Consider the following 55,208-nt stretch of genomic DNA (forward strand, 5'->3'; position numbering starts at 1 on the left):
CCGGGGTCAGCAAGACGTTCGACACGGACGTGACGGACCTGGAGTTCGAGCGGGTTGTCCGCTCGCCCAACGGCGAGGACGTCCTGTACGTCTTCCACGCCAGGGGCGACGGGCGCTCGCTGCTGCTGCCGTACAACGTGATCAGGAAGGAGGTCGCCAACCCCATCGTCTGCCACGGCTACTCGCTGTTCGACGACGGCACGATGGTGGTCTTCCGCGCGACCTCCGACGAGCCCACGCGGGTGCACCCGATGCAGGTCTGGCAGACGCCGTACGTCTCCGACACGTACGCCGCCGCCCAGCCCGCCGGGACGGGGCCGTTGGAGCGCATCGGCAACGCGGAGCTGGTGCGCGGCATCTCCGACTGCCTGTCCGTGTCGCGGATGGTCGAGGAGATGGCCGCGTCCGCCGGGACGTTCGAGGGGCTGATCGCGGCCTGCACGCGGACGTTCGACTCCTATCACTGGCTCGAGGAGCACGGCCTGAGCGGGCCGCTCGCCGACGTGCGGGCCACGGCCGAGCAGGTGCTGGACGAGTACGAGAACGTCGAGCAGCTCACCCGCCAGGCCGCCGAAGCGCTCGCCGCCGCCTCCGAAGAGACCGCCCACCTGGTACGCGAGGCGCGGGCGGACAGTCCGGTCACCGCGGACGCCTGGGTCGACACGCTGGCCACGCTGCGGCGGGCCCAGGGTCGCCTGGTGACGTTGCGAGAGACCCGCTACATCGACCTGGCCGGCCTGGACGCGCTGTCTTCCTCCGTGACGGAGGAGCTCGCGTCCGTCGGCAGGCGGGCGGTCGACTTCCTGCAGGGCGCGGACGCCTTCACCGCCTACTACGCGGCCGTCGAGGACCTCGCCGCCGCCGCGGCCGCGATCGGCACGGTCGCGGAGGCCGCCCCCGTGGCGAACCGGCTGGCCGCTCAGGCGGAAGGGCTGGAGGTGGTGACGGAGGTCGTCGGCTCGCTGGACATCGCCGACGCGACCGTACGCACCTCCATCCTGGGCCGGATCGCAGAAGTGCTCGGCGGGGTGAACCGGGCGCGCGCCATCCTGGACGGGCGCCGGCGCGAGCTGCTCGGGGCGGAGGGGCGGGCCGCGTTCGCCGCCGAGTTCGCCCTGCTCGGCCAGGCCATCACGGGCGCGCTGGCGATGGCGGACACCCCGGCCAAGTGCGACGAGCACCTCGGGCGGCTGATGCTGCAGGTGGAGACCCTGGAGTCGCGCTTCGGCGAGTTCGACGACTTCGCGGCGCAGCTGTCGGCCAAGCGGGAGGACGTCTACGAGGCGTTCTCGGCCCGCAAGCAGACCCAGCTCGACGACCTCGCCCGGCGCTCCGACCGAGTCTTCGCCTCCGCCGAACGCATCCTGGGCAGCATCACGCGCCGCCTCGGCTCGCTCGGCTCCCTGGACGAGGTCAACACCTACTTCGCCACCGACCCGATGGTGGCCAAAGTACGCTCGGCCGCCGTCGAGCTTCGCTCGCTCGGGGACGCCGTACGGGCGGAGGAGCTCGACGGGCGCGTCAAGTCCGCCCAGCAGGAGGCGGGCCGGGCCCTCCGGGACCGCCTCGACCTCTTCTCCGACGGCGGGGAGACGCTCCGGCTCGGCCGCCACCGCTTCGCGGTCAACACCCAGCCCATCGACCTGACGCTGGTGCCGCACGACAACTCCATGTACTTCGCGATCACCGGGACCGACTACCGCTCGCCGGTGCCCGCCTCCTTCGCCGAGACCCGGCCCTTCTGGGACCAGCTGCTGGTCTCGGAGACGCCTGAGGTGTACCGGGGCGAGCACCTGGCCGCCTCGCTCCTGGACTCCCTCTCCCCCGGTGACGCTCTTGAGGACGTGGTGCGGCAGGCGGTGGAGTCGCGCTACGACGAGGGGTACGAGCGCGGGGTCCACGACCACGACGCCGCTGCCATCCTGGACGTGCTGGTACGGCTGCGGTCGGGGGCGGGGTTGCTGCGCTACCCGGCCGAGGTGCGGGCGGCGGCGCAGCTGTTCTGGGCTTTCGGGTTGGACGAGGTTTCACGTAAAACATTCACCACGCGCGCCGTGTCGCTCGTCCGCGCCCGCGCCGTCTTCGGCTCCACCCCTGCCCTGGAGTCGCTGGCGGTCGAGCTGGGGACGTTGATCTCGGGTTTCCTGGCGGGCCTCCGTACGATTGCGCCGGGCCCCACCGCACCGCACCCCACCGACGCGGCGCGCCAGTGGCCGGCACCGCCAGCCGGCCCCCTGACCGCCGCCCTGGGTGCAGGCATGGCACCGGGTGTCGCAGGCGCGTCACCTCACCCCGGCTCGGCATCCATCGGTGCCGGGTCGGCGGGACGGGGCACGGCGGCACCCGGCGCAACCGGGACGGCGCCCAGCACGGGCCCGGCAACCGGCGCCGCCGCCCACCCGCTCACCCACCCCAGCCCGGCTTCCACCGGCGCACCGGGGACGGCGGGCGCCGTATCGGCGGTTGACGCGGGCCTCGGGGCGGGGGCCGGGCTCGCGGGGGAGTATCTCGTCGAGGAGCTGGGCAGCACCCCGTTCGGGTTCGTGACCAGCAAGGCGGCGCGCGACCTCCTCGACGGCTTCCGCCAGACCCTGGGCCCCGCCAAGGTCCGGGAGTTCGAGGAGGAGCTCAAGAGCGTGCCGCTCCCCGAGCGCCTGCAACTGGCCCAAGCCTGGATGGCCGCCTACCACCAGGGCCCCGAGGTGGCGGAGGCCATCGCGGTGCAGCTGTGCGACCTGCCCCGCCACGACTCCAGCGCCGCCACCCGGGAAACCGTGGACGGCCTCCTGGGCACCCACCCCCGCATCAAGGACCGCAAACTCGACATCCGGCTGGACGAGCTTCTCACCAGGACCCGCCGCTTCCGGCAGGAGCGGGTGCCGGCGTACCGGGCCTACCAGCGGCGCAGGAGCGAGCTCGTCGAGGCCGAGCGCCACCGCCTGCGCCTGGACGAGTACAAGCCCAAGGTCATGAGCGCCTTCGTGCGCAACCGGCTCCTCGACGAGGTGTACCTGCCGCTGATCGGCGACAACCTGGCCAAGCAGCTCGGCGCGGCGGGCGCGGGCAAGCGCACCGACCAGATGGGCCTCCTCCTGCTCATCTCACCGCCCGGCTACGGCAAGACGACCCTGATGGAGTACGTGGCCAGCCGCCTGGGCCTGGTGTTCGTCAAGGTGAACGGCCCGGCCCTGGGCCACGAGGTGACCTCGCTGGACCCGGCGGACGCGCCCGACGCGACGGCCAGGCAGGAGGTGGAGAAGATCTCGTTCGCGCTGGAGACGGGCAACAACACGCTGCTCTACCTCGACGACATCCAGCACACCTCACCGGAGCTGCTGCAGAAGTTCATCTCGCTCTGTGACGCCCAGCGGCGCATCGAGGGGGTGTGGAACGGCCGGACCCGCACGTACGACCTGCGCGGCAAGCGGTTCGCGGTGTGCATGGCGGGCAACCCGTACACCGAGTCCGGACAGCGTTTCCGCATCCCCGACATGCTGGCCAACCGCGCCGACGTCTGGAACCTGGGCGACGTCCTGTCGGGCAAGGACGACCTGTTCGCGCTGAGCTACGTGGACAACGCGCTCACCTCCAACCCGGTGCTCGCGCCGCTCTCCGGCCGCGACCGCGCGGACGTCGAGCTCCTCGTACGGCTCGCCAAGGGCGATCCGACCGTCCAGCCCGACCAGCTCCGTCACCCGTACAGCAAGCCCGAGCTGGATCAGATCCTCAGCGTGCTGGCCAAGCTCGTCCGCGTCCAGGAGATCGTGCTGGCCAACAACCAGGCCTACATCGCCTCGGCCGCCCAGTCCGACGCCGCCCGCACCGAGCCCCCGTACCGGCTGCAGGGCTCGTACCGCAACATGAACAAGCTGGCCGAGCGCATCGTCCCCGCCATGAACGACGCCGAGCTGGAAGCGGTGATCGACGACCACTACCTGGGGGAGGCCCAGACCCTGACCACGGACGCCGAGGCCAACCTGCTCAAGCTGGCCGAACTGCGCGGCCGTCTCACCCCGGCCCAGGCCGGGCGCTGGGCGGAGATCAAGGCCGCCTACCTCAGGGCCAAGGCCCTGGGCGGCGCCGGCGACGACCCGATGGCCCGCGCCGTGGGCGCCCTCGGCCTGCTGGCCGACCGCGTGAGCGAGGTCGGCACCGCCATCCGCGAAGCCGACCGCGTGAGCGAGGTCGGCACCCCCATCCGCGAAGCCGACCGCTAGCTCGCTGGTGATGGCGCGATGAGCGGCGCGCGGGGGTGGGTCGTGCCTGCCCCCGAGCGCAGCGCGGCTAGGTCGTCAGGTCGCGGGTGGCCGCGCGCTGGAGGGCCGTGGCGCGGGTGACGTAGTCGAGGATCAGCTCCAGCTCGTCATCCGTGTACCGCTCGTACAGCTCCCCCAACGCCGCCACGAACGGTTCGAACAGCTCGCTGAACCCGGCCAGCCGCTCGTAGTTGATCTCCACGATGACCCGCCGCCGGTCCCGCGTGTCACGCACCCGCCGCACCAGCCACTTCGACTCCAGCCGGTCGATCAGCCCGCTGACGGTGGCCGGCGCCAGCCCCGCGTGCTGGCCGATCTCCCCCGCCGTCAGCGGCCCCATGCGCTGCAGCAGGTCGAGCGTCTTCTCCTCCGTCATGCCGAGCCCCAGCCGCTCGCCCATGGCGGTGTGGTACATCACGGCGGCGTTGCTGCTGTCCCGCCCCGCCATGCTGATGGCCTCCAGCAAATTCTTTCGACGATCCGAAATATCTCTGGACACAGGTAAAGCCTCCGCATATATTTCGTTCGGTCGAACGAAAGGTTACCACCATGAAGGCTCTGATCATAGGCTGCGGCATCGCCGGACCCGTCACGGCGATGGCCCTGCGCGAAGTGGGAGTGGACGCCGAGATCTTCGAGGCGTACGGGAAGGGCGCGGAGGACGTGGGCTCCTTCCTGAACGTCGCCTCCAACGGCCTGGCCGCGCTCCGCGTGCTGGGCGCGCACCGCAAGGTCCTGTCGCAGGCCATCCCCACCCCGCGCATGGTCATGTGGAGCGGCTCGGGCAAGCGGCTGGGCGAGGTGGCCAACGGGCTGAGGCTCGACGACGGCACGGTGAGCCACACCGTCCTGCGGTCCGACCTCTACCGGACCATCCGCGACGAGGCCACCCGGCGGGGCATCGAGGTCAGCTACGGCAAGCGCCTGGTCTCGTACGACGAAAGCGGAGACCAGGTGACGGCCAGGTTCGCGGACGGCACGGAGGCGACGGGCGACCTGCTGATCGCGTGCGACGGCGTGCACTCGCGCACCCGCGCGATCCTCGACCCGCAGGCCCCCGCAGCCCGCTACAGCGGCCTCTACAGCTTCGGCGGGATCGTCAAGGACGCCGGCTTCACCGGCGAGCCGGGCGTGTACAACATGGTCTTCGGCAAGCGCGCGTTCTTCGGCTACACGGTGGCCGGGTCGGGCGACACCTGGTGGTTCGCGAACCTGCCCAGGCGGCTCGGCGACATTCCCCAGGACTGGAAGCCGGTGCTGGTCAGGGCGTTCGAGGACGACGCGAACTTCTCCGCCGAGCTCATCCGGCGCAGCGACGTCCAGCCGGGCTCGCCGATCCACGACCTGCCGCCGGTGCCCGCGTGGCACCGTGGCCGGGTCCTGCTGACCGGGGACGCCGCACACGCCACCTCGCCCAGCTCCGGCCAGGGCGCCTCGCTGGCCATCGAGGACGCGGTCGTCCTGGCCAGGTGCCTGCGCGACAGCGGGGGCCACACGGAGGCGTTCGAGCGGTTCGAGAGCGAACGGCGGCCCAGGGCGGAGCGGGTGGTGGCGTACTCGAGGACGATCAGCAACAGCAAGGCCGCGGGCCCGGTCGCCCGGGTCTTCCGCGACCTGATGCTGCCGCTCTTCCTGAAGAAGAGCGCGAGCCAGGAGTCACTCGCCTGGATGTACCGCTATCAGGCGAGCCTGTGAGACCGCCGCCTCCCCGGCCGGGACCAGCGGCAACCGCACGTCCGGGGTGGGGATCAGGCCCTGGGCGTGCAGCACCCCCTTGATGACGGTGGGGTTCGGCTCGGCGAAGAGCGCGGCCGAGAGCCTGGCCAGCCGGTGCCCGAGCGCCCTCGCCCTGACCGCGTCGCCCGCGTTCCAGGCGTCCACCAGCTCGGCGTAGTCGCGGGTCCGCAGGTGCGCCGAGGCGAGGATCCCGCCTACGGCGCCCAGCGCGAGCAGCGGCGAGATGAACGCGTCGTCGCCGCCGACTATCTCGAACCCCTCGGGCAGATCCCCCAGCAGGTCCACCGCGTCCTGGTCGATCCCGCCCGCCGAGTACTTCATGCCCGCGATCATCGGGTGCGCGCCGAGGTGCCGGAACGTCGCGGCGCGGACCGCCTGGCCCGTCCGGTAGGGGATGTGGTAGATCACCAGCGGCACCGGCGTCGCCTCCGCCAGCGCCTCGAAGTGCGCGATCACCCCGCGCTCGCCCGGCCGCAGGAAGTACGGCACCGTCACCAGAGCGGCGCCGACCCCCGAAGGCAGGCCCTGCAGCGCCCGAGCCGTCGAACGCGTGTCGTTCCCCGTCACCCCCACCGTCAGCAGCGCCTGCCGCTCCGCGCACACCCGCGCGCACGCCTCGATCACCAGCTCCCGCTCGTCGGGGTCGAGCGCGACAACCTCGCCCGTCGTGCCCAGCGCGACCAGCCCGGCGGCGCCCTGGTCGAGGTAGTCCGAGGCGAGCTTCTCGATCGCGTCCACGGCCACCTCACCCGACGAGGTGAACGGGGTGACCAGCGGTACGTGTAGTCCTCTCAGCATGTTCCGAGCCTGTCCTGCCCGGACCCATTAGGTCCAGCGCGGATTTCTTCGTTTGAGATTAAGCTCAGCTTATGCTCGACCCACGCAAGCTCCACCTCCTCCGCGAACTCGCCAGGCGCGGCACCATCGCCGCCGTCGCGGAGGCGGCGACGTTCACGCCTTCGGCCGTCTCCCAGCAGCTCAGCGCGCTGGAGCGGGAGGCGGGCGTGCCGCTGCTGGAGCGTACCGGCCGCACCGTGGCGCTGACGCCCGCCGGGCACCTGCTGGTCGAGCACGCGCACGCCGTGCTGGAGCAGCTCGAACGCGCGTCGGCGGCGCTCGCCGCCGCACGTGGCGGGCCCTCGGGGCCGCTGCGGATCGGCGCGTTCCCGACGGCGGCGCGCGTGCTCCTGCCCCCGGCGCTGGCCGACCTGACCGGGGCGCATCCGGGGCTGGTGCCGATGGTCTCCGAGATCGACCCCGCCGACGTCTCGGCCGCGCTGCGGGCGGGTGAGCTGGACGTGGCGCTCGTGCACGAGTACGACTTCGTGCCGCCCGTGACCGACGCGTCCATCGAGACGGAGCCGCTGTACAGCGAGCCGATGTACCTGACCGACCGGCCCTCCGTGGCCGACGCCCGCGCCGACTCGTGGATCACCGACAGGCCGGGCACCCTCTGCCACACCATGGCGATCCGGGCGTGCCAGGCGGCCGGGTTCGAGCCGCTCGTACGGCACCACATCGACGACTTCGACACCGTGCTCGCCTTCGTCGCCGCCGGGCAGGGGGTCGCGCTCGTACCGCACCTGGCGGCGATCGACCCGCCGGCCGGGGTGACGCTCACGCGCCTGCCGCTGAGCCGCCGCACGCTCGCGGCCTTCCGGAAGGGGAACGGCGGGCACCCGGCGATCAGGGCGGCCGTCGCCGCCTTCCACGCGGCGATCCCCCACCTGCCCCTCTAACGCAGCAGCCCTCTGACCAGGTCGGCGAAGCCGGCGGCGAGCCGTTCGTGCTGCCCGGCCCGCAGCTGACTCGCGATCGGCTCCATGTGCAGCGTGCCGAGCAGCATGTGGGCGATCTGCTCGGCGTCCACGTCGGGCCGCCCTTCGGCGATCAGCCGGGACACGTGCCGGTGCCAGGACAAATAGATCGGATTTTCCTGCCTGGGCTGCTCGCCGTGGGCCTTCGTGGTGACCCTGGCGTGCTCGATGGCGCTCACGAGGTTGCCGTTGCGCGCCGCCAGCACGGTCAGGTCCGCGAAGAACGCGACCAGCCGCTCGACCGGCTCCGCGCCCGGTCCCAGCGGCGGCAGCCCTTCGGTGAACGCCTGCTCGAACGCGCGCGCCCGCTCGCTCATCAGCTCGAGCATGAGCCCCGTACGGCTCCCGAACCGGTGGAACACCGTCCCCTTGCCCACGCCGGCGGCGGCCGCCACCCGCTCGACCGAGACCTGCTCGGGCGGGTGCAGCCGCAGCAGCTCCTCGGCCGCCCGCAGGATGGCCTGCCTGTTGCGCGCGGCGTCGGCCCGCTCTCGACGTTCCATCCGGTCATTCTTTCCCATGGACAAACTTGACCAGCGGTCCATATATTAACTGGACCATCGGTTCAGTTAGAGGAGCTCAAGCATGCGCGCGATCGTCCTGTCGGAAAAGGGCGGCCCCGAACGGCTCGAGGTCGCGGACCTGCCGCGCCCCCGCCCAGGCGAGGGCCAGGTCCTCATCCGCACCCAGGCCGTCGGCGTCAGCTACGCCGAGACGCAGATCCGGGCGGGGACGCTGCCGTTCCCGCTGCCGCTGCCCGCCGTGATCGGCGCGGAGGCGGCCGGCGAGGTGGTCGAGGTGGGCGAGGGGGTGGACGCGCAGCTGCTCGGGAGCACGATCGTGGGGGTCACCGGCGGGCTCGGCTCGTACGCCGAGTACGCCGTGCTCCCGGCCGCCATGACGGCCCCGGTGCCGGAGGGCGTGACGTCGGCCCAGGCGCTGGCCGCGGGGGCGCCCGGCGCGATAGCCCTCGCCCTGCTGCACAAGGCACGCCTCACCGGCGGGGAGACCGTGCTGGTCGAGGCGGGCAGCAGCTCGGTGGGGACGTACCTGGTGCGGCACGCGAAGGAGTTCGGGGCCGGGCGGGTGATCGCCACCGCCGGCTCGGCCGCCAAGCGGGACCGGACCGCCGAGCTGGGCGCCGACCTCGTGCTCGACCACGGGCCGGCCGGCTGGCCCGACGAGCTGCCCGACGTGGACGTGGCGTTCGAGGCCATCGGCGGCACGACGGCCAGGGGGGTGCTCGACCACCTCACCCCCGGCACCGGCCGGATGCTGTACTACGGGCTGCTGACCGGGGAGCCTGCCGCCGTCACGGCCGCCGACCTCATGGAGCGCGGGGTGACGATCGTCGGGTGCAGCGGCCCCGGCTGGGCCGCCGACGTGTTCGGGACGCACTATCCGGCGATGCTCGACCGGCTCGCCTCCGGGCGGAGCGTCGCCTACATCGACCGCACGCTGCCGCTGGAGGAGGCCGCGCGGGCCCACAGCCTGCTGGAGAGCCGCGCGGTCACCGGCCGGATCCTGCTCGTTCCGTAAAAGCCGTCAGGAGGCGAGGACCGCTTCGAGCACGGCCGTGGAGCTGTCCCCGCCCTGGTCGTAGTCGCCGGCCGTCAGCGCCACCACCAGCTGCTCCTCGGGCAGGACGAGCAGGCGCTGACCGCCGTTCCCGAGGCCGCCGACCCAGCGGCGGTCCTTGGTGTTCACGTACCACTGGTAGCCGTACTCGAACCCGTCCTCGATCACCACCCGCGACCGCACCAGCTCCTGAAGCCACTCACCGGGCACGATGCCCCGGCCGCCGTCGAGCACCAGCTGTCCGACGGCGGCCAGGTCGACCGGCCGCAGCCGCAGGCCGGCCGCGGCGCTCACCGTGTCGTGCTCTCCCTTCGACCACTCGAACGCGTCGATCCCGAGCGGGCGGAAGAGCGCGGTCGCGGCGTACTCCTCCAGCGGCCTGCCGGCCCCACGGGCGATCAGGCCGCCGAGCAGGGCGCTGGCTCCTCCGCAGTAGTGCCAGAGCTTTCCCGCCTCCTCGACGACGGGCCGCTCCAGCACGTATCGGCACCGGTCGGGCGCCAGCTCCATCGCGATCTCGCTGTTGGCCGGGCTGGTGTAGGGGGCGCTCTCGTCCCACTCGAGGCCGAGGGTCATGGTCAGCGCGTGCTCGACGGTGAGGTGAGCGCGCTCCGGATCCGCCACCAGATCCGGATATTCCGGGAATTGGGCCATCAGGGCCGCCCCCGGCTCCGGCACGAGCCCTTCGCCCAGCGCGATGCCGTACAGCAGCGCCACCATGCTCTTGGACACGGAGCGCAGGTCATGCAGCGTGTCCCGGTCGAACTCGACGTGCCCCAGCGAGTCGCCCAGACGGTGGTCCGGCCCGGCGCCGTAACGCTCCAGCACGACCTCCCCGCCTCGCATCACCACGAGACCGTGGAAGTTCGGCGCCTTGCCGGCGCGCAGGACCTCGTCGACCCGCTCAGCCATTGCCATGATGTTCCTCCCGAAAGTCGGCACATCCTGGCATACCGCCTCACACGGTGTCAGGCGCAAGCTCTAGGGCAGCTCCGCCAGCGCGCGTTCCCAGGGGAAGCGGTGGGCGCCGGCGTCCGGCTCGTCCGTCGCGATCTGCCGCGGCCCGCCGAACACGACCCGGACGCCCTCGCCCCGCAGCTCGTCGATGCTGCGCAGGAAGGGCCGGCGGGCGGCCAGGGCGCTGTTGACGAAGGGCAGCACGACGACGGGGATGCCGAGCCCGGGTGCCTCGGCCAGCAGGCCCAGGGCGTAGGTGTCGGCGATGCCCCGGGCGAACTTGTTGACCGTGTTGTACGTGGCCGGCGCGACGATGATCGCGCCCGGTCGAGGGGGCTTGGGCTCGTGCGGCCTGCGATAGCGGCTGCGGACGGGCCGGCCGGTCTGGGCTTCCAGGGCTGCCACGTCGATGAAGCCGAGGGCCGACGGAGTGGCGACGATCTGGACGGCCCGGCCCTGCTCCTGCGCCAGGGCGACGAGCCGGCCGACGTCCGGGGCCGGTCCTGCGGCGCACACGATGACATAGAGCTCGTCGCCCTGCGGTTCGGCCACGCGTTGACTCCCGGGGGTTCGGCGGTGCCGCGGCTGCCGGGCGGCCGCGGCACTCTCCTTGTCAGTCGGTGCCCAGCTCCATCGCGGCGTGGTCGAGCAGCTCGTCGTCGCCGGGGATCTCGCCGCGCTCGCCGCGGGTGGCGATCGCCTCGGCGCCGCCCTCGGGCATCGCGCCGATCAGCTCGGTCGAGGCCGTCTGCGGCGCGTCGATCAGCATCGGGTGCTGGGGGCCGACGATGCCGAGCCCGGCGTACTGCTCCAGCTTGGCGCGCGTGTCGGCGATGTCGAGGTTGCGCATGGTCAGCTGGCCGATGCGGTCGACCGGGCCGAAGGCGGAGTCCTCGGTGCGCTCCATGGACAGCTTGTCCGGGTGGTAGCTGAACGCCGGTCCGGACGTGTCCAGGATGGAGTAGTCCTCGCCGCGCCGCAGCCGCAGGGTCACCTCGCCGGTGACCGCCGTGCCGACCCAGCGCTGCAGCGACTCGCGCAGCATCAGCGCCTGCGGGTCCAGCCAGCGGCCCTCGTACAGCAGCCGGCCCAGCCGCCGCCCCTCGGCGTGGTAGTTGGCCAGGGTGTCCTCGTTGTGGATCGCGTTGACCAGCCGCTCGTAGGCGGCGTGCAGCAGCGCCATGCCCGGCGCCTCGTAGATGCCCCGGCTCTTGGCCTCGATGATCCGGTTCTCGATCTGGTCGGACATGCCCATGCCGTGCCGGCCGCCGATGGCGTTGGCCTCCAGGACCAGGTCGACGGCGGAGGGGAACTCCTTGCCGTTGATGGTCACCGGCCGGCCCTGCTCGAAGCCGATCGTGACGTCCTCGGCCGCGATCTCGACGGCGGGGTCCCAGAACCGCACGCCCATGATCGGCTCGACGATCTCGATGCCCGCGTCGAGGTGCTCCAGCGCCTTGGCCTCGTGGGTCGCGCCCCAGATGTTCGCGTCGGTGGAGTAGGCCTTCTCCGTGCTGTCCCGGTAGGGCAGCCCGTGGGCGAGCAGCCACTCGGACATCTCCTTGCGGCCGCCGAGCTCGGTGACGAAGTCGGCGTCCAGCCACGGCTTGTAGATCCGCAGGGAGGGGTTGGCGAGCAGGCCGTAGCGGTAGAACCGCTCGATGTCGTTGCCCTTGAAGGTGGAGCCGTCTCCCCAGATCAGCACGTCGTCATCAAGCATGGCGCGCACGAGCAGGGTGCCCGTGACGGCCCGCCCGAGGGGCGTGGTGTTGAAGTAGGTGCGCCCGCCGGACCGGATGTGGAACGCCCCGCAGGCCAGGGCCGCGAGCCCCTCCTCCACGAGCGCCGCCCGGCAGTCGACCAGCCGGGCGATCTCGGCGCCGTAGGCCGTGGCGCGGCCGGGCACCGAGGCGATGTCAGGCTCGTCGTACTGGCCGATGTCGGCGGTGTAGGTGCACGGCACCGCGCCCTTCTCGCGCATCCACGCGACCGCGACCGAGGTGTCGAGGCCGCCGGAGAAGGCGATCCCGACACGTTCACCGACAGGCAGGGAGGTGAGCATCTTAGACACGAGTAGAAGTATATACACACCGATGCATGACCATGCAAAGCCCCCCGCCGGATTTCCACCGCGATGTGCATCGCCGGCTCAGGTAGCGGGTTTCCTGGCCTCCAGGATCCCGGTGCTGAACCACGGCCCGCCGTACCAGAACCGCCAGCCCGCGTCGCGCCGCCGCACGTCCACCACGCCGAGCGAGCGCAGCGTGTCCTCGTACGCGGCCGTGTGCTGGAAGTCGGCGATCAGCATCAACCCGCCGGGCCGCAGCACCCGGTGCGCCTCGCGCACGGCCTGCGCGCGGCCCTCGGCATCGGGGATGTTGTGGACGGCCAGGCTCGACACGATCACGTCGAACGCGCCGTCGCCGAACGGCAGGTCGCGCATGTCGCCCGTCACCAGCTCGACACGCTCGGCGACACCCTCGGCCGCCGCGTTCGCCCTGGCCCTCGCCTCCCGGTTGCCCGACTGGTCCTTCGACTGCCACAGGTCGACGCCGGTCGCCTTGCCGCGTTCGAGCCGCTGGGCCGCCATCAGCAGCACCGCGCCCCGGCCGCAGCCGAGGTCGAGCAGGAGCTCGTCGCCCTTCAGCCGCTCGAGCTCCCCGGCCCAGACCGCGAACTTGCCGCGCCGCGTCGTGTAGAGGTAGCTGGCCGCGCTGGCCAGCGTGTAGAGCCCGCCGAACAGGAACGCGACGCCCGCCGCGATGATGTCGAGCAGGAACGAGACCGACGCCAGGGCCAGGAGCACGAGGGCCCCGAACGATAAGCCGACCAGCGCCCAGGGAGCGTCGAATCCGTAGCTTCCGTGTCGCTTGCGCACACTCACGTTATATCTCAAGGTGGTCTTGACATGGAATTGACCTGACCCGTCCCTTCCTACCGTCTTTCCCGCACAGCGCATTACTAAGGTGGCGTGGATGGGCGCGCAAATGGGGGTTTGACCAGGCATGACGGAGAAAGAGCGGGGATTCGGCCTGGGGGCGAGCATGGCCCTGACGCTGGCATCGTCCTTGTTGTGGGGGGTGGCGCATCTGGCAGCAGAGCGCCGCAAGACCGGCCTGACGCTCATGTTCGGATATGTCATGATGCTTGCCGGCATCCTCATGGTCTTCACCGCGTACAGCACTCGCCTGCTGTCGCTCGCGGTGCAGCCCCGCTGGCTCGTCGGGTTCACCGTCGTGCTGGTGGCGATCGCGATCGTCTGGACCGGCGTCGTCATCTGGTCCTTCGTCCTCGTACGCCCACCGCGCTCCGACAGGATCGGCCGCTTCCTGACCACGGCGCTGACGCTCGCGCTCTGCGGGCTCATCATGACCCCGACGGTGTACGCCACCAGACTCGCGTACCTGTCACGCGACGTCGTGAACACCCTGTTCCCCAGCACCGCCGCCACCGCGCCCATCATGGCCCAGGACCCGTGGAACGGCGTTCACCGGGTCAACTTCCTGCTCCTGGGCGGCGACGCCGCGCCCAACCGGCCCGGGGTGCGTACCGACAGCATGACCGTGGCCAGCGTGGACACCGAGACCGGCGCGACCACCCTGTTCGGCCTGCCGCGCAACCTCCAGCGCGTCGAATTTCCCGAGGGCCCGGCCCGGGACCAGTTCCCCTACGGGTTCACCGGCAGCGGCCCCGACACGCCCGGCCTGCTCAACGAGATCTTCCAGTACGCCGAGGACCACCCCGAGGTGGTGCCGGGCGTGGAGCGGCGCCGGCGCGGCCCCGCCCTGATCAAGCAGACGATCGGCGACATCCTCGGCCTCAGGGTCGACTACTACGCCCTGGTGGACATGAAGGGGTTCGCGGAGATCATCGACGCCATGGGGGGCGTTAAGGTCACGATCAGGGAGCCCATCGTCTACGGCAAATACCGCGAGGGCCTGCTGCCGGCCGGCACCCGCAGGCTGTCCGGCGAGGAGGCGCTCTGGTACGGCCGCTCGCGCACCGACAGCGACGACTACGTCCGCATGGGACGCCAGAAGTGCCTGCTCAACGCGCTCGCCAAGCAGGCCGACCCGATGACCGTGATCAACAGCTTCGAACGGCTGGCCGTGGCGACCAAGCGGGCCATCTCCACCGACTTGCCGCAGGACCTGCTGCCGGCCGTCATCGACCTCGCGCAGCGGGTCAAGGACGCGAAGATCCGCAGCCTCAGCTTCGTGCCGCCGCTGATCAACACGGCCTATCCCGACTGGTCGTTCATCCGCCGCAAGGTCGCCGAGACCCTGGAGGCCGGCCCCGTGACCAGGGCGGGCACCGCCGCCGAGCGGACACCGGACCCGGAGACCCCGGTCAACCTCGACGCCACCTGCACCTGAATCACCTCGACCGGAGAGGCCACGTGGAACCCCCGCCACGTGGCCTTTTCCGCGTGTCCGCCCGCGCCCCGCACGGAGTGTGGCATGATGACGACCGAAACGGAAACGGTTTTCATACCCACATGGAGGGGCCGTGAGAGTGGCGTTCGTCGGGAAGGGCGGCAGTGGCAAGACGACGATGTCCGCGCTGTTCGCCAGGCATGTGGCGAGCCAGGGCGGGCCGGTGGTGGCCGTGGACGCCGACATCAACCAGCACCTGGCCATGGTGCTCGGCCTCGACCGGCAGCCCGAGCCGCTCGGCGCCCACCTCACCGAGATCAAGGAGCGGCTGCGCGGCGACAACCCCCGCATCCCCTCCGCCGACGTCATGGTCAAGACCACCCCGCCCGGTCGCGGCTCCCGGCTGCTGAGCTTCGAGGACCTGGCCGCCGACCCCTACGCGCTGACCACCCCCGACGGGCTGCGCCTCCTCGCGACCGGCCCGTTCAGCGAGGACGACCTCGGCGTGGCCTGCTACCACTCGAAGGTCGGCGCGGTGGAGCTGCTGCTCAACCACCTGGTCGACGGCCCCGGCGAGTACGTCGTGGTCGACATGACCGCGGGCGCCGACTCCTTCGCCTCGGGGCTGTTCACCCGGTTCGACCTGACGTTCCTCGTCGCCGAGCCGACCCGGCAGGGCGTGAGCGTCTACCGGCAGTACCGCGAGTACGCCGCCGCGTACGACGTCGCGCTGGCCGTGGTCGGCAACAAGGTCCACGGCCCGTCCGACGTCGACTTCCTGCGCGAGCACGTCGGCGACGACCTGCTCACCTGGATGGAGCACTCCGCCGCCGTCCGCGCCATGGAGCAGGGCCGCCACATCACGCTCGACGATCTGGAGCCGGTCAACGCCGACGCGCTGGCCGTGCTCCGCAAGACCCTCGACGAGCAGGAGAAGGACTGGGCCCGTTTCGGCAGGCAGACCGTGGAGTTCCACCTGCGCAACGCCCAGGCGTGGGGCAACGACCGGACCGGGTCGGACCTGGCCTCGCAGATAGACCCGGATTTCGTGTTCGGCCCCTGAGTGCCCCCCTCCAGGCATCTGGAGCGATCACGGATCCCCACCTAGCGTCAGATTGATCCCATTCGAGAGGAGACAGCATGTCGCTGACCGTTCCGAACGAACTGCTCGACCAGGCCAGAGCCGGTGACGTGGACGACGCGGCATTCCTGGCGTGCGTCCGCGACTCGCTCCCGTACGCGTGGTCGCTGATCAGCGGGCTGGCCGAACAGCGCGAGCAGACCGGAGCCGAGTTCGCCGACAACCAGGTACCACCGCCGTCCGAGGAAGCCCGCGGTCAGCTCCTGCGCTGCCTGGCGAGCGACGCGATGCGCGGGGCGCTGGAGCGCCACTTCGGAGTACGGCTGGCCTTCCAGAACTGCCACCGGGTCGCCGTCTTCGACCCGACGGCGACCAAGGCCCTGCACGAGTTCGTCACCCCGAGGGCCCAGATCCTCAACCAGCAGCCGGAGCTGGTCGACTGCTGACCGGCCGGCCCGGTGACCCGGCCCAGTGAGCCAGCACTGCCCGGGTCACCGGGCCCGCAGCAGCGGCAGCACCTCCGCCCCCAACCGCCGCACGTTCTCCACCGTCCGCCGCTGCTCGCCCAGCCCCTCGACCAGCAGGATGAACCGCTCGATCCCGGTGTTCTCGGCGGTACGCAGGATCGTCGCGGCACAATGCTCAGCCGACCCGACCGGATGAATCCTGGCCAACAAATCCACATATGCCGGGATATTGCGCATAGGCCGAGGCCGATCGTCCACCGGCACGTACCCCGCCAGCCCCGGCCCCAGCCACCGGGGCAGCGACTCCTTGATCTCCCGCACCGCCTCCGCCGTGGAGTCGGCCACGTAGGCCACCCCCGCCGCCACGTGATCGGTGGCGGTCCCGCCCCGGGCGGCGTAGTCCTTGACCAGGGCGGCCTTCTCGGCGTCCCCGACGTGCATTCCGAGCAGCATCGGCAGCCCCCGCTCCGCCGCCACCCCCACGGTCGCCTCAGAGGTGCACGCGACCACCGGCCGCATGCTCGCGCCCGGCACCACCCGGACCTCCCTGAACCGGAAGAACTCCCCTGCACCGGCGACCGGACCTCCGGAGAGCCCGTCGAGCAGGAGGTCGAGCGACTCCTCGAACCCCCGCTCGAACCGCTCGGCCCCGGTCCCGAACACCTCCAGGTCCACCCACGGCCCGCCCCTGCCGACCCCCAGCGTGAACCGCCCGCCGGACAGGTGGTGCAGCATGGCCGCCTGCTCGGCCAGCGCCACGGGATGCTGCGTGGACAGCACGCTGACGGCCGTGCCGAGCCCGATCCGCGAGGTCCTGCCGAGCGCGACCGCCGCCAGGGTGGTCGCGGAGGGGCACACGCCGTAGGACATGAAGTGATGCTCGGCGACCCACGCGTCGTCGAACCCCGCCTCCTCGGCGGCCACGATCACTTCGACGGCATCGGCCAGCACCCGCCCGGCCTCCTGGCCGGGGAACTGCGCCGCGAGGACGAAGACGCCAATTCGCACCCACCCGATGATGCCCGACGCCCCCCGTTCAGCCGAACAGGCTGGCCTGGCCCTCACCCACGAGCGGGTCCCGGTGGTGCTTGAGGTGCCGCCATCGAGGGAGATCGTCCAGGTAGGACCACGAAAGCCGATGGTGGGGCGTGGGGCCGAGCCGGGCCAGCGCCTCCTGGTGGAGGGGCGAGGGGTAGCCGGCGTTGTCGGCGAAGCCGTACTCCTCGCAGCCGATCGTCCCCATGTACGCGTCGCGCCGGACCTTGGCCAGGACGGACGCCGCCGCGACCGAGATGCTCGCCGCGTCGCCCTTGATCTCCAGGCGCACCGGCCAGGGCCGGCCGATGTAGTCGTGCTTGCCGTCGAGGATCACCGCGTCCGGGCGCACCGGCAGCGCCTCCAGCGCCCGCCTGGCGGCCCGGCGCAGGGCCTCGGTCATGCCCAGCTCGTCGATCTCCGTGTGGGTGGCCTCGCCGAAGCCGATGCCGGCCGCCCACGCGGTCAGCTCCTCGGCGAGCGGGGTGCGCCTGGCCGCCGAGAGCTGCTTGGAGTCCGTGAGGCCGGCCGGCGGGTCGGACAGGTCGGTGACCACGGCACAGACCGTGACCGGCCCCGCCCAGGCGCCGCGGCCCACCTCGTCGATGCCCGCGACCGTGCGGGTGCTCGGCTGGGAGAGCAGGAGGTGCTCGATGTCGTACGTCGGCGCCATAACGGCAGACGCTATCGCCTCACTGGGCCGTTCACTGGGCCGTTTCACTGGGCCGTCCCACCCGGCTTCCCTGTCATTCATCCAGCAGATCTCCGGGCGGGCGGCGGTCCGCCGGGCGTACCGGGTCCAGGTCGGCGGCGAGGTAGCGGGCGGCCACGTGGATCGCGCGGAGCGTCACCGACACCGACGGACGGTGGACGCTCGAGTTCCGGGCGACCGCGTGCACGTCGCGCCCCACCGGGTTTCCCGGGAACTGGCGCACCGCCAGCCCCCGCACCCCTGCCGCCAGCGCGAGCGCGGGCACGGCGGCGATGCCGATCCCCTTCGCCACCAGCGACAGGATCGTTCCCAATCCCTCGAACTCCCACGGCGTGGGCCGGGTGCCGCCCACGTCCACCAGGAGCCGGTCCACCGCCAGCCGGGACGGCTCGCCGTCGGGCGTCGCCATCCACGGCTCGTCCCGCAGTTCCCGCAGGTCCACCGGCACGTCGGGGTCGGCGAGCCGGTGCTTGCGCGGCACCACCAGCACCAGCGGGTCGCGCAGCAGCGGGAACACCCGCAGGCTGTCGTTGTCGCGCACCCGCCCGTACCAGTCGTCCACGAGCGCGATGTCCACCTCCCCCGACTGCACCTCGCGCATGCCCCGGCCCGACCTGCTCTGTCCCAGCCGGAGCGCCAGCCCGGTGTGGCGGCGCAGCGAGCGGGCGAGCGCCGGGGCGAACGCCACCGCGGCCGTCGGGAAGGCGGTGACCACGACCCGCCCCGCGGGTGTCCCCGCGTGGGCGGACAGGTCCGACTCCGCCTCCTCGACCATGGACAGGATGCGCTCCGCGTGCGCCACCAGCCGGCGCCCCGCGTCGGTCAGCTCGGCGCTGCGCGCGGTCCTGTCGATGAGAGCCGTGCCGGTCTCACGTTCGAGCGCGACGAGTTGCTGTGACACGGCCGAAGGACTGTACCCCAGCGATGCCGCTGTCGCAGCGATACTTCCGCGACGAGCGAACTCGCAGATCAGGACCAAACGTCGCAATTCAAGCATCAGTCTTCCTTATGCCTACCCACGAAAAGCCTCGCTTGTACCGATGCCTTCATCCAACCACCCTGGGAACGTGACAAACATGACCGTGACGTTGTCCGCCACATTGGCGGCAAATGAGGACATCGACCGAAGACGGCGCGCCGGGGAACGAGTGCTCCACCTGGCTTTCGGCGAGGCAGGGCTGCCCGTCCACCCGGCGCTGCGCGACAGGCTGGCCGGCGCGGCCGAACGCAACGGCTACGGGCCGGTCGCGGGGACGGCCGAGCTCAGGACGGCGGCGGCGGGCTACTGGACTCGACGCGGCCTCCCCACCGACCCCCAGCTCGTCGTCTGCGGACCGGGCAGCAAGTCCCTCCTGTACGGCCTGCTTCTGGCGATCGGCGGAGACATCGTCCTGCCCATGCCGAGCTGGGTCAGCTACGCCGCGCAGGCCGAGCTGGTCGGCTCCCGCCCCATCCTGGTGCCCGCACCGCCAGGAGGCGGCGGAGTGCCCGACCCCGACCTCGTGGCCGGCGAGGTGCGCCGGGCCAGGGCCCAGGGCAGGACGGTCAACTCGCTGCTGGTGACGCTGCCCGACAACCCGACGGGCCGCCTGGCGGGTCCCGAGACCATCGCGCGCCTGGTGGAGATCGCCCGCGAGCTCGATCTGATGATCATCTCGGACGAGATCTACCGCGACGTCGTACACGACCCCGCCCTGCCGTACACCTCCCCTGCCGATCTCGCGCCCGAGCGCACGATCATCACCACCGGGCTGAGCAAGAGCCTGGCGCTGGGCGGCTGGCGGATCGGCGTGGCCAGGCTGCCCGCGGCCAGCCACGCGCTACACAGGAGCCTGCTCGCGGTGGCCAGCGAGATCTGGTCGGCGCCCGCGGCCCCGGTGCAGGAGGCGGCGGCGTACGCCTTCGACGAGCCGCAGGAACTGCTGGCCCGCATCGAGCTCGCCCGGCGGCTGCACGGCACGGTCGCCAGGGCCGTGCACGAGAGGTTCACCGAGATCGGGGCCGACGTGCCCGTCCCCCAGGGCGGCTTCTACCTCTATCCCGATCTGAGCCACCTCCGGCTCGGCGGCTCCGCCGAGATCACCAAGATCCTGTTGGAAGAACACGGCATCGGCGTCCTGCCCGGACACGCCTTCGGCGACGACCCGGCGGCCGCCAGGGTGCGGGTGGCGGTGAGCCTGCTCTACGGCGAGACCACCGAAGAGCGACTGACCGCCCTGAACAGCCCGAACCCCCTCCAACTCCCCTGGATCGCCGACAATCTGGACTATCTCTCGACGGGCCTGAACGAGCTGGCCTCGGTGCGGCACGGAGCGGTACGTGAACAGCGTCCCGCGCTCGTCCCGACACCATGTCACAGTTAGGCGAATCTTTCCCCAAGGGCGGGTTTACCATCCCCCAAAAGGGGCCGCTGACCTGCAGCAACACCCCGTCTGCAGAAAGCTGCAAAAGATCTTCCTTACTGCATGGTTACGCGCACCCCCGCTTCCCCTCATCATGTGCACATGCCCGCTCTTGTCACCTTGTCCGGGCGCTCCGTGCGCCTGGAACCTCTCAGCCTCGCGGCGATCGACGACCTCGTCGCCGCGGCGAGTGAAGACCGTTGCACTTACGCCTTCACTCGCGTCCCGGATGGCCGGGACGAGATGGTCTCCTATGTGGAGGCCGCCATGGCTGAGCAGGCGGAGGGCCGCTCCATGCCCTTCGCCATCCGGTGGCTGAACACCGACCGCGTGGTCGGTGCCACCCGTCTCATGCACCTGGAGTACTGGCAGGGCCCCATGCCCTGGCCGCCGGGTACACGCGGCGCGGTGGGCGATATCCCGTCCGTGGCGGACATCGGTTACACCTGGCTGGCAGCCAGTGCCCAGGGCACAGGTGTCAACCGTGAGAGCAAGTTCCTGATGCTCTCGCACGCCTTCGAGACATGGAACGTCCACCGCATCACCCTCAAGGCAGATGTACGCAACACCAAGTCCCGGGCCGCCATCGAGGCCCTCGGCGCACACTTCGACGGGGTGCGGCGAGCGGATAGCCGAGGCGCCGACAACACGGTCCGAGATACCGCGTTCTACTCGATCCTGAGCTCCGAATGGCCGCTCGTACGCGAGCGGCTCGCCCTGCGGCTCGGACTGGTCGAGGCGGCCTGAGAACCTGTCCACCCCGGCCCCGCCCCAAGAAAGTTTGGGCGGGGCCGTATTTTTTCCTGCCTACGAGTGCTCTACATGACACGCGCCCCCGCGGTGTGGGTCATGCCTAGCCGACCTTCAGCATCCAGGGACGTGCTCAACACCGGATCAAAGACGGATCAACGGCACATCTAACGATCAGTCCGGAGTCTAGGTGACAAAGGACGTTGGATCTATCATTTGGTAACAAAACGATCCATTGGCTGGGAGACATTCGGCATGGCTGGTCAGAGCGTCGAGGGCGGGCTGAGGTTCGCCGTGCTCGGTCCTGTCCGCGCCTGGCGTGATGGCCAGGAGCTTGATCTGGGCACCCCGCTGCAGCGTTCCATCCTGGGCATGCTGCTGCTGCGCGAGGGCCGTGCGGTCACCCCCAACGAGATGATCGACGCGGTATGGGGTGAGGAGGCGCCCCCGCGCGCCCTGGGCGCCCTGCGCACCTACGTCTCCCGGCTGCGTACCGTGCTGGAGCCGGACCGGCCCGCCCGTTCCCGCCCGGAGCTGCTGACGTCCATCGGGAGGGGCTACGCGCTGCGGCTGCCCGACGGCTCGCTCGACCTGATCCGCTTCGAACGCGGCGTCCAGGATTCCGAGAGCGCGCGCAAGGGCGGCCGGCTGCGCGAGGCCGCCGAGGGGCTGCGCGAGGCGCTGTCGCTGTTCGAGGGCGAGCCGCTGGCCGGGACCGTCGGCCCCTACTCCGAGCACCAGCGCGACCGGCTGGTCGAGCGCCGCATCAGCGTCGTCGAGACGCTCATGGACGTGGACCTGGAGCTGGGCAACCACGCGAAGATCGTCTCCGAGCTGATCGCGCTGACCGCCGACCACCCGCTGCGCGAGAAGCTGCGCGCCCAGCTCATGCTGGCCTACTACCGGTGCGGGCGGCAGGGAGACGCCCTCAACGTGTTCACCGAGACGCGCGAGGCCCTCATCGACGAGCTCGGCATCGAGCCGGGCCCCGAGCTGGCCGCCCTGCACCAGCGCATCCTGGCCGCCGACCCCACGCTGGCCGCCGCCGAGGTACCCGCCGAGGAGCCGGCGGAGGAGCCGGAGCAGCGGCAGGCCCCGCAGCTGCCGCGCCCCGCACAGCTCCCCGCCGCCGTCAACGACTTCACCGGCCGCAAGGAGATCGCCGTACGGCTCCGCACGCTGCTGTCGGCCCAGTCGTCGGCGCAGTCGTCGGTCGAGGGCGTGCCCGTGGTGGCGGTCTCCGGCATCGGCGGTGTGGGCAAGACCGCGCTGGCCGTGCATGTCGCGCACCTGGCCGAGGACCTGTTCCCCGACGGCCAGCTCTATGCGGACCTGCGCGGCTACACCGACGAGGCGACCGTGCCAGAGTCGGCGCTCGGCGGGTTCCTGCGGGCGCTCGGCATCCCGCCGGACATCGTCCCGGACGGCCTGCCCGAACGCGCCGCGCTCTACCGGTCGATCCTCGCCGACCGCCGCATCCTCGTGCTGCTCGACAACGCCCGCGACGCCGAGCAGGTCAGCCAGCTGCTGCCGGGCTCGCCCGGGTGCGCGGCCATCGTGACGAGCCGCGGCAAGCTGGCCGACCTGCCCTCCGCGCGGCTCATCGACCTCGACGTGATGGAGCCGGGCGAGGCGCTGTCGCTGTTCGCGTCGGTGGCCGGGGCCGAGCGCGTGTCGGCCGAGCACGGTGCGGCCATGGACGTGGTGGCCGCCTGCGGGTTCCTGCCGCTGGCGGTGCGCATCGTGGCCGCCAGGCTGGCCGCGCGCCCCTCCTGGACGGTCGCCTCGCTCGTGCCCAGGCTCGCCGACGAGCAGCGCCGCCTCGACGAGCTGCGCGTGGGCAACCTGGCCGTCGAGGCCACGTTCGCGCTCGGGTACGGCCAGCTCGCGCCGGCCCAGGCGCGTGCCTTCCGCCTGCTCTCGCTGTCCAAGGGGCCCGACATCTCCACAGGGGCGGCGGCCGCCGTGCTGTCGGTGAGCCAGTTCGAGGCGGAGTCCGTACTGGAGTCGCTTGTGGACGCGAGCCTGCTCGAGGCGCCAGCGCCCGGTCGCTACCGCTTCCACGACCTGCTCAAGCTGTTCGCCCGGCGCCAGCTGGACAAGACCGAGCGGCCCGAGGCCAAGGCGCTGGCGCTGCACCGGCTGCTCGGCTTCTACCTGGCCTCGGCCCAGTCCGCGCACAGCCTGGCCTACGAGGGCAGCATGATCCCGGCCAACATCGTGACGATCGGCGAGGGGCTGTCGTTCACCAGCGTGGACGAGGCCGTGGCGTGGCTGATCGCCGAGGGCGACTCGATGTTCGCGGCCATCAACCAGGCCGCCGCGTCGGCCGTCGCCGGCGAGCAGCTGCTGCCCGCCGGCGACCTGCTGGTGGCGATGGAGCCGCTGCTGGAGGCGGGCACGCACACGCGCGAGTTCGCCCACGGCACGCGCGCCGTGCTTAGCGCCGCGCAGCGGATCGGCGACCAGGGCAGCGAGCTGCGCAGCCGGTACGTGCTCGGCCGGGTGCTGTTCGCCGACAACCAGCTGAAGGCCGCAGAGGGGCACTTCAGGATCGTCCACGAGCTGTCCACGGCCCGCGGCGAGAAGATCGTCACCGGCGAGGTGCTGAACGCCCTGGCCGTCGTCGTCGGCAGGCAGCGCCGTCACATCGAGGCGCTGGAGCTGTTCGACGCGGCCATGCGGTTCTACCGCGCCAACGACGTGCCGGCCGGCGAGGCGCTGGTGCTCAGCTACTCGGCCCGCGACCACCTGGGGCTCGGCCGCCCCGCGGACGCGATCGCGGCGGCGGAGAAGGGCCTGGCCCTGTTCACCGAGATCGGCAGCGGCGCCGGGACCGCCCGCGCCCGCTACCACCTCGGCATCGTCCTGTCCCGGGTCGGCCGGCTCACCGAGGCCGTCCACCACCACGCCGAGTGCCTGGCCTTCTTCCGGGCCAGCAAGCAGCGCGTCTGGGAGCAGCGGGTCTGCTCCCGGCTGGCCGAGACGTTCATCGCCGCCGGACGCCATCCCGAGGCCGTACGCCACGCGGAGCAGGCGCTGGTGGTCTCCCGCGAGATCGGCCACCCGTACGGCGAGGCGCTGTCGCTCACGGTGCTCGGCAAGGCGCTGCGCGGTCTGGGCAGCACGACCAGGAGCCTGGAATGCCTACGGCAGGCGTTCGAGATCTTCTCCCGGCTCGGCGCCCCCGAGGCCGGGGACCTCAAGGCCCTGATCGAGGCCATCCCCGCCGAAGGGGCCGTCATCGAGTCCTGAGTACAGCTCGTCGTCCAGACGTGTCATCCACACATGGTTGATCAAGGCTGTCCCTTAGGCCGTCACAAATGTGTCGTGATGCAGCCCGGCCGGTCATCTGTCGCCACCACGCGTCGCTAGGGGGCCCGGTTATCCGGATGCTCCGCGTCGTGGCTAGCCGCCTCACTCTAGACGACCGGCCGGACCTGACACGGCCCTCGAACCCCCCGGGGTCCGTGTCCTGGCCATAAGCCTCCACCCGAGCGCTCAACGTCCAATTGACGGGCGATTAAAGCAGGAAGTAACCCTCCGCGATCAGCGGCCTGACCGCGTCGGAGTCGGGGATCTCGCCGTCGCCGACCAGCTCGGCGATCACGTTGAGCAGAGGGCCGAGCGCCAGCTCGCCGTCGCAGACCCCGGCCAGCGCGGCCTCCACCGTGCCGACCTCCCTGCTGCGGCGCAGGCCCTGCGTCTGGCGCAGCACGATGCGGATGGGGTCCTCGGCGCCCGGCAGGCCGATGCGCTCGTCGAGCAGGCCGTCGGCGGTGCGCAGGAGCGCCGTGTCCAGCTCCTTGGCGCGGTGCGCGGCGGTGATGGCGTCGAGCACGGAGTCCACGTAGTCGCCGACCGGGAGCGAGACCGCGTGGTCGAGGTGCTCGACGCGGACGACCGGGTCGAGCGTGCCGGAGTTGCGCATGGTGATCCAGCCGAACCCGATGCCCTCGACCTTCCGCTCGTCGAACCAGGCCAGCCAGCGGTCGTAGTGCTCGGCGTACGCCTTCGTGCCCTGCTCGGCGGCGTCCCTGAGCCAGAGCTCGACGTATTCGGCCGGGTCCTGCACGTCGCGCTGGACCACCCAGGCGTCGCAGCCGGTCTCGCGCAGCCAGCCGCCCACGCGGTCGTGCCAGTCCTCGCCCTCGACGTGCAGCCAGTTGGCCAGGAAGTGGGCCTGGCCGCCGGGGTTGAGGTGGCCGGGCGTGCGGCGTACGAGGTCGCGGCAGAAGCCGTCGCCGCCGGCCTCGCGGTAGGTCAGGCCGCCCCCGGGCCCGATGACGAACGGGGGGTTGCTCACGATCAGGTCGAACAGCTCGTCCTCGACCGGCTCGAACATCGACCCCGTACGTGCCTCCACGCCGGCGATGCCGGACAGCTCCCAGCTCAGCCTGGCCAGCTCGACGGCCCGCGGGTTCACGTCGGTGGCCACGATGTGCTCGGCCCGCCCGGCCAGGTGCAGCACCTGCACGCCGCAGCCGGTGCCGAGGTCGAGCGCGCGCCCCACCGGGCGGCGGGTGGCGAGCTGGGCCAGGTTGGCCGAGGCGCCGCCGGCCCCGACCACGTGATCAGGGCGCAGCGCCGGGTCGCCGGGGCGCACCTTGCGGTCGGAGACGAGGTAGCCGCCGGTCTCCCAGGGCTGCAGGTGCACGGTCGCGCTCACCTGGTCGCCGTCGGCCCTGACCAGCCCCGAGTCGAGGACCTCCGGGGCGAGGGAGGCGGCGGGGACGGGAACGCCGAGCCACCACAGCCTGATCAACGCCGCCAGCGGATCGAGGTCGGCGGTGGCGCGCCGGGCCGGCACCAGCTCCTCCCTGGCCAGGGCCGAGGCTGCCATGCTGCCCAGCCGCTCGCGTACGCCGTCGATCGTGTAGTCGGTCTCCAGGAGGTGATGGCGCAGTCGTTCCACAAGCCCATCCTTTCACCACGGACTCTCCCGCATGGCCCGATACCGGCAGTGCTCACCCTGTTTCCCAATAGCGAGCCGATGGTCGCACTCGCACGGGGCTCCGCTGGTCACGCAAGCTACCGCTCTCCGCCCCAGGCTCGTCGCTCTGAGCCGATGGTCGCACTCGCACGGGGCTCCGCTGGTCACGCAAGCTACCGCTCTCCGCCCCAGGCTCGTCGCTCCGTGTGCTCATACTGTTACTTAGACACCCAAGCGTTCTGCAAGCGGCGGACAAGTGGTGAGCGGTATCTCTAGGGAAGTCGCCACGTCATCCCGAGGAGCGGACCCATGCTGATCCCTTGCTTGGCCTGCGAGTCCCGGTTCGGACCTGACGAATACTTCAGCGCGTGCTCCGACTACAACCGCGGCATGGACCTCGTGTCCTGGACGTGCCCGCGCTGCGGCAACCGCGACGACCTGCGGGTACTGCCCGGCGAGCTGGGGTTCGGCTATCCGCATCGGGGCAGGTTCGACGTGCACGACCGGGTCCGCGTGCCCGGCCTGCGCAGGCACCGCGGCGACCTGCGGCTGGACATCTCGCTCGACCGGGCGAGCTGGCGCGTCCACACCCGGCTCCGCCAGCCCGCGTGACGGCCCGGACGGTCCGGGCGGTTCGGGCGACCCCGGCGGACCGGGCGAGCCGGGCGACCCGGGCGGACGGAAGGCCGGCGGCGGATCAGGCGAAGGGCAGGGCGGGCACGCAGGCGTGGGCGGGCCGCTCGCCGCGCAGCAGCCGGGCGATGTCCTCCACCAGCTTCCCGGCCAGCTCCTCCCGGCTCTCGCCCGTGGCCTCGCCCAGGCGGGGCGTCAGCACCACGTTCGGCAGGCCCGTGAGGGGATGGGCCGGATCGAGCCACTCGCCCTCGAAGTGGTCGAGCCCCGCGCCGCCCACCTGGCCCTGGCGCAGCGCGTCGACCAGCGCCGTCAGGTCGTGCAGCGCGCCGCGCGAGGTGTTGAGGTAGATCGAGCCCGGCCGCATCGCGCCGAACTCGGCGTAGCCGAAGAAGCCCCGTGTCTCCCCGGTCAGCGGCACGTGCAGCGACACCACGTCCGCCTCGGCCAGCAGGGCAGGCAGGGGGTGGGTGGCCTCGGGGACGAACGGGTCGCAGGTGATCACCCGCATGCCCAGGCCCTCGCACCGCCAGCGCACGGCCCTGCCGACGCCGCCCAGACCCACGATGCCGAGCGTCCTGCCGGTCAGCCGCCTGCCGCGGTGGCGCTGGGCGGGCGGCACCCTGCCGACGCGCCCCTGACGCACCTCCCGGTCCGCGGCCACGATGTTCCGGCTGACGGCGAACATCAGCGCCAGCGTGAGCTCGGCGACCGACTCGGGGTCACGGTCGGCGGCGTGCAGGACGGTCACCCCGCATTCGGCGGCCAGCGCCAGGTCCACGCTGGTGGTCGGGCCCATGACGGCCACCACGTCGAGGGGCAGGGCGAGCACCGACGTGCGAACCTGGTCGCCGTCGGTGATGAGCACGGTCGCGCCGGTCTCGATGACCAGATCGGCGAGCTGCTCGTCGGTGAAGCCGAGGCTGGGTCGCGCCGGAACCTCGGCCAGGTCGGCTACTTCGCCCAAGCGGGCGAGCGCGCTCTCCGGCAAAGCGGGCAGTGCCAGCGCCCGAGGTCGAGTCACAAGTGGACAATAACACCACAGACGGTGCCCGGATCATCGCTCACCGCGCTGGCCAGGCCCCTTGTGGCGACTTGTCATTGCTGGCGGAGACTCTGCCAGGCGGCGGCGCCCAGCCCCTTGATCTCCTCTTCCGTGGGCGTGTGGGCGCCCGCGAACCAGAGGCGGCACATCTCCTGCGCGGGCCCCAGCCACAGCACGTAGCACATGGTCGGGTGGACGGTCTGGAGCAGGCCGTTCTTCATGTGCGGCCGCCACCAGTCGGAGACCTGGCGGAAGAAGCCGCGCCGGGCCTCGGCCACCTCCGCGCCGCCCGGCTCGTGCTTGCGCGGCGGCCGCTCGCTGACCAGCAGCCTGGCCCTCTCCGGGTGCTCGCCGGCCCACCTCATGTGGAAGGCCACGACGGCCTCGATGCCGTCGCGGGCCTCCTGGTGGCTGACCAGCTCGGCGAGGAAGGACTCCTGGTAGGAGGTCAGGATCTCCGCGTACAGCACGCCGAAGACGTGCTCTTTGCTGGCGAAGTGGTGGTAGAAGCTGCCGACGCTGACGCCGCTCTCCTCGCGGAGGCTGGCCAGCGTGGTGGCCGAGACCCCGTCCTGACTGAAGCGGCGGAGGGCACCCTCGATGATGCGGGTGCGGCCGTCGCGTCCGTTCTTGGCACTCTTCACGCTGTCAATGGTGTGCCAACAGAACCTTGTTCCGCAAATAGGCCGAGTGGATCGATCATAGCGGTCACCTCCACGGATCCGGAAGTCACCTTCATCTCGGCGTCCGGCCAGAGCCGGCGGACGAGTCTCAGGACGCGCCGGTTCTCCCCCAGCACGTCCATGCCCACGGTCCGCGCACCCCGTACGGTCGCCCTGAGCAGCAGCACGTCGATCAGCCTGGGCCCGATCCCCTGGCCCTGCCACTGGTCGGCCACGACCACGGCGACCTCCACGTCGGCGCAGCCGCCCTTGAAGCTCATGGCGTGGCCGACGATCTCGCCCCCATCGGCGATCGCGACGAGCGCGTCGCGGCGCTCGTCCAGCGCGAGCAGCGTGCGCACCAGCCCGGCGGCGGGAGTGCTGATGCCGGTGAAGAAGCGGAGCGTCTGCGTGTGGAGCGACAGCCCGGCCAGGAAGCGTCTGATCCGTTCCTCGTCGTCCGGGCGCGCGGGGCGGATCTGGGTTCCCTGCATAGACTCAGCCTGCCCGTCAGTGCTGAGTCTGTCAAATGAACTCAGATATAATGCGGCAATGAACGTTCCCTTCCGGGTGAACAACTGCTCGATCGAGCGCACCCTGGACATCGTCGGGGAGAAGTGGACCTTCCTGGTGCTGCGCGAGGCGTTCAGCGGCGTGCGGCGGTTCGCCGACATGCAGGCGATCACCGGCGCCCCCCGCCAGGTGCTCAGCGCCCGCCTCGCCCGGCTGGTCGACGAGGGCCTGCTGCGCAAGGAGCCCTATCGCGAGCCGGGCCAGCGGCAGCGCGACGAATACCGGCTCACGGACAAGGGCCGCGACCTCTATCCCCTCCTGGTCGCGCTCATGCATTGGGGCGACAAATACCTGGCGGACGAGGAGGGGCCGGCGGTGCTGCTGACCCATCGCGACTGCGGGGCCCCCATCGAGCAGCATTTCCGGTGCGCGGACGGCCACGAGGTGAGCGGGCCGCGCGAGGTGACCCCGCTGCCCGGGTCGGGGGCCCAGCTCAGAAGCGCCTAGGCGCGTGAAGGGGCACCCCCTCCGGTGCCTAACCTTGAAGCGTGTACCGGTTCCTGCTGACGCCCCGATGGCTCGCGCTCCACGTGGTGGTGCTGCTGGTCATCCCCGCCTTCGTGTTCCTCGGCCGATGGCAGTTCGGGCGCTTCGAGGAGCGGTCGGCCAACAGCGAGCGGGTCACGGCCAACATCGAGGCCGCGCCGGTGCCGCTGGAGCGGCTGGCGGCCCCCGGGCGGCAGGTCCGCGCGGACAACCGGTTCAGGAAGGTCACGGTCTCGGGCACGTACGACCCGTCCCACGCCCTCCTCGTACGCAGGCGCCCCCAGGAGGGCCAGAACGGCTTCTACGTCCTGACGCCCCTCGTCACCGGCAACGGCACGGCGGTCATCGTCAACAGGGGCTGGGTCAAGGCGGGCGCCACCGCCGACGCCACGCCCGAGGTGCCCGCTCCGCCCGCAGGACAGGTAACTGTCACCGGTCGGCTACGGCTCAGCGAGACCGAGGAGTCCAGCGGCATCCGCGACCGCCCCGGGCTGCCGGCCGGGCAGGTGCTGCTGATCGACGCCGACAAGATCGGCAAGGGGTTGCCGTACCGGCTGGTGGGCGGCTACGTGGAGCTGACCGAGCAGACGCCCCGGCCCGCCACGGCGCCGGCCCCGGTGCCCGAGCCCGACGTGGGCGCGGGAGGCGGTCTCAACCTGGCCTACGGGGTCCAGTGGTGGCTGTTCATCGGCATCGCCCTGGCCGGCTGGGTCCTGCTGATCCGCCGCGAGGTGGCCGAGCGGAAGTCCGGCGATTCGTCCAAGGAGTCCGTCACCGCCGCCAATTAAGGTGTTGAGGGTGATCCGCCACATTGAGTTCGCCAACATCTTCAACTTCCGCGACGTAGGTGGATATGCCGCCCATGACGGACGCACGGTTCAGTGGCAGCGCCTCTACCGGGCCGACGCGCTCGGCTGGCTGGCCGGAGACGATCTCAGGATCTTCCGAGAGCTTCGCGTGCGTACGGTCATCGACCTGCGGCACCCGTACGAGGTCGAAAAGGGAGGCCGCATCCCGGACGCCGAGGGGCAGAGCTACCAGAACCTGCCCATCGAGGGGCGCCGCTGGGACGTCAAGGTCTACGACGAGGAGAGCGGGGTCGGGAGATACCTCGCCAACCGCTACCTGGAGGTGACCGAGGACGGCGTCGCGAACCTCAGGATCGCCCTGGAGACGATCGCGCGGGCCGAGAGCGCGCCCGTGGTGATCCACTGCGCGGCCGGCAAGGACCGCACCGGCGTGCTCGCCGCGCTCGTCCTGTCACTGGTGGGCGTGAGCGAGGACGACATCGTGGCGGACTACGCGCTCACCGGGCTGGCCACCGACCGGTTCGTCGCCAGCTGGCGCAGCAGGCACCCCGACGCGGCCATGTGGCCGGGGTTCGGCCTCGCGCCCGCTGAGGCGATGCGCCTCTTCCTCGGCGACCTCACGGTGCGGCACGGCTCGATCGAGACGTATGTCACACAAGTCCTGAACATTTCCCCGGCCACCATCTCCGAATTACGAGCCCACCTGCTGACTGAACCGGGCTCCGAGGGGTAGTGGCAGGCCCGGGTCCCACTTGCTGCGTCCAGGTGAGCGGCCCATCCCTGGCCTGGGACCGCCCGTCGGCCCCCCTCCTGGCGGTCCCGGGTCGAAGATCTCGGATACCCAACGGATACGTCGCAGCTTGTTCGACGTTATCCCGCCGTCGTACGGTTACCTGCGTGACTACGCCGCTGCTCCCCGACCCTGACCCGAGGCGGCGCGACTACGTGATCATCTCCGCCGACGATCACCTGATCGAGCCTCCCGACCTGTTCGAAGGCCGGTTGCCGGAGAAATATGCGGACGTCGCGCCCAAGGTCGTGGAGACGGAGGCGGGTCACCAGGTCTGGCGCTACGGCGGGGCGACATACCCGTGCGCCGGCATCGACGTGGGCGCCGGGCTGCCCCGCGAGCAGCGCACGCTCGACCCCATCAGGTTCGAGAACATGCGCCCCGGCTGCCACGACATCGAGGCCCGCGTCCAGGACATGGACGTGGCGGGCATCTGGGCCGCGCTGTGCTTCCCCGGCATGCTGGCCGGGCAGTCCGGCATGCCGTTCGCCAGGACCCGCGACCAGGAGCTCGGCCTGGCCCTGGTCAAGGCGTGGAACGACTGGCACATCGACGTCTGGGCCGGCACCTACCCCGAGCGCATCATCGGCCTGCAGCTCCCCTGGCTGCCCGACCCCGACGTGGCCGCCAAGGAGATCCGCGCCAACGCCGCCCGCGGCTTCAAGGCCGTGGTCTTCCCCGAGTTCCCGACCCGGCTGCGGCTGCCGTCCATCCACTCCGGCCACTGGGACCCGTTCTTCGCCGCCTGCGAGGAGACCGGCACGGTGGTCGCCCTGCACACGGGCGACTCGTCGTGGTCCCCCGTGCCCTCGCCCGACACGCCCATCGAGGCCATCACCACGCTGATGCCGACCAGCGCGATGTTCGCCTGCGCCGACTGGCTCTGGTCGGGGGTGCCGCTGCGCTTCCCCGCCCTGCGCATCCTCATCGTCGAGGGCGGCGTGGGCTGGCTTCCCATGCTGGCCGAGCGCGCCGACTACGCCCTCGACCACCCGGTCGCGAGCGAGGCGTCGTGGGAGGGCGGGCTCAAGCCGAGCGAGGTGCTGCGCCGCAACTTCTTCTTCGGCACGCTCGACGACCACGCGCTGTCGGGAGTGCGGCTCGCGGTCGGGCTCGACCACGTCCTGCAGGAGAGCGGTTACCCGCACTCCGACTCGACCTGGCCCGACACGCAGAAGTCCGTGGCCCGCAATCTCGGAACGCTCCCGCCCGCCGACATCGCCAGGGTCGCCTACGGCAACGCGGCCCGCCTCTTCGGCCACCCGCTGCCCTCACGCGCCTGGCTGCGGATGGAGGAGATCTAGCCCTCTTCCTCGACCAGCCTGGCCTGGATGACGTTGCGCTCGTGCTCGACGTAGCGGCCGCTCTCGCCGAGCAGCGTGGCCGCGAGCCACAGGAACACGCCGAAGTCGTCGACCACGCCGACCATCACCAGGAAGTCGGGCACCACGTCGACGGGTGACAGGATGTAGACCACCCCGAGTCCGAGCATCGCGAGCTTGCTCTTGCCCATGCCCGCGTACTGTCCGCGCATGACCGCGCCGACCATCCGCGGGATCGCCCGGACCCTGGTCATCAGGCCGGGCGACCCCGGCTTGGTCACCTCGCGGTAAGTCCGCCAAGCCGCCGCTGCCCGTGCTGCCTTCGCCATCATGAGGAACCCCCTACCCCCGGCTTCTCACGACATAACGCGTCGGGACCGCCACGAGTTCCTGACCTGCTCCAGGAGGGGTCAGCGCAGCGCCGCGTGCTCGAACGGCCTGGCCCGCTCGATCTGCGCGGCCACCCGGACGAGCAGGTCCTCCCTCCCGGCCGCCGCCACGAGCTGCACGCCCACCGGCAGGCCGGACTCGGTGCGGTGCAGGGGCAGCGAGATGGCCGGCTGCCCGGTCGCGTTGATCGGCGAGGTGTAGGCCACGGCGTGCGCCGTGCGGCCGAACGCGACGCTGAGGTCCTGCGGCGGGATCCAGCCCAGCGGGAACGGCGCGACGCCCAGCGAGGGCATCAGCAGCAGGTCGTGGCCCGCGCTCCACCAGGCGGCCATGCGGCGGCGGTAGCCGTCGATCCACTGCGTGGCCAGGATGTGGTCGGCCGCGCTGTGCGTGCGCGCCGCGCCGAGCATGGCGGCGTTCCGGGGCTCCAGCTCCTCCGGCCGTACGGGCTCGCCGCGCAGCTCGCCCAGGCTCTCCACGTGCGCGGCGAGGTTGTCGGCCACGATGGCGCCGAAGTGCTGGGCGAAGCCGGGCTCGGTGAGCGCCCTGGGGCCGCCGGGCGCGACGTCGTGGCCGAGCGACTCCAGCAGCGCGGCGGCCCTGGCCACGGCCTCGGTCAGCGCGGGCACCTCGGGCACGGACTCGTTGGGATGCCTGGTGAGGAACCCGACCCGTAGCCGCCCCGGCTCCCTGCCGACCTCGTCGGCCAGCGGACCGGGCAGCGCGGGGGCGTCGTACGGGTCGCCGGGCCGCAGGCCGGACACGAGGTCGAGCGCCGCCGCCGTGTCCCGCACGGTCCTGGTGACGAACCCCGGGCACGAGAACCCGCTCCACCCCTCCCCCATGGCCGGCCCCATGCTCACGCGCCCACGCGTCGGCTTGAGCCCCACCAGGCCACACAGGGAGGCGGGGATGCGGATCGAGCCGCCGCCGTCGCTGGCGGTGGCCAGGGCGACCATCCCGGCCGCCACCGCCGCCGCCGAGCCCCCGCTGGAGCCGCCCGCGGAGTAGGCCGGGTCGTACGGGTTGCGCGTGGGCCCGAACGCCACCGGCTCCGTGGTGATCGTGCTGCCGAACTCGGGGGTGTTCGTCCGCCCGAGCAGGACGAACCCGGCCTCGCGCAGGCTCACGACGCCGTAGCCGTCGACGCCGGGCTCGACGCCGTCGCGTACGTTCGAGCCCCCGCTGTACGGCTCGCCCGACTCGCGCCACCCGAGGTCCTTCAGCAGGATCGGGACGCCGCGGAAGGGCGCCTCCTTGGGGATGGAGTCGATCTCCGCCAGCGCCCGCTCGAACCGGCGGTGGATGACCGCGTTCAGCACGCCGTCGCGGGCCTCGATGCGGGCGATGGCGGCCTCGGCCAGCTCTCTCGCCGTCACCAGCCCGTCCCTGATCGCCTGAGCCTGACCGACCGCGTCCAGCCTGAGTACGTCGTCCATGCACCCTCCTACGCTCGGGGAGCTACCTCTTGGGGGCCAGCTCGCGTACGGCCTGCTCTATGGAGATCTCACCGCCCGGGACAGGCGCGAGGACGGGGGTGTCGAGGCCGTTGTCCACGTACTCCTGGATCCTGGCCCGGCAGGTGGCCGCGTCGCCGTGCACGACCAGGGCGTCGACCACCTCGTCGGGAATCGCCTTGAGCGCCGCCTGCCGGTCGCCGGCCTGCCACGCCTCGTGCATGGGCCGCAGCACCTCGCCCCGGCCCAGCCAGTCGTGGAAGGCGGCGTACACCGGGACGGTCAGATATGTGGCCAGCATCCACCTGGCCATCTCCCGTACGCGGTCGGTGTCCTCGCTGACGCAGACGAACAGGCGGGCGATCAGCTCGGTGCCCTCGCCGATCTCGGCGCGCACCTTGCGCACGTCGTCGGGCGAGAGCCAGTTGGTGATCGCGCCGTCGGCCTCCGCCGCGGCCAGGTGGAGCATCCTGGGCCGCAGCGCGGCCAGCACGATCTTCGGCGGGAGCTCGGGGGCCCGCTCCAGCTTGAACCCCTTGATCTCGAACGTCTCGTACGTCTCCGAGACCTTCTCCCCCGCCAGCGCCTTCTTCAGGAAGCGGAGCGTGTCGCGGGTGCGCGCGTACGGCTTGTCGAACCGCCCCGCGTTCCACCGCTCGACGATCACCGGCGAGGAGGCCCCGATGCCCAGCACGAACCGCTCAGGCGCCAGGTCGGCCAGCGTGGCCGCGGACATGGCCAGCAGCCCCGGACCGCGCGTCGAGACGGGCACGATGGCGCTGCCCAGCCTGATCCCCGGCGCCCACTGCGCGGCCATCGCCAGCGGCACGAACCCGTCGGCCCCGTTGACCTCGGCGGACCACGCGTCGGTGTAGCCCAGCTCGGGCAGCTCCGCGATCAGCTCCTGCGACTTCGACAGCGGGCGATCGTAGAAGGGGATGGTCATGCCCCAGTTGTGACTCATTCACGGCCTCCAAGCGCCTCCGCAGCGGCCGCTCCACCCTACCAACCGACCGGTATGTTGTCCTAGGCCCGCAACTCGTGGACCGCCGCGATGAAGTCCTTCGTGATCCCCCTCAACCCGGGCAGATGCGACAGCCCGACCAACCGGTCCACCAGCGGCACCGTCACCTCGATCAGCCGGTACGTGCGTACGCAGCCCGGTGAGGTGTCGTGCACCCAGAACAGCACCATGCCCATGGACAGCAGCCAGAGCAGCTCGGGCAGCTCCTCACGCAGCTCGGCGTTCATGCGGTCACGCGAACCCTCGACGACCTGGCGGTAGATCGCGATGGAGGCCTCACGGGCCGGGGACGACTGCTTGCTGAACGGGCTCAGCGGATTGGTGGGCTCGGCCGCGTGCTTGAAGAACTTCACGGCGAACTCGTGGTAGGGCTCGGAGACGCGCACCCACTCGCGTAGCACCCCGCTCAGCCTGGCCGCGAACGACGTCTCGGTGGCCAGGAACTCCCTGCAGGCCTCCTCGTGCTCGGCCTGGGCGCGGTCGTAGTACGCCTGGATCAACGCTTCCTTGCTCGCGAAGTAGTAGTAGGCGTTGCCCACGGACACCCCGGCCTCGGCGGCGATGGCACGCATCGTGGTCGCGTCGAAACCGCGCTCCCTGAACAACCGCAATGCCGTCTCGACGATGACCTCTCGGGTGCTCTCCGATCCTCGGTTTCGGGCTTCGGACACGTTCGTCACTTTACGTCGTGATGGGGCGTCGAGCGGAAAACCCGCTCATGAGGCTGCTGTCCCTCTGTTGTGTGTGGTCAGGGCCACAGCAGCAGTCCAACCTAGCAGGTTTTCCAGTCCAAGGTCATGGAGCCGCACGGTGATCGCCGCCACAAGGCAAAGTTGCACCTGCGGCAGGAGTTATCTTCTGTGAAAGGTGGGATTGTCGTTTCAGGCGGAAGGGCTATTTCCGCGAAAAGGCATCGACATGTGGATACGTGGAACAGTGCGCCTCGCCGTAGTCGCACTCCTCGGCATTGAGATAACCATAATCGCGCTGGCCTCGGCCGCTTCAGCCGCCACCCACCCCGAAGGGTCGGCCGCGCCGGACAGCCAAAAATCGGCCGGGTCCGACGGCTCGGAGCACGAGGCCGGCCCGGACCCGGGCAAGGCCTGGGCGTTCGATCGGCTCATGGCGGCCGGTGATGACATCACCGCCACGGCGGGCTGGCCCTTCGGCGATTCGGCCGACGAAGCCGCCGAAGCCTCCGGAGCCGCCGAGCAGGAGGGGCCGGCGAACGAGCCGGCCGACGACTGGATGACGGCCCGCCTGCACGGGCCCGCGCAGCTGACGGTCATCGACCCGCCGGCGATGGCAGCGCGATCTCGGGCCACCAGGTCCGCGAAGAGCCGCGTACGCACCAGGGTGGCCCGGATGCCCCGGGTACGGCCGCGAGCGGCGCACAGGCGCGCTCAAGTCGATCTGACGCGTGTCCTGCCGCGCTTCGGGTCCATGCACATGTCCCACGCGCTGGCCACCGACTGGCTGAGGAGCGGGGGCGTGCGGATGAAGTCGACCGGCAACTGCTCCAGCAAGCACGTGCACCACTGCACGTCGCTCGACTCGGTGCGGACCGGGACCATCGCCCGGATGATCGAGCTCAAGCGCGAGAGCGGCTGCCCGATCATGGTGACGGGTGGCACGGAAGCGGGCCACGCGCCCGGCCAGTACAGCCACGGCAACGGCTACAAGATCGACATCTCGCACAACGCCTGCGTCGACCGGTACATCACGCGTTACCACGCGAAGGCCGGCGTGCGCAGCGACGGCGCCCGGCTCTACCGCTCCGGCTCAGGCACCGTCTTCGCCAACGAGAGCGACCACTGGGACATCCTCTTCCGGTGACAGAGCCGGGTGAGCCTGGGTGAGGGGACGCCGCGCGGGGAGCGCACGGCGTCACACCACCTGAACGGCGGACGCCGCGCGGAACGCATGGCGTCACACCACCTGGACGGCCCGGACGGCGGACGCCGCGCGGGATGCACGGCGTCACACCATCCGGATGGGGTTACAGCTCGCCCGCGACCAGCTCGGCGATCTCCGCCGCGTTGAGCGCCGCGCCCTTGCGCAGGTTGTCACCGCACACGAACAGGTCGAGCGTGTTGGGGAAGTCGACCGCCTGACGGATGCGGCCCACGTAGGTCGGGTCGTTGCCCACCACGTCGAGCGGCGTCGGGAAGACCCCGTTGGCCGGGTCGTCCATGAGGACCACCGTCGGCGCCGCCTCCAGGACGCGGTGCGCGTCGGCGACCGTGATCTCGCGCTCGAACCGCGCGTGCACGGCCAGCGAGTGGGTCGTGATCACCGGCACGCGCACGCAGGTCGCGGAGACCTTGAGGTCGGGGATGCCGAGGATCTTGCGGGACTCGTTGCGGAGCTTGAGCTCCTCGGAGGCCCAGCCGCCGTCCTTGTAGGAGCCGGCCCACGGCACCACGTTGAACGCGATGGGCGCGGGGAACGGCGAGTCGTCGGGCAGCTTGTTGGCCAGCACCTTGCGTACGTCACCGGCCGCCTGGCCCACCGTGCGGTCGCCCGCCAGCGCCTCGACCTCGTCGTAGAGCCGCGCGGAACCCGCCACGCCGGCGCCCGACACCGCCTGGTAGGAGGCGACGACCAGCTCCGTGAGCGTGAACTCGGCGTGCAGCGCCCCCATGGCCGCCATCATCGACAGCGTCGTGCAGTTGGGGGTCGAGATGATGTTGCGCGGCCGGTTGCGGGCGTCGAGCGGGTTGACCTCGGGCACGACCAGCGGCACGTCCGGCTCCATCCGGAACGTCCCCGACTTGTCGATCACGATCGCGCCGCGCTCGGCCGCGATCGGCACCCACACCGCCGAGATCTCGTCCGGCACGTCGAAGATCGCGATGTCGACGCCGTCGAACACCTCGGGCGCGAGGGCCTGCACCACGATGTCCTCACCGCGCACCTGGAGCACCTTGCCCGCCGAACGCGGCGAGGCGACGAGACGGATCTCGCCCCAGATGTCCTCACGCGACGACACGATGTCGCGCATGACGGTGCCCACGGCGCCGGTGGCGCCGATCAGGGCGAGAGTAGGCCTGTTCATCGTCCACTACCTCCGTACACCACGGCTTCGACCTGGTCGGCGTCGAGCGAGAACGCGCGGTGGGCGGCCTGCACGGCCGCGTCGACGCCGTCCTGCCCGACGATCACTGAGATGCGGATCTCCGAGGTGGAGATCATCTCGATGTTGACCCCCGCGTCGGCGAGGGCCGCGAAGAACGTCGCCGTGACGCCGGGGTGCGAGCGCATGCCCGCGCCGATCAGCGACACCTTCCCGATCTGGTCGTCGAAGAGCAGCGACTCGTAACCGATCTGACCCTGGATCTTCTTCAGCGACGACAGCGCCGTCTGAGCGTCGGCCGTCGGCAGCGTGAAGGAGATGTCCGTGCGGCCCGTGGCCGCGGCCGAGACGTTCTGCACGATCATGTCGATGTTGATCTCGGCGTCGGCCAGCGTTTTGAAGATCGAGGCAGCCTCTCCGACCTTGTCGGGGACCCCGACAACAGTGATCTTGGCCTCGCTCCGGTCGTGCGCGACGCCGGAGATGATCGGCTGCTCCATCTCGGTTCCTTCGGTGTAAGGGTCGGAGACGACCCAGGTGCCTTCCTTGGTGCTGAAAGAGCTGCGTACGTGAATCGGCAGGTCGAACCGGCGAGCGTATTCGACGCAGCGCAGATGCAGGATCTTCGCGCCGCACGCGGCCATCTCCATCATCTCGTCGTACGAGATCCTGGGGATCTGCTGCGCCGCCGGCACGATGCGGGGGTCGGCGGTGAACACGCCGTCGACGTCGGTGTAGATCTCGCAGACGTCGGCCTGCAGGGCCGCCGCCAGCGCCACCGCCGTGGTGTCGGACCCGCCGCGGCCCAGCGTGGTGATGTCCTTGGTGTCCTGCGAGACGCCCTGGAACCCGGCCACGATCGCGATGTTGCCCTGGTCGATCGCCTCACGGATGCGGCTGGGCGTCACGTCGATGATGCGCGCCTTGCCGTGCGTCGAGTCGGTGATCACGCCGGCCTGCGAGCCGGTGAACGAACGGGCCTCGTGGCCCAGGTTGGCGATCGCCATCGCCAGCAGGGCCATCGAGATGCGCTCGCCCGAGGTCAGCAGCATGTCGAGCTCGCGGCCCGGAGGCAGCGGCGACACCTGCTCGGCCAGGTCGAGCAGCTCGTCCGTCGTGTCGCCCATGGCGGAGACGATCACGACCACGTCGTTGCCGGCTTTTTTCGTCGCGACGATCCGCTGCGCGACCCGCTTGATGCAGGACGCGTCGGCGACGGACGAACCACCGTACTTTTGCACAACGAGCGCCACGAGAGTCTCCCGGTTTGGACTGTGAGCTGCCAGTCTACTGGCGACCTCTCATGAACCCGCTGGGCCGTACCACTATCTGGACGATCAGACGGTGGTCTCCTCGGCGACGTCCAGGCGCGAGTGCGCGGCCAGGGCCTGGAGGGCACGCATCGCGGCGCCCGCGTGGTTGCCCCAGGTGTTGAAGTAGGAGTACTGCCACCACCAGAGCGCCTCGTGGGGCCGCCCGGCGTGGTAGTGGCGCAGGCCGTGGATGAGATCGGCGGCGACCGCGGTCAGGTCGTCGGAGAGCCGGTAGGGCGTGACGCCGGTGTCCTTGTACGGGTCGAACACCTCGGCGTAGTCGTCGACCGGCCTCAGCCGCTCGGCCAGCGCGGTGCGGACGCCGTCGATGTCGGGGTCCTCGCTCATGGCCGGCTCGTAGTTGCCCGCGAGGATCACGTCGCGGTTGGCCCCGAGCTTCGCGCCGGCCAGGCTGACCTGCGCGACCTCCACCAGCAGCAGTGACCAGATGGCGTCGCCGCCCTCGCCGCCGGCGACCCTGGTCAGGCCGTCGACGTAGTCCTGTGCATGCCCGGAGATCTCTTCCGCCAGCGCACTCCACTGGTCAGACATCCAGCAGCCTCCGTCCTTCGAACGCGCGGCCCAAGGTCACCTCGTCGGCGTATTCGAGGTCACCGCCCACAGGCAGACCGCTGGCCAGTCGTGTCACTTTGATGCCCATCGGCTTGACCAGACGGGCGAGGTAGGTAGCCGTCGCCTCGCCCTCGAGGTTGGGATCGGTGGCGAGGATGAGCTCGGTGACCCGGCCATCCGCCAGACGCGTCATGAGCTCGCGGATGCGCAGATCGTCGGGGCCGATGCCGTCGATCGGGCTGATCGCGCCGCCGAGCACGTGATACGTGCCGCGGAACTCGCGCGTCTTCTCGATCGCGACGACGTCTTTCGACTCCTCCACCACACATATCACGTGGGTGTCGCGGCGCGGGTCACGACAGATCCGACACTCCTCTTCCGCGGCCACGTTTCCGCAGACCCGGCAGAAGCGGACCTTCTCCTTGACCTCCAGCAGCGCGTGCGCCAGCCGCTTGACGTCGGCCGGATCGGCCGCCAGCAGGTGGAACGCGATCCGCTGCGCGCTCTTGGGACCGACGCCGGGCAGCAGGCCCAGCTCGTCGATCAGGTTCTGGACGACCCCCTCGTACATGCCTAGAACCCTGGCAACTGTCCGAGGCCGCCGCCACCCAGCCCCTGGGCCAGCGGGCCGAGCTTCTCCTGCTGCAGATCGGCCGCCGCGCGGACGGCGTCACGGACGGCGGCGATCACCAGGTCGGCGATCGTGTCCGCGGTGTCCTGCGCGTCCCCGGAGTCGATCACGCTCGGGTCGATCTTGAGCTCCAGCAGCTCACCCGAGCCGTTGACCACGGCCGTGACAAGGCCCCCGCCCGATGAGCCCTCGATCTGCGCGTCGTTGAGCTCCTGCTGGGCGCTCACAAGCTGCTGCTGCATGAGCTGGGCCTGCTCCAGCAGCTGCTGCAGGTTGACATCCCCTGGGTTCACCGTCGTGCGCTCCTCGTGGCTCCGGTTCTTGACTGCCACGAGCCTACGGGGTTTGGGCGTCGTCCTGTACTGGTGCGGCCCTACCTGGGATGTTTTTTGGCCGGATCTCGGCCCCCCTCCAGCGTCCGAGACCCGGCCACCACGTCGGCGGAGCGGCCGCACCACGCCGACGCGTTGCCACAGGAAGTTAACGACTCGAACGTTGCACACACGTTGCGTTCATTCAATCACCCTCTGCAATCCCCCCGAACGGGTTGCGCGGAACCGCCCGCAGGACGGATGCTCTTTGTTGACTACTTGGAGTGACCGATGAGTTACGCCCACCTTGATGCGTACTCGCGCCTGCTACGCGGAGCGCACGAAGCGGCGGCGGCCGGCCGCGTGTCGCCGGAGCTGCCCCGCCGCCTGATCACCGCCTCCTGGCAGCGGTCACTGGATGCCGGGATCGACCCGGAGGGCAAGAGCGCGCCCCTGGTCTACGACGTTTCCCACATCAAGGACGTTCGCCAGGCGCACCCGTTGCGGCCGTTGCTGCCCCTCATCGCCCAGACGCTGTCCAGCCTGGCCGAGGAGGTCCTGATCGTCACCGATGGCGACGGACGGGTGCTGTGGCGCGAGGGCAACCACGCGATCATGCGCCGGGCAGACCAGATCGGTCTGGCCGACGGACACCAGTGGGCCGAGGGCACGGTCGGCACCAACGGCATCGGCACCGCGCTCGAAGCGGGCCGGCCCGTGCACGTGTACTCGGAGGAGCACCTCATGCGGGTACTGCACGTCTGGTCGTGCAGCGCCGCCCCGATCACCGACCCGGACTCGGGCCAAATCGTCGGCTGCGTCGACGTCAGCGGCACTTCGCGCAGCCTGCACCCCGCGACCGTCGCGCTGGTCGCCGCCACGGCCAAGCTCACCGAGACGCAGCTCGCGCTGGACATGCACGAACGCGACGAGCGCCTGCGCCGCCGCTTCGAGTCCCTGCGTGGGCGACCCGGAATCCTGCTGTCGGCCACCGGCCGCGTGCTCTCGGGCGATCCGGCCGGCTCCCTGGGCGAGCGCATCCGCCTGTCCGGGCAGCGGGTGATACTCCAGGACGGTTCCGCCGCCGTGCTGGAGCCGTTCTCCGACGGCTTCCTCCTGCGTCTCACGTCGTCGGCGGCGCCTCCCACGCTCGCCCTGTCCTTCCTCGGCGAGGGGCAGCCCGTGGCCACGTTCGGCGAGCTCGACCGGCCGCTCTCGCTCCGGCACGCCGAGATCCTGGCCCTGCTCGCGCTGCATCCGCACGGGCTGACGGCCGAGCAGCTCTCGTTCCACCTCTACGGCGACGACGGCAATCCGGTGACCATCAGGGCGGAGATCCACCGGCTGCGGGCCCAGCTCGGAAAGGCCATCGCGGCCAAGCCGTACCGGCTGACGTGCCCGCTGGAAGCCGACTTCCTGGAGGTCCGCCGCCACCTGGCGGCCAACGACGCCCGCGCGCTGGCCGGCGCGTACCGGGGCCCGCTGCTGCTCCGCTCGGAGTCGCCGGAGATCCGCCGCGAACGGGACGAGCTGGAGGCGCAGGTACGCGTGTGCCTGCTGCGGCACGGGTCGCCGGACGAGCTGTGGACGTACGCGCAGACCGCCAGCGGCCGGGACGACTACGAGGTCCTGGAGCGCCTGGCCGCTCTCCCCCGGACCGACCCCCGCTCCGCGGCGGCCCGCTCCCGCCTGTGCCCCTGACGCTCAGGTGGTCGATCTCGCCGACCCCGCTCGCTCCCAGCTGCGCCCCTGACGCTCAGGTGGTCGATCTCGCCGACCCCAGCTCCGCGACCGCACGCTCCCCGCTGCGCCCCCGACCCTCAGGGCTGATCTCAGGTGTGGTCGATCTCGCCGATCACCCGGGCGCCGAGCTCGCGTTCCAGCAGGGCCATGCCGGAGACCGCGTCCACGTCGGCGTCGGCGTCGTTCAGGGGGTCGACGTCGTCCGACTCCGGGCCCTTGTTGCGGCCGGGGACGGCCTCCGGCCAGGCCGCCGCGCCGCTGCGGGCGGCCAGAACGCGGGGACCCGCCTGGGCCGCGGCCCGCGCCGCCGACCTCGCGGCGGCCAGCCCGGGGCCGACGGCGGGGCCGGGCCCGGTGCCGGCCGCGGGGCCGGAGACGGTGTTCGTGGGGTCGGGGGCGGGCGGTGAGCCGGGGCTGAGGTCGTCGGGGGCGTCGGGCCAGGACTCGTCCGTGGTCTGACGTCCGGCGGACGCGGCCGCTGGGTGGCCGGGGCCCGGCTCCTGGGCGTCCCCGTCGTCGTGGGACCCGCTGTGGGAGGCCGTACGCCCCTGGGAAACGTGCGCACCCGGCCCGCCATGAGCTCCCTGTGCACCCGGCCCGGCCTGGGCACCGGGGACGCCGTGGGCGCCGGCCGTGCCGGACGGACCGGCATGGGGACCGGTCGAGCCGGCGGCTGCGGCCTGCGGACCGGTCGAGCCGAGCGCCGTCCCCTGGCCGCCTGCCGCGCCGTGCCCTCCCGCAGGGCCGTGACCTCCCGCCGGGCCGCCGTGCGACGGCGGGCGGGGAGCACCCCGGGACGCGGAGCCGCCGCCGGGGGCCGGGGAGCCGCCGACGACCGCCTCGACGCGCCACGTGCCGCCGAGCACGTCGCCGAGCGCCCCGGCCACGACGGCGTCCTTGCCACCGCCCGTGAAGTTCTTCATCGCGCCCACCTGGGTGAAGCCCAGGGTGACGAGGTTGCCTTCCACGCCCACGACCTGGGCGTTGGTGCTCACGTTCGCCCAGACGACGATGCTGCGCTGCTTGAGCGAGGCCAGCACGGCAGCCCACTGCGCCTGTATGGCACCCGCCCCGCCCCCGGTGGGCGCGCCACCGCCGGGCTGTGCGCCGCCGCTTCCCGCCTGGGGCGTCGCTGGGGCCGCCGGTGCTACGGAAGGCGAGCCGGGACGAGCCGGCTCAGGCCAGTCAGCCCCCGCCGCGTCGGAACCGCCGTGGGACGCCGCGCCCGCGACCGGCACGGACGCGCCGGCCTGACCGGAACCCGGCTGAGAAACGGGCACCGAACCAGGACCGGGCACGGAGGCCGCGGCAACGGAACCGGGCACGGAAGGCGTACCGGCTACTCCGGAAACGGACGGCGCGGAAACAGGCGGGACAGCCGGCGCCGAGACGGGCGGGGCCGCGGCCCGGGCGGCCATCTGCGCGACGGCACCCCCACGCTCCAGGCGCTCGATGCGGGCGAGCAGCGCCCCCTCACCCTGCGCGGCACCCGGGAGCAGAACGCGGGCACACATCAGCTCCAGCAGCAGCCGAGGCGAGGTCGCCCCGCGCATCTCGGTGAGACCCGCGTTGAAGACCTCGGCCGCGCGGGTGAGCTCCGCCGGACCCATCGAGGCGGCCTGCTGAACCAGGCGCTCCAGCTCGTCGGCGGGCCGGTCGAGCAGCCCGCTGGACGCCGCCTCGGGGACGTTCGCCAGGATGACCAGGTCACGGAAGCGTTCGAGCAGGTCGGAGGCGAAGCGGCGGGGGTCGTGGCCGCCCTCGATGACCCGGTTGACCGCGTGGAACACCTGCCCGCCGTCACGCGCCGCGAACGCGTTGACGACCTCGTCGAGCAGGTCGCCGTCGGTGTAGCCGAGCAGGGAGACGGCCTTGGCATAGGTGATGCCGTCCTCCTCGGCCCCGGCGAGGAGCTGATCGAGGATCGACAGCGAGTCACGCGCAGAGCCCGCGCCCGCCCGTACGACGAGGGGCAGCGCGGCGGGCTCGAAGGGCACGCTCTCGGAGGTGAGGATCTCCTCCAGCAGCCCGCGCAGCGTCGCGGGCGGCATCAGCCTGAACGGGTAGTGGTGGGTACGCGACTTGATCGTGCCGATGACCTTTTCCGGCTCGGTCGTCGCGAAGATGAACTTCAGGTGCGGCGGGGGCTCCTCGACGAGCTTGAGCAGCGCGTTGAAACCCTCCCGGGTCACCATGTGCGCCTCGTCGATGATGTAGATCTTGTAGCGCGCGGAGACGGGGGCGAAGAACGCCCGCTCCCTCAGGTCGCGCGCGTCGTCCACGCCACCGTGCGAGGCGGCGTCGATCTCGATGACGTCGAGGTGGCCGGGACCGGTCGGGGCGAGCGCGACACACGACTCGCAGACGCCGCACGGGTCAGGCGTGGGGCCCTGCTCGCAGTTGAGGGAGCGCGCCAGGATGCGCGCGCTGGAGGTCTTGCCACACCCACGGGGGCCACTGAACAGGTAGGCGTGGTTGATCCGCTTCGTACGCAACGCCTGCCGCAGCGGGTCTGTGACGTGCTCCTGACCCTTGACCTCGGCGAACGTCCCGGGCCGATACTTGCGGTAAAGCGCAAGGCTCATGCGACCATCCCGCCTGCGAGGGGGCTCTCAACGAAGAGACCCCTCGCACACCCGCCAGAGCCCGCTTATCCTTGCTGCCTTCCGGCCCTGGGGAGGTTCACAGGATGACGCCGCGCGAGGGGTCCCTGGACAGTCTAGCCGGATGCCGCAGTGCTTGCTCCACACCGCAAAAGATGGTCTGCGCACGCCCGGAAGTCCGGTAAGCTCGTCGGCGGAGGATTCGCCTAGTGGCCGAGGGCGCACGCTTGGAAAGCGTGTATAGGGCAACCTATCAGGGGTTCAAATCCCCTATCCTCCGCGCCTGGTTGAGGCAGTAAACGCGAAGGGGCCGACCCCATCCAAGTCGGCCCCTTCGCTATGTCCGGGCTCAGCCGGCCTTTCCAGAATCTTTTTCCGCCTGCCGGATGCCATCTGTCAGGGGCACGCCGGGAATGAGCCACACCGTGGCGAGCGCCGCGCAGACGGCCGTATCAGGCCTGGTTCACGGCAGCAGGGCGGTTCCCATGCCAAGCAGGGCGCATATCCCGAGGATGCGCAGCATCGGCCATTTCAGGACGAAGGTCATGACGAGCGCGGCCCCGGTAATGGTCAGGGCGATCGGGCTGAGCGTGCTTGGGTCGGGGAGTCGGATGGTGAACGGCCCCCAGGCCCAGGTGAAGGTGCGCCCGAACAAGGTGTGCTGGGCGAAGTAGAGCGCGAGATTGGCGATGACACCGACGACGGCGGCGGTGATGCCGGTCAGGGCTGCGGTGATGGCGGTGTTGTGGCGCAGCTTCTCGACGTAGGGCGCGCCGAGGAAGATGAACAGGAAGCACGGCACGAAGGTGACCCAGGTGGTCAGCAGCGCGCCGAGCAGGGCGCCGGCCCATGGGGTGAGGGGGCCGGGATCGCGATAGGCGCCGAGGAAGGCGACGAACTGGACCACCATGATGAGGGGGCCCGGGGTGGACTCGGCCAGGGCCAGGCCGCGGACCATCTCCCCGGGGCCGAGCCAGGCGTAGGTCTCCACGGCGCGCTGGGCCACGAAGGCGAGCACGGCGTACGCGCCACCGAAGGTGACCAGGGCGGTGCCGGAGAAGAACAGCCCCTGGGTGGTGAAGACGCTGCCGGCGCCCAGGAACACGGCGACCGCGGCCACCGGCAGCCACCAGGCGACCAGCCCGACGGCGAGGATCTTGCCGGCTGAACGCCGGCTCGCCCGGGCGTGGTGCAGCGCGTCGTCCGGGATCAACGGTGCCGGCCCGCCGTCCCCGCCGTGCCCGTTGCTGGCTTTGAGTACGTGAGGGGCCAGTTTGTGCACGGCCCGTCCCACAAGTGCGGCGACGGCGACGACGACCGGGAACGGCACGCCGAACAGGGCGAGCGCGGAGAAGGCGGCGATCGCGACCACGACGAAGACCGGGTGGGTGAGCGAACGCTTGGCGACCCGGATGACGGCTTGGGCGACGATGGCCAGCACCGCGGGGGCGATCCCGACGAACACAGCGGTCACCGCCGTGGTGTCCTGCCACAGGACGTACACGGCCGAAAGGACCAGCAACGCGAGCATGCCGGGCAGGACGAACAGGGTGCCGGCCACGAGCCCGCCGCGGGTGCCGTTCAGCAGCCATCCGACATAGATGGCCAGTTGCTGAGCCTCGGGGCCGGGCAGCAGCATGCAGTAGTTGAGCGCGTGGTTGAAGCGCTGCTGGCCGATCCAGCGTTTCTCCTCCACCAGGGTGCGTTGCATGACGGCGATCTGCCCGGCCGGGCCACCGAAGGTCTGGAGGCTGATTCCGAACCAGGCCCGTACGGCCTGGCGGAAGGGGATCACGTCGCCGGACGTGGAGTCCTGGCCGGAGGGCCTGGGGTCGCGCTCGGTGTGAGTCATCGGGTGCTCCCGGGGCTCAGGCGGGTGGGCGGCCGAGCAGCATGGCTCGCCGGTAGTACTCGTACAGGCCGTCGAACAACGGGCCGGTCAGCTCCAGCACCCGCTCGTCGTCGCAGGTCATGGACAAGCCACGCAGAATCACGTCCAGCCCCGGAGCTTCGGGCGCGTCGAAGCGCTCGTCGTCGATGTCGGCCTCATGCACGAGCTCGGCGAGCTTCCACAGCACCGGATCGGCCAGGTCGTAATGGCGCAGGACGGTCTCGAAGCTGCAGTCGCCGCCGTGGTGCGACAGCCGCACGCCCCGCATGTCGAAGGCCGTGGCGTCGACCGGGACCTCGCTGGGATCGCTGACGAACACGAACTCGGCATCGGCGTCGACATGGCGGCGGATCAGCCACGCGCACGCGGCCCGGTCGATGTGCACGCCGGCTCGGGTGGCCCACTTCATCCGGCTTCTCCTGGCACGATCGCCTCGGCCAGATCGCGCACCGCCCGCTGTGCCGCCTCGCGTTCGGGGGGCGGGAAGTAGTCGCGGCGGCCGATCCTGCGCAGTTCGGCCTGCAACCGCTTGACCGCCCGGCTGCGCTCACCGGGGCGCGCCGTGGCGGCGGCCTCGGCCTGCTCGGCCACCGCTCGGTACTCCGCTGCCCGCGCCTGCTGCATCTCCGCCGCGATGGCTCTCTCTTGCGCCAGACTGGCGGCGGTGGCCAGCCACAGGTTCGAGCTGCCGCCGACCTCACCGATCTCCTCGGCGATCCATTCCAACTGCTCTCGGGTACGGGGGTCGGCGGGCAGCGCGACCAGCCCGTCACCCAGCCGGGCCACGCCGAGCCGGTCAAGCTTGCGCCAGATCGTGATGCGCAGCGTCGAGGGCTGGCGCGGAATCCGGTACGCCAGCAGCACCCACTGCCCAGCAGCGCTCACCACCATGGCACCAGCCCCTCTGTTTGAAACCACAGTTACTGTAACCATGGTTTCTCGACATAGGCAATGTCGAGGGGCTGTGCGCATGCGGTGACGAACGCAGGCAGGGGCGGACATGCCGCACCGTGTGGGGGCTTCATGTCAAGCCGGCCGCGCACCGCCCCGGACAAGGCACAGGGCGGGCGCGGCCAGGACAGCGTCGGTCAGGTCAGCGCCTGGAAGGAGTAGTGCAGGCCGAACTGGGTCCGGTCGTAGGCGTGTACGAGCGTGCCCTCCCCCTCACAGGCACGGTCGCCGAAGACCACGATCGGGCCATCGGTTTCGTTGACCAAGGCGTGGAACTCCGGGCCGAGGTCGTGGCAGTCGCCGGGTCGTGGGTCCCCGATCCCCCACGGGGTCTCACCGGCGGTGAGGATGATCACGGCTCCCTCGGCGGCGGAGGCCGGGGTGGCGGTGAGCGCGAGGGTCGTGGCGGCCACGGCCAGCAGGGCCGGGATGGAACGCATGGCGGATCCCTTCCATAGGAGATGACCCACCCAGCATGCGCGAGGAGTAGTTGATCTCATACGCACTGTAGGCAAAGGTCTTATAACCCGCGCGGCTCCCTCGGCGGACCGGCCCCGGATCCGGCTCTGGTGGCTCAACGTTCGCAGGGACGGCGGTCGAGCGCGGCGCCCAGAGGTGGCTGTGCCCGAAGGGGCAAATCTATGGTTCCGTCCGTGGAGGGTCTGTTCGGCGGGGCTGCGCCGTACTACGCCAGGTACCGCCCGGGCTACGGTCAGGGGAACGCCCCGCCGTTAGGCGGCGACCAGGGCCTTTGAGCGGTCGGTGGCCATGTGGACGGCGAAGGCGCCGAGGACCGTGCCGGTGACGTAGCGCTGGACGCGGAGCCAGAGGGGGCGGCTGCCCAGGAAGGCGGCCAGGGCGCCGGCCGAGATGGCGATCAGGCCGTTGACCGTGGTGGCGACGACGATCTGGACGGAGCCTAGCGCCAGGCTCTGCAGCAGTACGTGGCCCATCGAAGGGTCGATGAACTGCGGGAGCAGCGACAGGTACAGGATGGCGATCTTGGGGTTGAGCAGGCAGGTCAGCAGGCCCATGCCGAACAGCTTGCGCGGGGGTTCGGGCGTGAGCGTGCGCGGCTGGAAGGCCGAGGTCCCGCCCGGCTTGACGGCGTTCCAGGCCAGCCAGAGCAGGTACGCGGCGCCGGCGAGCTTGAGTGCCGTGTAGGCCTCCGGCACGTACGCGAACACGGCCGTCAGCCCCAGGCACGTCGCGGTCAGGTAGAGCGTGAAGCCGAGGAAGACGCCGGTGAGGGAGATCAGGCCGGCCCGGCGGCCTTGGGTGATCGATCGTGAGACCAGATAGACCATGTTCGGCCCGGGCGTGAGAACCATGCCCAGCGACACCAACGCAATTCCGATCAAGCCACCCGTCATATCGGCAGATTAGCGGACATAATCGATCGCCTGCATCCCTATTTGTCGCGCTGCGTATTCGATCCGTTGCTGGGGAGTAGGGAGGCATGCAGTTCGACGACGACGCGCAACTCGATCCGTCGCAGGTCGAGGACGTACGGGCCTCGGGTCCGCAGCCGGGCTGGGGCGGGATGCCGGGCGGGTGCATGCTGCCCCTCGGCGGGCGCGGCGGCTGCGGGGGCTGTCTGCTGCTCGTCCTGGCGGCGGCCGGGCTGTTCCTGTTCGGGATCATCCCCGCGCCGTTCAGCGGCCAGGAAGGCGGGCCGCAGGGAGGCGGGCGGCAGCCGGGCGCCCCGGCCACGCCCGCCGCGAGCGGCAACCTGGCGGCGCGGTGCCAGACCGGCGCCGATGCCGAGCAGTCCGAGGACTGCCGCATCGTCGGCACGGTCAACAGCATCCAGTCGTACTGGCGGCAGGCGTTCCAGGAGCGCGGGCGCACGTACAAGCCCGCCAGGACCGTGCTGTTCTCCGACGCGGCCAGCACCGGCTGCGGCGCGGCCGACGCCGCCGTGGGCCCCTTCTACTGCCCCGTCGATCGCAAGGTCTACCTCGACCTGTCGTTCTTCAACACGCTCCAGCGCGACTTCGGCGCCGAGGGCGGCCCGTTCGCGCAGGCGTACGTGGTCGCCCACGAGTACGGCCACCACGTGCAGGACCTGCTCGGCACCATGACCAGGGTCGGCCCCGACAGCCGGCCGGGCGCCGGCAGCCCGTCGGTACGGCTGGAGCTGCAGGCCGACTGCTACGCGGGCGTCTGGGCGCACAACGCGGTCAAGACCGGCTTCTACCGCGAGCCGTTCTCCCAGACGGACATCGACCAGGCGCTCAGCGCGGCCGCGGCGGTCGGGGACGACAGCATCCAGCGGCGCACGCAGGGCCGGGTGACCCCCGACGCCTTCACCCACGGGACGTCGCGGCAGCGGGAGAGATGGTTCACCGTCGGGTACGCCAACGGCGACCCCAAGCGGTGCGACACCTTCTCCGGAGGTATTTGATACGGCCCTGTGGGGAAGCTGTCACGCGGGCACCCCCAGAAGGGACGTCAGTATGGACTTCAGAGACGACGTCGAACTCGACTCCTCGCAGGTGGAGGATGCCGGCGGCGGTAATTCGGGCGGCGGCGGCGGTGGCGGCTTCCCCGGCGGCATGATCCTCGGCGGCGGCGGCATCGTCAGCCTGATCGTGCTCGTGCTGGTCTTCGTGCTGAACAACGTGGGCGGCGGCGACGAGCCCGCCCCGCAGCGCTCCCCGTCCAACCTGTCCCAGCAGTGCCGGACGGGCAAGGACGCCGACCAGTCGGAGCAGTGCCGGGTGGTGGGCGTGGTCAACAGCATCCAGGACTACTGGAAGCAGGAAATTTCGGGATATCGACCGGCCAAGACCATCCTCTACTCCGGTCGTTTACGTACGGGCTGCGGCACGGCCAGCTCGGCGGTCGGCCCCTTCTACTGCCCGGGCGACCAGCGTGTCTACCTCGACCTGAGCTTCTTCGACCAGCTCCACACCCAGTTCGGCGCCAAGGGCGGCCCGTTCGCGCAGGCGTACGTGATCGCCCACGAATACGGCCACCACGTGCAGAACCTGCTCGGCGCGCTCGACACGGGCGGCTCCTCCGTCTCCACCGAAGTCCAGGCGGACTGCTACGCGGGCGTCTGGGCGCACAACGCGGTCAAGACCGGCTTCTACGAGAAGCCCTTCACCCGGGCGGACATCTCCGAAGCCCTGGACGCCGCCGCGGCGGTCGGCGACGACAGAATTCAGCAACGCACCCAAGGCAGAATCGATCCTGAATCGTTCACGCACGGCAGCTCCGAGCAACGCGTCAACGCCTTCCAGCGCGGCTACGAAAACGGCGCGGCGAGCGACTGCGAACCGGGCGACCTGCGCTGACGCTCCCCGACAACGCAAGGAATCGGATTCTCTCCTAAAATCGGGGGGGTGATCTTCAAGCTTGTCGGCGACGGACGCCCTTATCCCGACCACGGTCTCTCGAATCGGGAGTGGGCGCAGATCCCTCCACGGCAGGTCCGGCTCGACTCGTTGATCACCACGAAGGCCGTACTGGACCTGCACTCGCTGCTCGCCGCCGACTCCACCTTCTACGGCGACCTTTTCCCGCACGTGGTGCAGTGGCAGGGCGAGCTCTATCTGGAGGACGGCCTGCACCGCGCGTTGCGCGCGGCCCTGCACCAAAGATCGATCCTGCACGCCAGGGTCCTTGAGCTGCCCAACTGAGAAAGGAAAAGGGAAGCCGCCGGATTCGCGGCTCCCCTTTTTCGTATGCGCGCACAGCCGGCGGCCCGAGGCCGCGATTTTCTCCATAAGTGATGTTGGAAAGCCCCCGACCCGTAGGTCAGGCTGCGGGCCACATGACCGACTGCGCGGTGCAAGGCCCCGGCTGCTACTGCTGCTGTCTGCGGCGCCGCTCGTCGTGGTTCATGGCCGCGTCGGTCAGGTTCCGGTGCTGTGCGCCGTCGGCGCTTCGCGGGGGAGGGATTCGGTGGTGCGCAGGTATTCCCTCAATCCTCGTTCGGTGCTGTTGACGTGCAGCAGTGCGGCGGCCTGGCTGAGAGCGGCGTCACGGGTGGACAGGGCCGTGAAGATCGCCTCGTGCTCGGCGAGGGTGCGGCCCGCAGCCTCGGCGTCAACGAGGCCGCGCCAGATGCGAACGCGCAACGTACGGCCGGAGATGGCCTCCAGGAGGGCGAGCAGCGTGTCGTTGCCCGTGGCTGAGACGACGGCACGGTGGAAGGCCGCGTCGTGGGCGTTGAGCCGTTCGACGTCGTCGCGGGCCTCACGCATGGCGTCCAGGTGCTGTTTCACCTCGGCGAGTTGTTCGTCGGAGATCCGGATTGCGGCGAGCGCTGTGGCGACCGGTTCGAGGAGTCGACGTACCTCCATCAGATCCCGCAGGGCAGCCGAGTCGCCCTGCAGCAGCTCCACAGCCCCGCCAAGACCCTCGAAGAGCAGACTCGGCTGCAGGCTGGTCACGTACGTGCCGTCCCCCCGCCGGATCTCCAGGACTCGCGCGACGGCCAGTGCCTTGACCGCTTCCCGTGCGAGGTTGCGGGACAGGCCCAGTTGAGCAGCCAGATCCGGTTCCGGTGGAAGCTTCGAACCCGGCGGCAGGGCTCCGGTGCGGATCAGCTCACGGATCTGCTCAATGGCCTTGTCTGTCAAAGACAATGCGAACTCCTCTGGTGCCCCTTCTCGGCGGGCACGTCCGATCTGATCAATCCTTGGGCACGAAGGTCCTCCCAAAGACCTTCGGGGATGTGCCGACGGTGGAGTTCCGCGTTCCGTGCGACCTGCTCAGCATTCCGCATGCCCAGGGTGACGTTGATGATACGGGGATGGGTGTACGGAAAGGCAATCGCCGCTGCCGGGAGAGTCGTTCCGTGCGCCGCGCAGACCTCGGCGATCGCCCGGGCACGGGCGACCAGGGCAGGCGGCGCGTCCCGGTAGTCGTATTTCATGCCCTCGGTGGGCCGGTCGAGGGAGAGCAGTCCCGAGTTGAACACCCCGACCGCCACCACGCTCTTGTCCAGTTCCTGAGCGGCGGGCAGGACGTCGTCCAATGCCGACTGGTCGAGGAGCGTGTAGCGGCCGGCGAGCATCACCACGTCGGCGGCGGTGTCGCGCAGGAAGCGGGCGAGCATGGCGGACTGGTTCATGCCGGCGCCGATGGCGCCGATCACTCCTTGGCCGCGTAGTTCCGCCAGGACGGGCATGGCCTCCTCGGCGGCCTGTCTCCAGTGGTCGTCGGGGTCGTGCAGGTAGACGACGTCCAGGCGGTCCAGGCCCATGCGCTCCAGTGTCGCCTCGATGGAGCGCACCACCCCGTCCCGGCTGAAGTCCCACTGCCTGCGCAGGTCGTCCCGGACGACGAAACCCTCGTCGTCGACCCCGCGCGGCCGCTCGTTGGGCACCAGCAGACGGCCCACTTTGGAGGATATGACGTACTCGTTCCGCGGACGGTCCCGCAACGCGGCGCCCAGGCGGTGCTCGGACAGGCCCAGGCCGTAGTGGGGTGCCGTGTCGAAGTATCGGATGCCTGCGTCCCAGGCCGCTTCGACCGCGGCTGTCGCGTCGAGGGCCGGTGTGACGCGGTAGAGGTTGCCTATGACGGAGGCCCCGAAGCCGAGTTCGCTGAGTTCGACAGAGGTGTTCGTGATCTTCCGGTGTCGCAAGGTGTGCTCCTTGGGAGTGCGAGTCGGGCGGCCGCCGGCTGGCGCATCAGCGTCTGACCGCGGCCGGGACGCCCGCCATGAGCGCCTCGACCGCCGCCGGGCAGCACGCAGGCTCCGGACGACGTTGTACTCGCCGCCGCCCTTCCAGATCTGGAAGGAGCGGGCAGTGCGGATCCGCCCCTCGCCCAGCGCGACGACGCCGGTGCCGGGAAAACACGAGGTAGCCGGCCAGGCCGGCGGCATCGATCCCGGCCTGCAGTGCCCGCATCGGTTCGGTGGCGGTGGCGATGCCGGGCACGACGGGCACATTCAGTGCCGGCATGTGGCGACGACTTCCTTGTCGGATCCGGGCGAGACCACGAAGCGGGCGCCGGCTGCCACGGCCCGCTTCACCTGCGCGAGGTAGAGCACGATGCCGTCGCCGACGGTCATCGGCCCAGCCATCCGCCGTCGACGGGGAGGACGGTGCCGTGCACATACGCGGCGGCGTCGGAGGCCAGGAACACGGTGGCGCCCGCGAGATCGTCGGCGGTGCCCCACCGCCCGGCCGGGATGCGGTCCAGGATCGCCCGGCTGCGCGCCGGATCGTCCTGGAGAGCCTGAGTGTTGTCGGTAGCGATGTAGCCGGGCGCGATGGCGTTGACGTTGACGCCGTGCGAGGCCCACTCGTTGGCCAGCGCCTTGGTCAGGCCGGCGACACCGTGCTTGGCTGCGGTGTAGCCGGGCACATTGATGCCGCCCTGGAAGCTGAGCAGCGACGCCGTGAAAAGGATCTTCCCGTAACCTCGGGACACCATCGCCGCGCCCACCGCCCTGGTCAGCGTGAACTGGGCGCTGAGGTTGACCTGGAGGACCAGCTCCCAGTCGGCGTCGGCGTGTTCGGACGCCGGGGCGCGGCGGATGGTGCCCGCGTTGTTGACCAGGATGTCCACCGGTCGCTCACGTCCAGCGAGGTCGGTGGCCAGGGCCCGGACGGCCTCGGTGTCGGCGAAGTCGGTGCGGATCGCCTCGAAGGTACGGCCTGCGGCAACGACGTCCTTCTCGACGGCGCTGCCGGACTCCTCCAGGTTGGCGCTGACGCCGATGACGTCGGCGCCGGCCTCTGCGAGCGCCCGGGCCATGGCCCGGCCGATGCCTCGCCGGGCGCCGGTGACAACGGCAAGTCGTCCCGTGAGGTCGAAGGCAGTCATACGGCTGCTCCCTGTGCGTCGTCGGTGCAGTC

At 70.9% G+C, this 55,208-nt stretch carries 54 protein-coding genes, 1 tRNA gene and 1 other RNA gene (2 of these 56 only partly in view); 21 read left to right on the top strand and 35 right to left on the bottom strand.

The genetic code is table 11. From position 1 onward, the window contains the following. Window positions 1–4,217: the 3' portion of a DNA repair ATPase gene (locus ACFKCF_RS14375; RefSeq protein ID WP_394493748.1), read on the top strand. Its footprint begins 943 nt before the window's first position; the window shows 4,217 of its 5,160 coding nt (coding positions 944–5,160); the start codon falls outside the window, past its left edge; it ends in the stop codon at window positions 4,215–4,217. A gap of 67 nt (window positions 4,218–4,284) precedes the next feature. On the opposite strand, the gene ACFKCF_RS14380 is transcribed toward ACFKCF_RS14375, so the two are convergent. Continuing rightward, a complete protein-coding gene (locus tag ACFKCF_RS14380; protein ID WP_394493750.1) occupies window positions 4,285–4,722 on the bottom strand; it encodes a MarR family transcriptional regulator in 438 nt (145 codons plus the stop codon). Window positions 4,723–4,805: 83 nt separating this feature from the next. On the opposite strand from ACFKCF_RS14380, the gene ACFKCF_RS14385 reads away from it, so the two are divergent. Then, the gene (locus ACFKCF_RS14385) at window positions 4,806–5,951 is read left to right on the top strand and encodes an FAD-dependent oxidoreductase (protein ID WP_394493752.1); all 1,146 of its coding nucleotides are present in this window, start codon (window positions 4,806–4,808) and stop codon (window positions 5,949–5,951) included. Here ACFKCF_RS14385 and ACFKCF_RS14390 read toward each other — a convergent pair. Then, window positions 5,913–6,791 carry a 4-hydroxy-tetrahydrodipicolinate synthase family protein gene (locus tag ACFKCF_RS14390; RefSeq protein WP_394493753.1) on the bottom strand — a complete coding sequence of 293 codons (879 nt, stop codon included), beginning with the start codon at window positions 6,789–6,791 and terminating at the stop codon, window positions 5,913–5,915. The genes ACFKCF_RS14385 and ACFKCF_RS14390 overlap by 39 nt on opposite strands. A gap of 71 nt (window positions 6,792–6,862) precedes the next feature. Between ACFKCF_RS14390 and ACFKCF_RS14395 the strand changes: the two genes are divergently transcribed. Further along, window positions 6,863–7,732, top strand: coding sequence for a LysR family transcriptional regulator (locus tag ACFKCF_RS14395; protein ID WP_394493755.1), 870 nt, complete (start codon window positions 6,863–6,865; stop codon window positions 7,730–7,732). Here ACFKCF_RS14395 and ACFKCF_RS14400 read toward each other — a convergent pair. After that, on the bottom strand, window positions 7,729–8,313 hold the full coding sequence (locus tag ACFKCF_RS14400; RefSeq protein ID WP_394493757.1) for a TetR/AcrR family transcriptional regulator: 585 nt from the start codon (window positions 8,311–8,313) through the stop codon (window positions 7,729–7,731). The genes ACFKCF_RS14395 and ACFKCF_RS14400 overlap by 4 nt on opposite strands. 82 nt (window positions 8,314–8,395) lie before the next feature. Here ACFKCF_RS14400 and ACFKCF_RS14405 point away from each other — a divergent pair, with 82 nt between their 5' ends. Next, on the top strand, window positions 8,396–9,349 hold the full coding sequence (locus tag ACFKCF_RS14405) for a zinc-binding alcohol dehydrogenase family protein (RefSeq protein ID WP_394493758.1): 954 nt from the start codon (window positions 8,396–8,398) through the stop codon (window positions 9,347–9,349). 6 nt (window positions 9,350–9,355) lie between these two features. Here ACFKCF_RS14405 and ACFKCF_RS14410 read toward each other — a convergent pair whose 3' ends face one another. The 4 genes from ACFKCF_RS14410 to ACFKCF_RS14425 form a co-directional block, all read right to left on the bottom strand. Continuing rightward, window positions 9,356–10,300 (bottom strand): serine hydrolase domain-containing protein, encoded by a 945-nt coding sequence (locus ACFKCF_RS14410; RefSeq protein ID WP_394493760.1) that lies wholly within the window; start codon window positions 10,298–10,300, stop codon window positions 9,356–9,358. A gap of 69 nt (window positions 10,301–10,369) precedes the next feature. Beyond that, window positions 10,370–10,897, bottom strand: coding sequence for a flavoprotein (locus ACFKCF_RS14415; RefSeq protein ID WP_394493762.1), 528 nt, complete (start codon window positions 10,895–10,897; stop codon window positions 10,370–10,372). Window positions 10,898–10,958: 61 nt separating this feature from the next. Beyond that, the gene (gene argG / locus ACFKCF_RS14420; RefSeq protein ID WP_394493763.1) at window positions 10,959–12,416 is read right to left on the bottom strand and encodes an argininosuccinate synthase; all 1,458 of its coding nucleotides are present in this window, start codon (window positions 12,414–12,416) and stop codon (window positions 10,959–10,961) included. Window positions 12,417–12,494: 78 nt separating this feature from the next. Continuing rightward, entirely contained in the window at window positions 12,495–13,223 is a 729-nt protein-coding gene (locus ACFKCF_RS14425; protein WP_394493765.1) for a class I SAM-dependent methyltransferase, read from the bottom strand. A 127-nt stretch (window positions 13,224–13,350) separates the two neighbouring features. Between ACFKCF_RS14425 and ACFKCF_RS14430 the strand changes: the two genes are divergently transcribed. The 3 genes from ACFKCF_RS14430 (at window position 13,351) to ACFKCF_RS14440 (ending at window position 16,248) form a co-directional block, all read left to right on the top strand. Next, entirely contained in the window at window positions 13,351–14,721 is a 1,371-nt protein-coding gene (locus ACFKCF_RS14430) for an LCP family protein (RefSeq protein WP_394493767.1), read from the top strand. 133 nt (window positions 14,722–14,854) lie between these two features. Next, entirely contained in the window at window positions 14,855–15,784 is a 930-nt protein-coding gene (locus tag ACFKCF_RS14435; protein ID WP_394493769.1) for an ATP-binding protein, read from the top strand. A gap of 77 nt (window positions 15,785–15,861) precedes the next feature. After that, window positions 15,862–16,248, top strand: coding sequence for an SCO5389 family protein (locus tag ACFKCF_RS14440; protein ID WP_394493771.1), 387 nt, complete (start codon window positions 15,862–15,864; stop codon window positions 16,246–16,248). A gap of 45 nt (window positions 16,249–16,293) precedes the next feature. On the opposite strand, the gene ACFKCF_RS14445 is transcribed toward ACFKCF_RS14440, so the two are convergent. The 3 genes from ACFKCF_RS14445 to ACFKCF_RS14455 all read right to left on the bottom strand — a co-directional run bounded on the left by ACFKCF_RS14445 (window position 16,294) and on the right by ACFKCF_RS14455 (window position 19,013). Continuing rightward, complete coding sequence (locus tag ACFKCF_RS14445) at window positions 16,294–17,277, bottom strand: LLM class flavin-dependent oxidoreductase (RefSeq protein WP_394493772.1); 984 nt, start codon at window positions 17,275–17,277, stop codon at window positions 16,294–16,296. Window positions 17,278–17,305: 28 nt separating this feature from the next. Beyond that, window positions 17,306–17,977, bottom strand: a complete 672-nt coding sequence (locus ACFKCF_RS14450) for a ribonuclease HII (protein ID WP_394493774.1) — start codon at window positions 17,975–17,977, stop codon at window positions 17,306–17,308. A 73-nt stretch (window positions 17,978–18,050) separates the two neighbouring features. Then, window positions 18,051–19,013 (bottom strand): LysR family transcriptional regulator, encoded by a 963-nt coding sequence (locus ACFKCF_RS14455; protein ID WP_394493776.1) that lies wholly within the window; start codon window positions 19,011–19,013, stop codon window positions 18,051–18,053. Between the two features lie 79 nt (window positions 19,014–19,092). Here ACFKCF_RS14455 and ACFKCF_RS14460 point away from each other — a divergent pair, with 79 nt between their 5' ends. From ACFKCF_RS14460 to ACFKCF_RS14470, 3 genes are all read left to right on the top strand, one after another. After that, on the top strand, window positions 19,093–20,379 hold the full coding sequence (locus tag ACFKCF_RS14460) for a pyridoxal phosphate-dependent aminotransferase (protein ID WP_394493778.1): 1,287 nt from the start codon (window positions 19,093–19,095) through the stop codon (window positions 20,377–20,379). A gap of 141 nt (window positions 20,380–20,520) precedes the next feature. Further along, on the top strand, window positions 20,521–21,165 hold the full coding sequence (locus ACFKCF_RS14465) for a GNAT family N-acetyltransferase (protein ID WP_394493973.1): 645 nt from the start codon (window positions 20,521–20,523) through the stop codon (window positions 21,163–21,165). Window positions 21,166–21,423: 258 nt separating this feature from the next. Then, complete coding sequence (locus ACFKCF_RS14470; RefSeq protein WP_394493780.1) at window positions 21,424–24,423, top strand: BTAD domain-containing putative transcriptional regulator; 3,000 nt, start codon at window positions 21,424–21,426, stop codon at window positions 24,421–24,423. Between the two features lie 268 nt (window positions 24,424–24,691). Here the strand turns inward: ACFKCF_RS14470 and ACFKCF_RS14475 are convergent, their stop codons facing one another. Beyond that, a complete protein-coding gene (locus ACFKCF_RS14475; protein ID WP_394493782.1) occupies window positions 24,692–26,083 on the bottom strand; it encodes a methyltransferase in 1,392 nt (463 codons plus the stop codon). A 327-nt stretch (window positions 26,084–26,410) separates the two neighbouring features. Between ACFKCF_RS14475 and ACFKCF_RS14480 the strand changes: the two genes are divergently transcribed. Continuing rightward, complete coding sequence (locus ACFKCF_RS14480) at window positions 26,411–26,713, top strand: hypothetical protein (RefSeq protein ID WP_394493784.1); 303 nt, start codon at window positions 26,411–26,413, stop codon at window positions 26,711–26,713. 85 nt (window positions 26,714–26,798) lie between these two features. Here ACFKCF_RS14480 and ACFKCF_RS14485 read toward each other — a convergent pair whose 3' ends face one another. From ACFKCF_RS14485 to ACFKCF_RS14495, 3 genes are all read right to left on the bottom strand, one after another. Beyond that, window positions 26,799–27,758: a 2-hydroxyacid dehydrogenase gene (locus ACFKCF_RS14485; protein WP_394493786.1), complete on the bottom strand. Its 960-nt coding sequence runs from the start codon at window positions 27,756–27,758 to the stop codon at window positions 26,799–26,801. Between the two features lie 74 nt (window positions 27,759–27,832). Then, complete coding sequence (locus tag ACFKCF_RS14490) at window positions 27,833–28,423, bottom strand: TetR/AcrR family transcriptional regulator (RefSeq protein ID WP_394493788.1); 591 nt, start codon at window positions 28,421–28,423, stop codon at window positions 27,833–27,835. Beyond that, window positions 28,420–28,935 carry a GNAT family N-acetyltransferase gene (locus tag ACFKCF_RS14495; protein ID WP_394493790.1) on the bottom strand — a complete coding sequence of 172 codons (516 nt, stop codon included), beginning with the start codon at window positions 28,933–28,935 and terminating at the stop codon, window positions 28,420–28,422. The genes ACFKCF_RS14490 and ACFKCF_RS14495 overlap by 4 nt, the downstream gene beginning before the upstream one ends. A gap of 58 nt (window positions 28,936–28,993) precedes the next feature. On the opposite strand from ACFKCF_RS14495, the gene ACFKCF_RS14500 reads away from it, so the two are divergent. The 4 genes from ACFKCF_RS14500 to ACFKCF_RS14515 all read left to right on the top strand — a co-directional run bounded on the left by ACFKCF_RS14500 (window position 28,994) and on the right by ACFKCF_RS14515 (window position 32,403). Then, window positions 28,994–29,461, top strand: a complete 468-nt coding sequence (locus ACFKCF_RS14500; RefSeq protein WP_394493792.1) for a winged helix-turn-helix transcriptional regulator — start codon at window positions 28,994–28,996, stop codon at window positions 29,459–29,461. A gap of 41 nt (window positions 29,462–29,502) precedes the next feature. Next, window positions 29,503–30,288 (top strand): SURF1 family protein, encoded by a 786-nt coding sequence (locus ACFKCF_RS14505; RefSeq protein ID WP_394493794.1) that lies wholly within the window; start codon window positions 29,503–29,505, stop codon window positions 30,286–30,288. Window positions 30,289–30,298: 10 nt separating this feature from the next. Next, window positions 30,299–31,042, top strand: coding sequence for a tyrosine-protein phosphatase (locus ACFKCF_RS14510; RefSeq protein WP_394493796.1), 744 nt, complete (start codon window positions 30,299–30,301; stop codon window positions 31,040–31,042). Between the two features lie 164 nt (window positions 31,043–31,206). Continuing rightward, window positions 31,207–32,403, top strand: coding sequence for an amidohydrolase family protein (locus tag ACFKCF_RS14515; RefSeq protein WP_394493798.1), 1,197 nt, complete (start codon window positions 31,207–31,209; stop codon window positions 32,401–32,403). Here the strand turns inward: ACFKCF_RS14515 and ACFKCF_RS14520 are convergent. The 4 genes from ACFKCF_RS14520 to ACFKCF_RS14535 all read right to left on the bottom strand — a co-directional run bounded on the left by ACFKCF_RS14520 (window position 32,400) and on the right by ACFKCF_RS14535 (window position 35,963). Then, complete coding sequence (locus ACFKCF_RS14520; protein ID WP_364834054.1) at window positions 32,400–32,753, bottom strand: YkvA family protein; 354 nt, start codon at window positions 32,751–32,753, stop codon at window positions 32,400–32,402. The two genes, ACFKCF_RS14515 and ACFKCF_RS14520, sit on opposite strands and share 4 nt — an antisense overlap. Window positions 32,754–32,831: 78 nt before the next feature. Further along, window positions 32,832–34,250: an amidase gene (locus tag ACFKCF_RS14525; RefSeq protein ID WP_394493800.1), complete on the bottom strand. Its 1,419-nt coding sequence runs from the start codon at window positions 34,248–34,250 to the stop codon at window positions 32,832–32,834. Window positions 34,251–34,272: 22 nt separating this feature from the next. Continuing rightward, the gene (locus ACFKCF_RS14530) at window positions 34,273–35,232 is read right to left on the bottom strand and encodes an LLM class F420-dependent oxidoreductase (protein WP_394493802.1); all 960 of its coding nucleotides are present in this window, start codon (window positions 35,230–35,232) and stop codon (window positions 34,273–34,275) included. Between the two features lie 62 nt (window positions 35,233–35,294). After that, a complete protein-coding gene (locus ACFKCF_RS14535) occupies window positions 35,295–35,963 on the bottom strand; it encodes a TetR family transcriptional regulator (RefSeq protein ID WP_394493804.1) in 669 nt (222 codons plus the stop codon). Window positions 35,964–36,228: 265 nt separating this feature from the next. Between ACFKCF_RS14535 and ACFKCF_RS14540 the strand changes: the two genes are divergently transcribed. Next, window positions 36,229–37,128 (top strand): hypothetical protein, encoded by a 900-nt coding sequence (locus ACFKCF_RS14540; protein ID WP_394493806.1) that lies wholly within the window; start codon window positions 36,229–36,231, stop codon window positions 37,126–37,128. Between the two features lie 163 nt (window positions 37,129–37,291). Here ACFKCF_RS14540 and ACFKCF_RS14545 read toward each other — a convergent pair whose 3' ends face one another. From ACFKCF_RS14545 to ACFKCF_RS14565, 5 genes are all read right to left on the bottom strand, one after another. Then, complete coding sequence (locus ACFKCF_RS14545; RefSeq protein ID WP_394493808.1) at window positions 37,292–38,350, bottom strand: aspartate-semialdehyde dehydrogenase; 1,059 nt, start codon at window positions 38,348–38,350, stop codon at window positions 37,292–37,294. Continuing rightward, complete coding sequence (locus ACFKCF_RS14550) at window positions 38,347–39,621, bottom strand: aspartate kinase (protein ID WP_394493809.1); 1,275 nt, start codon at window positions 39,619–39,621, stop codon at window positions 38,347–38,349. Before ACFKCF_RS14550 ends, ACFKCF_RS14545 begins: the two co-directional genes overlap by 4 nt. An 84-nt stretch (window positions 39,622–39,705) precedes the next feature. Continuing rightward, window positions 39,706–40,233 carry a DUF5063 domain-containing protein gene (locus tag ACFKCF_RS14555; RefSeq protein WP_394493811.1) on the bottom strand — a complete coding sequence of 176 codons (528 nt, stop codon included), beginning with the start codon at window positions 40,231–40,233 and terminating at the stop codon, window positions 39,706–39,708. Next, complete coding sequence (recR, locus tag ACFKCF_RS14560; protein ID WP_192788957.1) at window positions 40,226–40,825, bottom strand: recombination mediator RecR; 600 nt, start codon at window positions 40,823–40,825, stop codon at window positions 40,226–40,228. The genes ACFKCF_RS14555 and recR overlap by 8 nt, the downstream gene beginning before the upstream one ends. A gap of 2 nt (window positions 40,826–40,827) precedes the next feature. After that, on the bottom strand, window positions 40,828–41,178 hold the full coding sequence (locus ACFKCF_RS14565) for a YbaB/EbfC family nucleoid-associated protein (protein ID WP_192788958.1): 351 nt from the start codon (window positions 41,176–41,178) through the stop codon (window positions 40,828–40,830). Window positions 41,179–41,487: 309 nt separating this feature from the next. On the opposite strand from ACFKCF_RS14565, the gene ACFKCF_RS14570 reads away from it, so the two are divergent. Next, window positions 41,488–42,897 (top strand): GAF domain-containing protein, encoded by a 1,410-nt coding sequence (locus ACFKCF_RS14570; RefSeq protein WP_394493812.1) that lies wholly within the window; start codon window positions 41,488–41,490, stop codon window positions 42,895–42,897. A gap of 131 nt (window positions 42,898–43,028) precedes the next feature. On the opposite strand, the gene ACFKCF_RS14575 is transcribed toward ACFKCF_RS14570, so the two are convergent. Beyond that, complete coding sequence (locus tag ACFKCF_RS14575) at window positions 43,029–45,524, bottom strand: DNA polymerase III subunit gamma and tau (protein WP_394493814.1); 2,496 nt, start codon at window positions 45,522–45,524, stop codon at window positions 43,029–43,031. 31 nt (window positions 45,525–45,555) lie between these two features. Further along, window positions 45,556–45,651, bottom strand: an RNA gene (gene ffs / locus ACFKCF_RS14580) — signal recognition particle sRNA small type. An 86-nt stretch (window positions 45,652–45,737) separates the two neighbouring features. On the opposite strand from ffs, the gene ACFKCF_RS14585 reads away from it, so the two are divergent. Then, window positions 45,738–45,822 (top strand) — tRNA-Ser (locus ACFKCF_RS14585). A 183-nt stretch (window positions 45,823–46,005) separates the two neighbouring features. On the opposite strand, the gene chrA is transcribed toward ACFKCF_RS14585, so the two are convergent. The 5 genes from chrA to ACFKCF_RS14610 form a co-directional block, all read right to left on the bottom strand. Then, on the bottom strand, window positions 46,006–47,394 hold the full coding sequence (gene chrA, locus ACFKCF_RS14590) for a chromate efflux transporter (protein WP_394493816.1): 1,389 nt from the start codon (window positions 47,392–47,394) through the stop codon (window positions 46,006–46,008). A 16-nt stretch (window positions 47,395–47,410) separates the two neighbouring features. Further along, window positions 47,411–47,842: a chromate resistance protein ChrB domain-containing protein gene (locus ACFKCF_RS14595; protein WP_394493818.1), complete on the bottom strand. Its 432-nt coding sequence runs from the start codon at window positions 47,840–47,842 to the stop codon at window positions 47,411–47,413. Next, window positions 47,839–48,324, bottom strand: a complete 486-nt coding sequence (locus tag ACFKCF_RS14600) for a Chromate resistance protein ChrB (RefSeq protein WP_394493819.1) — start codon at window positions 48,322–48,324, stop codon at window positions 47,839–47,841. The genes ACFKCF_RS14595 and ACFKCF_RS14600 overlap by 4 nt, the downstream gene beginning before the upstream one ends. 197 nt (window positions 48,325–48,521) lie before the next feature. Next, on the bottom strand, window positions 48,522–48,824 hold the full coding sequence (locus tag ACFKCF_RS14605; protein ID WP_394493821.1) for a hypothetical protein: 303 nt from the start codon (window positions 48,822–48,824) through the stop codon (window positions 48,522–48,524). A 291-nt stretch (window positions 48,825–49,115) separates the two neighbouring features. After that, window positions 49,116–49,745 carry a LysE family translocator gene (locus ACFKCF_RS14610; RefSeq protein WP_394493822.1) on the bottom strand — a complete coding sequence of 210 codons (630 nt, stop codon included), beginning with the start codon at window positions 49,743–49,745 and terminating at the stop codon, window positions 49,116–49,118. A gap of 98 nt (window positions 49,746–49,843) precedes the next feature. On the opposite strand from ACFKCF_RS14610, the gene ACFKCF_RS14615 reads away from it, so the two are divergent. The 3 genes from ACFKCF_RS14615 to ACFKCF_RS14625 are packed head-to-tail and all read left to right on the top strand — an operon-like array spanning window position 49,844 to window position 52,031. Further along, a complete protein-coding gene (locus ACFKCF_RS14615) occupies window positions 49,844–50,791 on the top strand; it encodes a neutral zinc metallopeptidase (protein ID WP_394493824.1) in 948 nt (315 codons plus the stop codon). Between the two features lie 52 nt (window positions 50,792–50,843). After that, window positions 50,844–51,686 (top strand): neutral zinc metallopeptidase, encoded by an 843-nt coding sequence (locus ACFKCF_RS14620; RefSeq protein ID WP_394493826.1) that lies wholly within the window; start codon window positions 50,844–50,846, stop codon window positions 51,684–51,686. A 48-nt stretch (window positions 51,687–51,734) separates the two neighbouring features. Then, the gene (locus ACFKCF_RS14625) at window positions 51,735–52,031 is read left to right on the top strand and encodes a type II toxin-antitoxin system VapB family antitoxin (protein WP_185069514.1); all 297 of its coding nucleotides are present in this window, start codon (window positions 51,735–51,737) and stop codon (window positions 52,029–52,031) included. Between the two features lie 216 nt (window positions 52,032–52,247). Here the strand turns inward: ACFKCF_RS14625 and ACFKCF_RS14630 are convergent, their stop codons facing one another. From ACFKCF_RS14630 to ACFKCF_RS14650, 5 genes are all read right to left on the bottom strand, one after another. Then, the gene (locus ACFKCF_RS14630; RefSeq protein ID WP_394493828.1) at window positions 52,248–52,982 is read right to left on the bottom strand and encodes a FadR/GntR family transcriptional regulator; all 735 of its coding nucleotides are present in this window, start codon (window positions 52,980–52,982) and stop codon (window positions 52,248–52,250) included. Beyond that, the gene (locus tag ACFKCF_RS14635) at window positions 52,973–53,986 is read right to left on the bottom strand and encodes an aldo/keto reductase (protein WP_394493830.1); all 1,014 of its coding nucleotides are present in this window, start codon (window positions 53,984–53,986) and stop codon (window positions 52,973–52,975) included. Before ACFKCF_RS14635 ends, ACFKCF_RS14630 begins: the two co-directional genes overlap by 10 nt. A 309-nt stretch (window positions 53,987–54,295) precedes the next feature. Then, entirely contained in the window at window positions 54,296–54,418 is a 123-nt protein-coding gene (locus ACFKCF_RS14640; RefSeq protein WP_394493832.1) for a hypothetical protein, read from the bottom strand. Continuing rightward, complete coding sequence (locus tag ACFKCF_RS14645) at window positions 54,415–55,176, bottom strand: SDR family oxidoreductase (protein WP_394493833.1); 762 nt, start codon at window positions 55,174–55,176, stop codon at window positions 54,415–54,417. The genes ACFKCF_RS14640 and ACFKCF_RS14645 overlap by 4 nt, the downstream gene beginning before the upstream one ends. Then, window positions 55,173–55,208 carry the final stretch of a zinc-binding dehydrogenase gene (locus ACFKCF_RS14650; RefSeq protein WP_394493835.1) on the bottom strand. Its footprint extends 1,008 nt past the window's final position, so only the last 36 of its 1,044 coding nucleotides appear in the window; the start codon falls outside the window, past its right edge — the gene reads right to left on this strand; it ends in the stop codon at window positions 55,173–55,175. The genes ACFKCF_RS14645 and ACFKCF_RS14650 overlap by 4 nt, the downstream gene beginning before the upstream one ends.

The organism is Nonomuraea sp. JJY05, from assembly GCF_043496855.1.
GTDB lineage: Bacteria > Actinomycetota > Actinomycetes > Streptosporangiales > Streptosporangiaceae > Nonomuraea.

What these genes read in the sequence shown, in the direction of transcription:
- ACFKCF_RS14430 (WP_394493767.1), top strand. Translation starts at nt 13,351, where the DNA reads ATGACGGAGAAAGAGCGGGGATTCGGCCTGGGGGCGAGCATGGCCCTG.
- ACFKCF_RS14455 (WP_394493776.1), bottom strand. Translation starts at nt 19,013, where the DNA reads ATGCTTGAATTGCGACGTTTGGTCCTGATCTGCGAGTTCGCTCGTCGC.
- ACFKCF_RS14555 (WP_394493811.1), bottom strand. Translation starts at nt 40,233, where the DNA reads ATGTCTGACCAGTGGAGTGCGCTGGCGGAAGAGATCTCCGGGCATGCA.
- ACFKCF_RS14400 (WP_394493757.1), bottom strand. Translation starts at nt 8,313, where the DNA reads ATGGAACGTCGAGAGCGGGCCGACGCCGCGCGCAACAGGCAGGCCATC.
- ACFKCF_RS14450 (WP_394493774.1), bottom strand. Translation starts at nt 17,977, where the DNA reads ATGGCGCCGACGTACGACATCGAGCACCTCCTGCTCTCCCAGCCGAGC.
- ACFKCF_RS14605 (WP_394493821.1), bottom strand. Translation starts at nt 48,824, where the DNA reads ATGCGTTCCATCCCGGCCCTGCTGGCCGTGGCCGCCACGACCCTCGCG.
- ACFKCF_RS14595 (WP_394493818.1), bottom strand. Translation starts at nt 47,842, where the DNA reads ATGAAGTGGGCCACCCGAGCCGGCGTGCACATCGACCGGGCCGCGTGC.
- ACFKCF_RS14440 (WP_394493771.1), top strand. Translation starts at nt 15,862, where the DNA reads ATGTCGCTGACCGTTCCGAACGAACTGCTCGACCAGGCCAGAGCCGGT.
- ACFKCF_RS14640 (WP_394493832.1), bottom strand. Translation starts at nt 54,418, where the DNA reads ATGACCGTCGGCGACGGCATCGTGCTCTACCTCGCGCAGGTGAAGCGG.
- ACFKCF_RS14390 (WP_394493753.1), bottom strand. Translation starts at nt 6,791, where the DNA reads ATGCTGAGAGGACTACACGTACCGCTGGTCACCCCGTTCACCTCGTCG.
- ACFKCF_RS14545 (WP_394493808.1), bottom strand. Translation starts at nt 38,350, where the DNA reads ATGAACAGGCCTACTCTCGCCCTGATCGGCGCCACCGGCGCCGTGGGC.
- ACFKCF_RS14405 (WP_394493758.1), top strand. Translation starts at nt 8,396, where the DNA reads ATGCGCGCGATCGTCCTGTCGGAAAAGGGCGGCCCCGAACGGCTCGAG.
- ACFKCF_RS14480 (WP_394493784.1), top strand. Translation starts at nt 26,411, where the DNA reads ATGCTGATCCCTTGCTTGGCCTGCGAGTCCCGGTTCGGACCTGACGAA.
- recR (WP_192788957.1), bottom strand. Translation starts at nt 40,825, where the DNA reads ATGTACGAGGGGGTCGTCCAGAACCTGATCGACGAGCTGGGCCTGCTG.
- ACFKCF_RS14470 (WP_394493780.1), top strand. Translation starts at nt 21,424, where the DNA reads ATGGCTGGTCAGAGCGTCGAGGGCGGGCTGAGGTTCGCCGTGCTCGGT.
- ACFKCF_RS14645 (WP_394493833.1), bottom strand. Translation starts at nt 55,176, where the DNA reads ATGACTGCCTTCGACCTCACGGGACGACTTGCCGTTGTCACCGGCGCC.
- ACFKCF_RS14460 (WP_394493778.1), top strand. Translation starts at nt 19,093, where the DNA reads ATGACCGTGACGTTGTCCGCCACATTGGCGGCAAATGAGGACATCGAC.
- ACFKCF_RS14600 (WP_394493819.1), bottom strand. Translation starts at nt 48,324, where the DNA reads ATGGTGGTGAGCGCTGCTGGGCAGTGGGTGCTGCTGGCGTACCGGATT.
- chrA (WP_394493816.1), bottom strand. Translation starts at nt 47,394, where the DNA reads ATGACTCACACCGAGCGCGACCCCAGGCCCTCCGGCCAGGACTCCACG.
- ACFKCF_RS14575 (WP_394493814.1), bottom strand. Translation starts at nt 45,524, where the DNA reads ATGAGCCTTGCGCTTTACCGCAAGTATCGGCCCGGGACGTTCGCCGAG.
- ACFKCF_RS14525 (WP_394493800.1), bottom strand. Translation starts at nt 34,250, where the DNA reads ATGGACGACGTACTCAGGCTGGACGCGGTCGGTCAGGCTCAGGCGATC.
- ACFKCF_RS14615 (WP_394493824.1), top strand. Translation starts at nt 49,844, where the DNA reads ATGCAGTTCGACGACGACGCGCAACTCGATCCGTCGCAGGTCGAGGAC.
- ACFKCF_RS14385 (WP_394493752.1), top strand. Translation starts at nt 4,806, where the DNA reads ATGAAGGCTCTGATCATAGGCTGCGGCATCGCCGGACCCGTCACGGCG.
- ACFKCF_RS14570 (WP_394493812.1), top strand. Translation starts at nt 41,488, where the DNA reads ATGAGTTACGCCCACCTTGATGCGTACTCGCGCCTGCTACGCGGAGCG.
- ACFKCF_RS14465 (WP_394493973.1), top strand. Translation starts at nt 20,521, where the DNA reads ATGCCCGCTCTTGTCACCTTGTCCGGGCGCTCCGTGCGCCTGGAACCT.
- ACFKCF_RS14395 (WP_394493755.1), top strand. Translation starts at nt 6,863, where the DNA reads ATGCTCGACCCACGCAAGCTCCACCTCCTCCGCGAACTCGCCAGGCGC.
- ACFKCF_RS14410 (WP_394493760.1), bottom strand. Translation starts at nt 10,300, where the DNA reads ATGGCTGAGCGGGTCGACGAGGTCCTGCGCGCCGGCAAGGCGCCGAAC.
- ACFKCF_RS14495 (WP_394493790.1), bottom strand. Translation starts at nt 28,935, where the DNA reads ATGCAGGGAACCCAGATCCGCCCCGCGCGCCCGGACGACGAGGAACGG.
- ACFKCF_RS14620 (WP_394493826.1), top strand. Translation starts at nt 50,844, where the DNA reads ATGGACTTCAGAGACGACGTCGAACTCGACTCCTCGCAGGTGGAGGAT.
- ACFKCF_RS14530 (WP_394493802.1), bottom strand. Translation starts at nt 35,232, where the DNA reads ATGAGTCACAACTGGGGCATGACCATCCCCTTCTACGATCGCCCGCTG.
- ACFKCF_RS14520 (WP_364834054.1), bottom strand. Translation starts at nt 32,753, where the DNA reads ATGATGGCGAAGGCAGCACGGGCAGCGGCGGCTTGGCGGACTTACCGC.
- ACFKCF_RS14500 (WP_394493792.1), top strand. Translation starts at nt 28,994, where the DNA reads ATGAACGTTCCCTTCCGGGTGAACAACTGCTCGATCGAGCGCACCCTG.